Origin of the sequence: Streptomyces beihaiensis, assembly GCF_026274175.1 — a bacterium.
In the GTDB taxonomy this organism is placed as follows: domain Bacteria; phylum Actinomycetota; class Actinomycetes; order Streptomycetales; family Streptomycetaceae; genus Streptomyces; species Streptomyces beihaiensis.
Genome location: NZ_JAPHNL010000244.1, coordinates 1 through 53,754, shown reverse-complemented (window position 1 = coordinate 53,754; position 53,754 = coordinate 1). Strand labels below are relative to the sequence as shown.

The 53,754-nt window shown below is 72.4% G+C and carries 49 protein-coding genes and 1 pseudogene; 35 read left to right on the top strand and 15 right to left on the bottom strand.

What is annotated here, in order from left to right; translation table 11 throughout:
• Window positions 1-292 precede the first annotated feature (292 nt).
• The 22 genes from OFY01_RS19190 (at window position 293) to OFY01_RS19085 (ending at window position 23,882) form a co-directional block, all read left to right on the top strand.
• On the top strand, window positions 293-1,489 hold the full coding sequence (locus OFY01_RS19190) for a GNAT family N-acetyltransferase (protein ID WP_266601533.1): 1,197 nt from the start codon (window positions 293-295) through the stop codon (window positions 1,487-1,489).
• An 84-nt stretch (window positions 1,490-1,573) separates the two neighbouring features.
• Window positions 1,574-2,887 carry an ATP-grasp domain-containing protein gene (locus tag OFY01_RS19185; RefSeq protein WP_266601531.1) on the top strand — a complete coding sequence of 438 codons (1,314 nt, stop codon included), beginning with the start codon at window positions 1,574-1,576 and terminating at the stop codon, window positions 2,885-2,887.
• Window positions 2,888-2,972: 85 nt separating this feature from the next.
• Window positions 2,973-3,161, top strand: a complete 189-nt coding sequence (locus OFY01_RS19180; protein WP_266601529.1) for a lysine biosynthesis protein LysW — start codon at window positions 2,973-2,975, stop codon at window positions 3,159-3,161.
• Entirely contained in the window at window positions 3,158-4,027 is an 870-nt protein-coding gene (locus OFY01_RS19175; protein WP_266601527.1) for a RimK family alpha-L-glutamate ligase, read from the top strand. Before OFY01_RS19180 ends, OFY01_RS19175 begins: the two co-directional genes overlap by 4 nt.
• 74 nt (window positions 4,028-4,101) lie before the next feature.
• Complete coding sequence (locus OFY01_RS19170) at window positions 4,102-4,743, top strand: degT/DnrJ/EryC1/StrS aminotransferase (protein ID WP_266601525.1); 642 nt, start codon at window positions 4,102-4,104, stop codon at window positions 4,741-4,743.
• Entirely contained in the window at window positions 4,740-6,059 is a 1,320-nt protein-coding gene (locus OFY01_RS19165; protein ID WP_266601523.1) for a DegT/DnrJ/EryC1/StrS family aminotransferase, read from the top strand. Before OFY01_RS19170 ends, OFY01_RS19165 begins: the two co-directional genes overlap by 4 nt.
• Complete coding sequence (argC, locus tag OFY01_RS19160) at window positions 6,052-7,116, top strand: N-acetyl-gamma-glutamyl-phosphate reductase (RefSeq protein WP_266601521.1); 1,065 nt, start codon at window positions 6,052-6,054, stop codon at window positions 7,114-7,116. The genes OFY01_RS19165 and argC overlap by 8 nt, the downstream gene beginning before the upstream one ends.
• Window positions 7,113-8,996, top strand: coding sequence for a M20/M25/M40 family metallo-hydrolase (locus tag OFY01_RS19155; protein WP_266601519.1), 1,884 nt, complete (start codon window positions 7,113-7,115; stop codon window positions 8,994-8,996). Before argC ends, OFY01_RS19155 begins: the two co-directional genes overlap by 4 nt.
• Entirely contained in the window at window positions 8,993-9,802 is an 810-nt protein-coding gene (locus OFY01_RS19150; RefSeq protein ID WP_266601517.1) for a 1-deoxy-D-xylulose-5-phosphate synthase N-terminal domain-containing protein, read from the top strand. Before OFY01_RS19155 ends, OFY01_RS19150 begins: the two co-directional genes overlap by 4 nt.
• Window positions 9,799-10,746 carry a transketolase family protein gene (locus OFY01_RS19145; protein ID WP_266601515.1) on the top strand — a complete coding sequence of 316 codons (948 nt, stop codon included), beginning with the start codon at window positions 9,799-9,801 and terminating at the stop codon, window positions 10,744-10,746. The genes OFY01_RS19150 and OFY01_RS19145 overlap by 4 nt, the downstream gene beginning before the upstream one ends.
• Before the next feature lie 58 nt (window positions 10,747-10,804).
• Entirely contained in the window at window positions 10,805-12,436 is a 1,632-nt protein-coding gene (locus tag OFY01_RS19140; protein ID WP_266601513.1) for an ABC transporter substrate-binding protein, read from the top strand.
• Between the two features lie 41 nt (window positions 12,437-12,477).
• Complete coding sequence (locus OFY01_RS19135; protein WP_266601511.1) at window positions 12,478-13,803, top strand: hypothetical protein; 1,326 nt, start codon at window positions 12,478-12,480, stop codon at window positions 13,801-13,803.
• A gap of 13 nt (window positions 13,804-13,816) precedes the next feature.
• Window positions 13,817-15,142, top strand: a complete 1,326-nt coding sequence (locus OFY01_RS19130) for an MFS transporter (protein ID WP_266601509.1) — start codon at window positions 13,817-13,819, stop codon at window positions 15,140-15,142.
• Between the two features lies 1 nt (window position 15,143).
• Window positions 15,144-16,379, top strand: coding sequence for an ATP-grasp domain-containing protein (locus tag OFY01_RS19125; protein WP_266601507.1), 1,236 nt, complete (start codon window positions 15,144-15,146; stop codon window positions 16,377-16,379).
• A gap of 27 nt (window positions 16,380-16,406) precedes the next feature.
• Complete coding sequence (locus OFY01_RS19120; protein WP_266601505.1) at window positions 16,407-17,048, top strand: flavodoxin family protein; 642 nt, start codon at window positions 16,407-16,409, stop codon at window positions 17,046-17,048.
• A 130-nt stretch (window positions 17,049-17,178) separates the two neighbouring features.
• On the top strand, window positions 17,179-18,201 hold the full coding sequence (locus OFY01_RS19115; RefSeq protein WP_266601539.1) for a 3-oxoacyl-ACP synthase III family protein: 1,023 nt from the start codon (window positions 17,179-17,181) through the stop codon (window positions 18,199-18,201).
• A gap of 14 nt (window positions 18,202-18,215) precedes the next feature.
• On the top strand, window positions 18,216-19,028 hold the full coding sequence (locus OFY01_RS19110; protein ID WP_266601503.1) for an arylamine N-acetyltransferase family protein: 813 nt from the start codon (window positions 18,216-18,218) through the stop codon (window positions 19,026-19,028).
• 7 nt (window positions 19,029-19,035) lie between these two features.
• On the top strand, window positions 19,036-19,437 hold the full coding sequence (locus tag OFY01_RS19105) for a YybH family protein (RefSeq protein WP_266601501.1): 402 nt from the start codon (window positions 19,036-19,038) through the stop codon (window positions 19,435-19,437).
• 100 nt (window positions 19,438-19,537) lie between these two features.
• On the top strand, window positions 19,538-20,644 hold the full coding sequence (locus OFY01_RS19100) for a phenylacetate--CoA ligase family protein (protein ID WP_266601499.1): 1,107 nt from the start codon (window positions 19,538-19,540) through the stop codon (window positions 20,642-20,644).
• Window positions 20,645-22,018, top strand: a complete 1,374-nt coding sequence (locus OFY01_RS19095) for an aldehyde dehydrogenase family protein (protein ID WP_266601497.1) — start codon at window positions 20,645-20,647, stop codon at window positions 22,016-22,018.
• Window positions 22,019-22,119: 101 nt separating this feature from the next.
• Window positions 22,120-22,500 carry a VOC family protein gene (locus tag OFY01_RS19090; RefSeq protein ID WP_266601495.1) on the top strand — a complete coding sequence of 127 codons (381 nt, stop codon included), beginning with the start codon at window positions 22,120-22,122 and terminating at the stop codon, window positions 22,498-22,500.
• A 2-nt stretch (window positions 22,501-22,502) separates the two neighbouring features.
• Entirely contained in the window at window positions 22,503-23,882 is a 1,380-nt protein-coding gene (locus tag OFY01_RS19085; RefSeq protein WP_266601493.1) for an FAD-binding oxidoreductase, read from the top strand.
• Between the two features lie 96 nt (window positions 23,883-23,978).
• Here OFY01_RS19085 and OFY01_RS19080 read toward each other — a convergent pair whose 3' ends face one another.
• Together OFY01_RS19080 and OFY01_RS19075 are read right to left on the bottom strand one after the other, a co-directional pair.
• Complete coding sequence (locus OFY01_RS19080; protein WP_266601491.1) at window positions 23,979-24,833, bottom strand: NAD(P)H-binding protein; 855 nt, start codon at window positions 24,831-24,833, stop codon at window positions 23,979-23,981.
• A 3-nt stretch (window positions 24,834-24,836) separates the two neighbouring features.
• Window positions 24,837-26,063 carry an acyltransferase family protein gene (locus tag OFY01_RS19075; RefSeq protein WP_266601489.1) on the bottom strand — a complete coding sequence of 409 codons (1,227 nt, stop codon included), beginning with the start codon at window positions 26,061-26,063 and terminating at the stop codon, window positions 24,837-24,839.
• Between the two features lie 294 nt (window positions 26,064-26,357).
• Here OFY01_RS19075 and OFY01_RS19070 point away from each other — a divergent pair, with 294 nt between their 5' ends.
• Both OFY01_RS19070 and OFY01_RS19065 read left to right on the top strand, forming a co-directional pair.
• Window positions 26,358-27,137 carry an alpha/beta fold hydrolase gene (locus OFY01_RS19070; RefSeq protein WP_266601487.1) on the top strand — a complete coding sequence of 260 codons (780 nt, stop codon included), beginning with the start codon at window positions 26,358-26,360 and terminating at the stop codon, window positions 27,135-27,137.
• An 81-nt stretch (window positions 27,138-27,218) separates the two neighbouring features.
• Window positions 27,219-28,697: an MFS transporter gene (locus OFY01_RS19065; RefSeq protein WP_266601485.1), complete on the top strand. Its 1,479-nt coding sequence runs from the start codon at window positions 27,219-27,221 to the stop codon at window positions 28,695-28,697.
• 90 nt (window positions 28,698-28,787) lie between these two features.
• Here OFY01_RS19065 and OFY01_RS19060 read toward each other — a convergent pair whose 3' ends face one another.
• The 5 genes from OFY01_RS19060 to OFY01_RS19040 form a co-directional block, all read right to left on the bottom strand.
• Window positions 28,788-30,227, bottom strand: coding sequence for a class-II fumarase/aspartase family protein (locus OFY01_RS19060; protein ID WP_266601483.1), 1,440 nt, complete (start codon window positions 30,225-30,227; stop codon window positions 28,788-28,790).
• Entirely contained in the window at window positions 30,224-32,269 is a 2,046-nt protein-coding gene (locus OFY01_RS19055) for an FAD/NAD(P)-binding protein (RefSeq protein ID WP_266601481.1), read from the bottom strand. Before OFY01_RS19055 ends, OFY01_RS19060 begins: the two co-directional genes overlap by 4 nt.
• Window positions 32,266-33,468: an FAD-dependent monooxygenase gene (locus OFY01_RS19050; RefSeq protein WP_266601479.1), complete on the bottom strand. Its 1,203-nt coding sequence runs from the start codon at window positions 33,466-33,468 to the stop codon at window positions 32,266-32,268. Before OFY01_RS19050 ends, OFY01_RS19055 begins: the two co-directional genes overlap by 4 nt.
• Window positions 33,468-35,054 carry a class I adenylate-forming enzyme family protein gene (locus OFY01_RS19045; RefSeq protein ID WP_266601477.1) on the bottom strand — a complete coding sequence of 529 codons (1,587 nt, stop codon included), beginning with the start codon at window positions 35,052-35,054 and terminating at the stop codon, window positions 33,468-33,470. Before OFY01_RS19045 ends, OFY01_RS19050 begins: the two co-directional genes overlap by 1 nt.
• Window positions 35,055-35,342: 288 nt before the next feature.
• Entirely contained in the window at window positions 35,343-35,903 is a 561-nt protein-coding gene (locus OFY01_RS19040; protein WP_266601475.1) for an SRPBCC family protein, read from the bottom strand.
• Window positions 35,904-36,072: 169 nt separating this feature from the next.
• Between OFY01_RS19040 and OFY01_RS19035 the strand changes: the two genes are divergently transcribed.
• On the top strand, window positions 36,073-36,741 hold the full coding sequence (locus OFY01_RS19035; protein ID WP_266601473.1) for a TetR/AcrR family transcriptional regulator: 669 nt from the start codon (window positions 36,073-36,075) through the stop codon (window positions 36,739-36,741).
• On the opposite strand, the gene OFY01_RS19030 is transcribed toward OFY01_RS19035, so the two are convergent.
• Window positions 36,729-37,667: a pirin family protein gene (locus OFY01_RS19030; protein ID WP_266601471.1), complete on the bottom strand. Its 939-nt coding sequence runs from the start codon at window positions 37,665-37,667 to the stop codon at window positions 36,729-36,731. The genes OFY01_RS19035 and OFY01_RS19030 overlap by 13 nt on opposite strands.
• Before the next feature lie 221 nt (window positions 37,668-37,888).
• On the opposite strand from OFY01_RS19030, the gene OFY01_RS19025 reads away from it, so the two are divergent.
• The 3 genes from OFY01_RS19025 to OFY01_RS19015 all read left to right on the top strand — a co-directional run bounded on the left by OFY01_RS19025 (window position 37,889) and on the right by OFY01_RS19015 (window position 41,274).
• Window positions 37,889-38,461 carry an NADPH-dependent FMN reductase gene (locus tag OFY01_RS19025; protein ID WP_266601469.1) on the top strand — a complete coding sequence of 191 codons (573 nt, stop codon included), beginning with the start codon at window positions 37,889-37,891 and terminating at the stop codon, window positions 38,459-38,461.
• Between the two features lie 49 nt (window positions 38,462-38,510).
• Complete coding sequence (locus OFY01_RS19020; protein ID WP_266601467.1) at window positions 38,511-39,485, top strand: NADPH:quinone reductase; 975 nt, start codon at window positions 38,511-38,513, stop codon at window positions 39,483-39,485.
• 313 nt (window positions 39,486-39,798) lie between these two features.
• On the top strand, window positions 39,799-41,274 hold the full coding sequence (locus tag OFY01_RS19015) for an MFS transporter (RefSeq protein ID WP_266601466.1): 1,476 nt from the start codon (window positions 39,799-39,801) through the stop codon (window positions 41,272-41,274).
• Window positions 41,275-41,519: 245 nt separating this feature from the next.
• Here OFY01_RS19015 and OFY01_RS19010 read toward each other — a convergent pair whose 3' ends face one another.
• A complete protein-coding gene (locus tag OFY01_RS19010) occupies window positions 41,520-42,173 on the bottom strand; it encodes an FMN-dependent NADH-azoreductase (protein ID WP_266601464.1) in 654 nt (217 codons plus the stop codon).
• Between the two features lie 152 nt (window positions 42,174-42,325).
• On the opposite strand from OFY01_RS19010, the gene OFY01_RS19005 reads away from it, so the two are divergent.
• The 4 genes from OFY01_RS19005 (at window position 42,326) to OFY01_RS18990 (ending at window position 45,947) form a co-directional block, all read left to right on the top strand.
• A complete protein-coding gene (locus OFY01_RS19005) occupies window positions 42,326-42,721 on the top strand; it encodes a winged helix-turn-helix transcriptional regulator (protein ID WP_266601537.1) in 396 nt (131 codons plus the stop codon).
• 203 nt (window positions 42,722-42,924) lie between these two features.
• Window positions 42,925-44,361 carry a DUF2252 domain-containing protein gene (locus OFY01_RS19000; RefSeq protein WP_407700378.1) on the top strand — a complete coding sequence of 479 codons (1,437 nt, stop codon included), beginning with the start codon at window positions 42,925-42,927 and terminating at the stop codon, window positions 44,359-44,361.
• 303 nt (window positions 44,362-44,664) lie between these two features.
• Complete coding sequence (locus OFY01_RS18995; protein ID WP_266601535.1) at window positions 44,665-45,507, top strand: hypothetical protein; 843 nt, start codon at window positions 44,665-44,667, stop codon at window positions 45,505-45,507.
• Window positions 45,508-45,599: 92 nt separating this feature from the next.
• Window positions 45,600-45,947: a rhodanese-like domain-containing protein gene (locus OFY01_RS18990; RefSeq protein WP_266601460.1), complete on the top strand. Its 348-nt coding sequence runs from the start codon at window positions 45,600-45,602 to the stop codon at window positions 45,945-45,947.
• Window positions 45,948-46,007: 60 nt separating this feature from the next.
• Here OFY01_RS18990 and OFY01_RS18985 read toward each other — a convergent pair whose 3' ends face one another.
• The 6 genes from OFY01_RS18985 to paaA all read right to left on the bottom strand — a co-directional run bounded on the left by OFY01_RS18985 (window position 46,008) and on the right by paaA (window position 51,010).
• Entirely contained in the window at window positions 46,008-47,147 is a 1,140-nt protein-coding gene (locus tag OFY01_RS18985) for an acyl-CoA dehydrogenase family protein (RefSeq protein ID WP_266601458.1), read from the bottom strand.
• A gap of 135 nt (window positions 47,148-47,282) precedes the next feature.
• On the bottom strand, window positions 47,283-48,362 hold the full coding sequence (gene paaE / locus OFY01_RS18980; protein ID WP_266601456.1) for a 1,2-phenylacetyl-CoA epoxidase subunit PaaE: 1,080 nt from the start codon (window positions 48,360-48,362) through the stop codon (window positions 47,283-47,285).
• Entirely contained in the window at window positions 48,359-48,931 is a 573-nt protein-coding gene (gene paaD, locus OFY01_RS18975) for a 1,2-phenylacetyl-CoA epoxidase subunit PaaD (protein WP_266601454.1), read from the bottom strand. The genes paaE and paaD overlap by 4 nt, the downstream gene beginning before the upstream one ends.
• A complete protein-coding gene (gene paaC, locus OFY01_RS18970) occupies window positions 48,925-49,656 on the bottom strand; it encodes a 1,2-phenylacetyl-CoA epoxidase subunit PaaC (RefSeq protein WP_266601452.1) in 732 nt (243 codons plus the stop codon). The genes paaD and paaC overlap by 7 nt, the downstream gene beginning before the upstream one ends.
• Window positions 49,653-49,976: a 1,2-phenylacetyl-CoA epoxidase subunit PaaB gene (gene paaB, locus OFY01_RS18965; protein ID WP_266601450.1), complete on the bottom strand. Its 324-nt coding sequence runs from the start codon at window positions 49,974-49,976 to the stop codon at window positions 49,653-49,655. The genes paaC and paaB overlap by 4 nt, the downstream gene beginning before the upstream one ends.
• Window positions 49,973-51,010: a 1,2-phenylacetyl-CoA epoxidase subunit PaaA gene (gene paaA / locus OFY01_RS18960; protein WP_266601448.1), complete on the bottom strand. Its 1,038-nt coding sequence runs from the start codon at window positions 51,008-51,010 to the stop codon at window positions 49,973-49,975. The genes paaB and paaA overlap by 4 nt, the downstream gene beginning before the upstream one ends.
• A 291-nt stretch (window positions 51,011-51,301) precedes the next feature.
• On the opposite strand from paaA, the gene OFY01_RS18955 reads away from it, so the two are divergent.
• The 3 genes and pseudogenes from OFY01_RS18955 to OFY01_RS18945 form a co-directional block, all read left to right on the top strand.
• The gene (locus OFY01_RS18955) at window positions 51,302-52,138 is read left to right on the top strand and encodes a DUF5819 family protein (protein ID WP_266601446.1); all 837 of its coding nucleotides are present in this window, start codon (window positions 51,302-51,304) and stop codon (window positions 52,136-52,138) included.
• Window positions 52,135-53,391: an HTTM domain-containing protein gene (locus OFY01_RS18950; protein ID WP_266601444.1), complete on the top strand. Its 1,257-nt coding sequence runs from the start codon at window positions 52,135-52,137 to the stop codon at window positions 53,389-53,391. Before OFY01_RS18955 ends, OFY01_RS18950 begins: the two co-directional genes overlap by 4 nt.
• Window positions 53,392-53,401: 10 nt before the next feature.
• Window positions 53,402-53,754, top strand: a pseudogene (locus OFY01_RS18945) (TrmH family RNA methyltransferase); the annotation flags it as partial.

Genomic DNA, 53,754 nt, shown 5'->3' with positions numbered 1-53,754 from the left:
GTCCTGGCGGACGCGGTCGCGGAGAAGTTCGGCGGCGACAGCGTGCCGGAGACCCGGCGCAACGTCGAGTCCTACCTGCGTCATCTCACCGACTTGACACCTTGTGCCGGCGGACGTGGTCGGCGCGGGCGGAATTCGACAGAGTGAATGAGACAGGGAGGAACAAGCCGTGAATCCACTGCAGTTCGCCGCACCGGACACCGAAGAGCACTTCGGCGGACGGTGGGGAAGCGCCCCTCTGCTGCTTGACCGCTCCCGAGGAAATTCCATGCCCGGAGGAAAAGAAGCGAGCATGACCGGCCTTGCCGAATTCCACGATCACCTCGGCGGAATGTCCCCAGACGCCTGGGAGCCCCTCGCCGCGGACCGTCTCTACTCCTGCGCCGACTGGCTTCGCTTCTGCGCCACCGACATCGGCGGTCGGACGGCGACCGGCACCGTTCGCACGGGCGACGGCGCGGTCGCGGTCACCGCGGTCGTCGAGGAGAACAACTCCTTCTACCAGTGGCACACGCAGCTGACCGCCCGCGGCCTGCCCTCCCCCGACCCGGTGGGCTTGATGGTCGGCCAGCGACGTGGCTACCGGACCAGCCTGCTCACCCGGCACGGCGTCGACGTCGACCGGGCGGCACCGGGACTCCTGGACGCCGTACGGGAGCTCGCCACCCGGCTGCCCGGCAGCGTGCTGCCGTCGGGCACCGCGGGGGCCGGAGCCGCAGCGAACCGCCCCACGCCCTGCGTCGCCGGTTTCCTGTCCACGGAGGACGCCCTCGCACTGCGCGCGGCCGGCGGCGTCGACGCCGTGCCGGTGCTGCTCACCACGGACGCCTGGGTGAGCGTGCCCGAGGGCGGATGGGAGGCGTGGCTTCGCACGCTTCCGTCGAAGGGCCGCCGCGACTCGGTCAAGCAGGAGGTCAAGGCGTTCGCCGCGGCGGGCTACGAGATCACCCGAGTCCCGCTGGCCGACAGCTTCACCGCGGCGGCCGGGCTGCTCGCGGCCACCCAGAAGCGGTACGGGCACCCGTACGACATCGACGTGCTCACCGAGTCGTTCCGCCGCCAGGCCACCGCGATGGGGCCGAAGGCCGAGGTGCTGTTCTGCGCGCGGCCCGGCGAGGAGCCGGTCGGCTTCAGCCTCTTCTACGTCCACGGCGACACGCTGTACGTGCGAGCGGTCGGATTCGACTACGAGCGTCTGCTGCGCGGTGCCGCCGAGTACTTCAACCTCGTCTACTACGCCTCGGTGCGCATCGCGGCCGACGCCGGGCTGCGCTGGATCCACCCCGGTATCGAGTCCCCTGACGCCAAGGCGCTGCGCGGTGCGCGGCTGAGGCCGCTGTGGCTGCTCGACCTGAGCGAGGACAGCGTTCTCGCCGGGCACGGGGAGCGGGTGCGCGCGTACAACGCGGCGCGTACCGAGGAGCTCGCCGCGCTCTCCCCGGCCGTCTCCAAGGCGTTGGAGCGCGACCTGTTCGCGCCCTTCTGCTGACCCCGCCGACCGCGCCGCCCCCGGCCTTTTGCGCCACGCCCCGATCCCGTCATGCCCGAAACCACTCGGAAAGGGTTCCCACCCGTGTCCAGTGACACCTCACCCAGCATCCCTGACCGGCCACAGGCCGTCCTGCTCATGGGCGATCTCGTCGTCCTGGCCCGGCAGGGCCGACTCGTGCGGGAGACGATCTCCCGCGGTCTCGTCCCGCTCGCCGTCGTGTCGACGGACACGGATCTGGCCCGGCTGGACGCCGCGCGCTCTGACGCCTCGCACTGCCTGCACGGCCTTGCGGAGGTCGTCCAGGTCGACGACGCGCGGATCACGTCGGTGCTGCCGGCCGTGCAGCCGCTGCTCGGCCGGTACGACGTGCGAGCGGTCCTCTCCGTCGGCGAGGTCTTCGTCGAGCCGGTGGGAGTGCTCGCCGACTGCCTCGGTCTGCCGGGCTCCGGCTCGGCGGCGGCCGTGATCTGCCGCAACAAGCTGCTCCAGCGCACCGCCGTGCCGGAGTTCTCGCCGCGCTGGCAGGTCGTGCCGGTCGCTCAGAGGGCTTCCTTCACGCTGCCGGACGAGGCGTTCCCCGCCGTGGTCAAGCCGGCCGGCCGGTTCTACAGCTCCGGCGTCACCGAGGTCGCCGGCCAGGACGAACTGACCGCCGCTCTCGCCGAGTTCGGCGACGACGAGATCTCGCTCGTGGAAAGCCGGGTGACAGGGCCGGAGTTCTCCGTCGAGGCGTTCGTGCAGGACGGCGAGGTGCTGTGGTCCGGGGTCACCGCCAAGGAGACCAACGAGGAGCAGGGCCCGTACTTCACCGAGCTGTCCCACACCAGTCCCGCCCTGCTGGACGAGGCCGACGAGGCGGCGCTGATCCGCGCCAACACCCAGATCCTGCGCCGGGTCGGCGTGCGTGACGGCATGACACACGGCGAGTACCGGCTGACCTCCGACGGTGTCGTACTCATGGAGATCGCCGCGCGGCTGCCGGGCGACGCCATCACCTTCCTGTGGGAGCTGGCCACCGGTGAGCCCGTCGAGCCGGTGATGCTCGACCTCGCGCTCGGCATCCCCGCCCGCTTCCCCGCGCCGCGGCGCCGCGCCCGCCAGCAGTTCGTCGACCACCCGCACGGCGTGCTGCGGGACGTCACCGCCGACGGCACCGAGGTGTCCTGGCCGTCCCGCGACGACCGCTGGCCGCTGATGGCACCGGTCGACGCGGACGCCGAGCCGGGCACGCGGGGCGTGCTGGTGGGCCGGCTGCCCGGCGACGTGCTCGGAGAGCAACTGCACTCCGGTCACCGCTCGGTGTCGGTGGTGGTCGACGCGCGGCTCGACGCGGACCTGGACCTCGCGGCGAAGCACGCCGTGGAGCGGGTGTCGCTGCACGTCGACCCCGTCTGAGCCGCCCTCACCGGAGCTCACCACCCGTACCGCTGCTCCCCCGTACCACCGATGCGCACCACCCAACCGACAAGAGAGGCACATCATGTCCACTGCCGTCGAGACCCCCCTCTGCCTGGTCTGCGACACCGCGTTCGAGATCGACGCCGACTGGGAGAAGGGCGAGATCACCGAGTGCGGCGCCTGCGGCCAGGAGCACGAGATCGTCGAGAAGTCCGGCGACCTGGTCCGTGTCGACCTCGCCCCCGAGGTCGAGGAGGACTGGGGCGAGTGACGACCGATCCGGAGGTCCTGCTGTCGGTCACCATGCTGCGGCCGGACGAGAAACTGCTGCTGAACGCGGTCCGCGCCCAAGGGCTGCGGGTACGGACCGTGCTGCAGACGGACCTGCCTGAGGTGCTTGCGGGGCGCACCGCCCCGCCGGCCCTCGCGCTGATCCGGAACCTGTCCCACCGTCAGGCGCACGGCACCGCCCAGCGCCTGGCGGTCATGGGCGTGCCCACCCTGAACCGGGCCTCCGCCATCGAAGTCTGCAACGACAAGGGCCTCCAAGCCCTGCTGTTCGCCCGGCACGGCGTTCCGCACCCGGTCACTCTCCACGCCTACGGCTACGACCAGGTCCGCGACACGGTGGCCGGTCTCGGCCACCCCGTGGTGATCAAACCGGTCAGCGGCTCGTGGGGGCGCGGTGTGACCCTGCTGGCCGATCCGGCCGGTACGGAGGCGTGGATCGGCGGGCGCGAGTCCGTCGACGCGGCAGGGAAGCTCTTTCCCGTCCTCGCCCAGGCGTACGTCGACAAGCCCGGCCACGATCTGCGGGTCGTCGTCGTGGGGCGTACGCCGGTGGTGGCGATCCAGCGGGTGTCGCCCGACTGGCGCACCAACACACACCTGGGCGCCCAGGTACGGCGGGTGGAGATCACCCCCGAGATCGAGAAGCGGTGCGCGCAGGTCGTCGAGGCCCTCGGCGAGGGCTTCTACGGCGTCGATCTGGTCGAGGACCGCGGCACCGGAGAGCTGATGGTGCTGGAGGTCAACGCCAACCCCGAGTTCGCCAGGTCCGCCGCCACGCACGGAGTGGACGTGGCCGGACTGCTCGCCGCCCACATCGCCGAGGTGGTCGGCGAGAGGGCCGGGTGAGGCCGCGCCTCACCCGCCCGACCGTCCGTCCGATCCCGACCCTGCCGTCCTCTCAAGGAGAACCGGAAGACCCCATGGAACTGTTCGACACGGCGACCGTGCTCACCCGGGTCCTCACCTCGGGTGTGGTCATGAGCATCGAGAAGAACGACCGCGAACTGCCTGGCCTGGAAAGGTTGTTGACCAAACGTTCGGGCCGTGCCCACGCCGTGCTGGTCAACAGCCGCAGCGCGGCCGTGCACTCCGCGCTCGCGGGGCAGGGCATCGGGCACGGCGACACCGTCCACCGGCCGGGGCTCGACGCGAAGGACACCGCGTTCCTCGCCTGGCTGGGCGTCCGGGCCGTCGAGGAGGACCCGGGTGCGCCCGCCTGCGCCTTCGACCACATCGCGCTGGACGCGCACACCGCGCACCGGCTGCCCGAACTGGCCGCCGGCTCCACCGCGCCCGCGCTCGTCGTGGACCTGACGCCGCTGGGCTTCGGCCCGGCCGCCGCCGTCCTCACCGACGACCCGGCCATCCGTTCCCGCGCCGAGCGGCTGAAGATCTTCGGCGCCCACGACCTGCGGACCATGTGGACGCAGGAGGAGGACGCCGCCGACCTGGTGCCCGGCGTCCAGTTCAACTACCGGCTCAGCCCGCTCGTCGCGGCCTGCGTCCGCATGGCTCTCAGCCAGGCGGTTCGCCCTCTGACCTCCACCGGAGCTGCCCAGTGATCACCGACTTTCCCAAGAGCCCGCTGCCGCTGCCCGATCCGGCGGAGCTGTCCGGCGAACTCGCCGCGTTCGGCGGCGGTTCGATCATCCCCAAGGAACTGCGCAGGACCGTCTTCCCGGTCATCACCAAGGAGGACGTGTTCACGCTGATGCTCGCCCAGCGGCAGACGCCCGAGAAGGTCGTCGCCGACTTCGCGGAGAGCTATCGCGCCACGGTGGGCGCGAACTTCGCGCTGCCGACCGCCAGCGGCACCTCCAGTCTGCACCTCGCCCTGGTCGGCGCGGGCGTGCGGCCCGGCGACGAGGTGATCGTGCCCGCGTTCACCTTCATCGCCACCGCGCAGGCCGTCGTCGCCGCGCACGCGGTCCCGGTGTTCGTCGACATCGACCCGCGTACGTACTGCATGGACCCGGCGGCCGCCGCCGCGGCGGTCACCGAACGCACCCGCGCGATCATGCCGGTCCACGTCCACGGGCTGCCCGCCGACGTGCCCGCGCTGCGCGCGCTCGCCGACCGGCACGGCATCGCCCTGGTCGAGGACGCCTCCCACGCCCACTCGGCGAGCATCGGCGGGCAGGTGGCCGGTTCCTTCGGTGACGCCGCCGGGCAGAGCCTGATGGCCGACAAGAACTTCCCGCTCGGCGGCGAGGGCGGCATCGCGTTCTTCCGCACCGAGGAGGCTCACCGCAGGGCCGCCGACTACGTCCGCGAGCACGGCATCGACTACGAGATGTCATGGGTCGCCGCCGCGTTCGGCTCAGGCCAGCTGGCCCGGCTGCCGTACTACGACGCGGTCCGCGCCCGCAACGCCGAACTGCTCGGCAAGGCCCTGGACGAGACCGGCCTGTTCGCGCCGCCCCACGTGCCCGAGGGGCACGTCCACGCGTACAACATGTACCGGATCGGGCTGCGCCCGGAGCGGGTAGGGCTGGAGGACCTGCCCGTCTGGGCGGTCAAGGAGGCCGTGCACGAGCTGCTGGTCGCCGAGGGCGTCCCGGCCCGTGAGTGGCAGAACACCCCCATCCCCTGCCATCTGCCCTTCCGGCACCGCGACGGCTTCGGTGGCGGCCACCCGTTCACGCTCAACCCGTCCGCCGTCCGCGACCACCGGCCGGGAGACTTCCCGGTCACCGTCGGCATGCTGGAGTCCACCCTGGTGCTCTGCCGCGAGCTGCGGGCCCCCGTCGAGTACGAGCGGGCACTGCGCTACGCCGACGCCTTCCGCAAGGTGGCCGCCCGCCCGGACGCCATCCGCAAGCTGGTCGCGGACGGCGACTACCGCCGCCCCTACGAGAAGGCGGCCCGCCTTGGCTGAGCACATACGCGAGGCGGTCGAGCCCCTGGTCCGGGTCGCCGTGGTCGGAGCCAGCGGCTACACCGGCGGCGAGGTCATCCGCCTCCTCCAGGACCACCCGAACGCCGAGATCGTCTTTCTCTCGGCCGAGCGCAACGCGGGGCAGACCGTGGGCTCGGTGCACCCGTGGCTGCGCAACTGCCCCCGCATGCAGAAGCGGAAGTTCCAGCCGCTGTCCGAACTGCCGGACGTGGACGTGGCGTTCAGCTGCCTGCCCACCGGGGCGCTGCCCGAGCGGCTGCCGCTGCTCGCCGAGCGCGCCAAGCGGGTGTTGAACCTCGCCGGTGACTTCCGGCTGCGTGACGCGGGAGCCGTCGAGGAGCACTACCCGCGAACGGCCGCCCACCCGCCGTCGGAACAGTTCGCCTACTACGTGCCGGAACTCTCGCCCGTCGTCCCCGACGGACGGTTCGTGAGCCTGCCCGGCTGCATGGCCGTCGCCTCTCTCTATGCCCTCTACCCGCTGCTCGCCGGGGACCTGGTGGAGCCCCGCGTGATCGTCGACGCCAAGACCGGCTCCACCGGCGGCGGGCGCAGCGGCGGCGAGCCGCCGGCCGAGCGCGCGGGCAACTTCCGCGTCCACAAACTGCACGGCCACCGGCATGCCCCCGAACTGGCGCAGGCACTGGCCGAGTTCACCGGAGTCGGTCTCGACCTGCAGTTCTCCGCGCACAGCCTGGACGTGCCGCGCGGCATCCTGGTCACCTCCTACAGCCAGCTGCGGCCGGGCGTGGAGCCGATCGACGTCAAGCGTGCCTACGCCAAGGCGTATGTCGGCAAGCCGTTCGTGCGGGTCCGCCCGGCGCCGCGGGCGCCGCACGACTTCCCGATGCTGAAGGCGGTCGTCGGCTCCAACATCGCCGAGGTCGCCGTCTCCGTACGCGGCGACGAGTGCGTCGCCGTCGCCGCCATCGACAACCTGGTCAAGGGTGCGGCCGGACAGGCCATCCAGGCGATGAACCTGCTGTGCGGACTCGGCGAGGGCACCGGCCTGCCCAGGACGGCGGTGGCGCCGTGAAACCCCTGTACGTGGTCAAGGCGGGCAGCGCCACCCTCGACCGGGGCACGGTCTTCGCAGAGATCGCCGACCTGGTCGCGGGTGGCGCCCGGGTGCTGCTCGTGGCGGGCGGCGCGACCGGCATCGCCCGTCACTACGAGGCGATCGGCCGGCTCGTGCCGATGCTGCGGCTGCCCGGCGGGGACCTGGTGCGCCACTGCCCGCCGGAGGAGATGGCCCACATCGTCGACGCCTACGAGCGGGTCACACTGCCCGCCGCCGAGGAGGGGCTGCGCGCGGCGGGTCTGACGGTCTTCACTTCCGTGGCGGCGCGCGGCGACCTGGTGCGGGGCCGCGCCAACCGGCCCCTGAAGACGGTCACCCCCGAGGGACGCAGCCGGGTGGTCCGCGACCACCGCGCGGGCACGGTCCGCGGTGTCGACGCCGCCCGGCTCGCGGTGCTCCTCGACGCGTACGACGTCGTCGTGCTGAGCCCGCCGGTGGCCGACCAGGACGGCGGCAGCCCGTTGAACGTGGACGCCGACATGCTGGCCGCCGCCCTGGCGAACGCCCTGGACGCAGACCACCTGCGCCTGGTCACCGGCACCCCCGGCCTGCTCACCGACCCGTCCGACCCGGCGTCCACGCTGCGCCACGCCCACCCGGGCGAGGCGGGCGGGTACGCGGGCGGCCGGATGCGGCAGAAGGTGCGCGCCGCCGAACTCGCCCTGGAGGGCTCCGCCGACGTGGCGATCACCGGTCCGCACACCCTGACCGAGCCGGCCGGCTGGACCCGGTTCTGGCGCGCCAAGGAGCCCGACGCGGATCTCACCCTGCTCAGCCGGTCGGTGGGCGTGCCCTCGGTCTCCGGCGACGAGAGGGAGCTGACGGCGCTGCTGCGGGAGTGGTGCGCCGAGCGAGGCATCGAGGCGACGACCGACGAGGTCGGAAACCTGGTCGCCACCCGCGGTACCGGGACCGGGCGCAGGCTGCTGCTCCTCGGCCACCTCGACACCGTGCCGCACCGCTGGCCCGTCCGGTGGGAGGGCGAACAGCTGTGGGGCCGCGGCAGCGTCGACGCCAAGGGCTGCCTGGTCAACTTCCTGCAGGTGCTGGCCGACGCCGACGTCCCGGAGGACGGGCAGCTGCGTGTGGTCGGCGCGGTCGAGGAGGAGATCTCCTCGTCCAGGGGCGCCTTCCACGTGCGTGACCACTATCCGGCCGACGCCGTCGTCATCGGTGAGCCCAGCGGGGCGGGCACCTTGACCCTCGGCTACTTCGGGCTGTTCAAGCTGCGGGTGACCGTGCGCGTGGGAAGCGGGCACTCCGCGGGGATGGACGCGGTCAGCGCCCCCGACGCCCTGATGCGGGCTCTGGAGGACATTCGGGACGTGGTGCGCCAGGAGGCGTCGGACGCGCTCAGCGCCGTCATCGACATCAACTCCAGCACGGGCCGTGAGCACCACCGGGCGGTCGGCGTCCTCAACTTCCGGGTGCCGCCGGGCGCCGATCTGGAGCTGCTGCGCAAACTCGCGCTCGACCAGGCCGGTGACGGGGTGGAGATCGAGGTGCTGCGGGCCACGCCGGGCCATGCGGGCAGCCGCACCGGGCCGCTGGCCAAGGTGTTCGGGCGGGCCTTCGCGCGGGCCGGGATCAGGCCCCGGCACGTGGTGAAGAAGGGCACGTCGGACATGAACACGCTGGCCACCACCTGGCGGGATGTGCCGATGGTGGCGTACGGGCCGGGTGACTCGGCGCTCGACCACACCGACGTGGAGCGGATCGACGCGCGTGACGTGCGCACCGCCCGCCGGGTACTGGCCGACGCGGTGAGCCGGTGGTTCGCGCTGCCGACGGTGCGCGCGGGCGCGCCGGTGGCTTCGGAAGGAGACCGCGCATGACGATCGCACCCGACGTCGCGCAGGACACGGACGCCCTGCTCGCCGAGCGTGCGGCAGCGGCCCGCAGGCTCGTCGTCGACATGGCCGCGAGCCCGCGCGGCTGCCACCTGGGCGGCAGTCTGTCCGTCCTCGACATCCTCATCGCCGCCCTGCACCGCGCCGAGCGCCAAGACGGCACCGAGGTGGTGCTCAGCAAGGGCCACGCGGCGGCCGGGCTGTACGCGGCGCTGCACGTCAGCGGCGTCCTCGCCGAGAACCCGGCCGAGCACTACGGCATGGCGGGCCACCACTACACCGGCCATCCCAGCGCCAAGGTGGCCGGGGTGCGGTTCCCGACCGGCAGCCTCGGCCACGGTGTGCCCTACGCGGCCGGCTGGGCCCTGGCCCGCAAGCTTGCCGGGCAGGCCGGGCTGGGCATCGCCGTGGCCGGTGACGGGGAGCTCCAGGAGGGCCTGGTCTGGGAGACCTGCCAGGTCGCCGCCGCCCAGAAGCTCGGCAACTTCGTGCTCGTCGTGGACCGCAACGGCGGCCAGAACGACGGCATGGTCGCCGACATCTCCCCGATGCCGTCGCTCGCGGAGCGGTTCGTCGCCTTCGGCTTCAACATCGCCACCGTCGACGGGCACAACCTGCCCGCCCTGCGCGCCCTGTTCGACGAGGACCGCTCCGGTGCGGACCGGCCGCTGGCCGTGATCGCCGACACCGTCAAGGGCAAGGGCGTGCCGCCCGTCCAGGGCAGGGCCGGCTCCCACTACGTGACCATCGACGCCGAGCGCGCCGCCACATGGAAACGGATGATCGTATGACCCTGTCGGGGCGCGACGCCTACCGCGCCGAACTCACCGCGCTCGCTGCCGACGACCCCCGGATCGTGTGTCTGGAGGCCGACCTCGGCGGCAAGAAGCACCCCTTCCAACAGGCTTTTCCCGACCGGTTCTTCAACGTGGGCATCGCCGAGGGCGCGATGCTCGACATGGCGGCCGGGCTGGCCTGCGCCGGCCTCAAGCCGTTCGTCTCCACCTTCGCGCCGTTCGCCGCGCTGCGTGCCGCGGAGAGCCTGAAGCTCACGCTCGGCCACCTGGCGGCCGGGGTGACGGTGGTGGCGCCGTACGCCGGGGTCGCCGGTGCCTGGTTCGGCACGACCCACCACTGTCTGGAGGACCTGGCGCTGCTGCGGGCGATCCCCGGAGTCGCCGTGGCCGCGCCCTACGGGGAGCGGGACATGCGGGACGTGGTGCGGGCGGCCGCCGCCTCCGGACGGCCGCACTACATCCGCACCGGCCGCAACGCCGCCTACGACAGCCTGCCGCGCGCGGGTGCCGAGCTGCCGCTCGTCACCTGGGCCGCGCCGGACGGGACGGACGGTGTCTGTCTGGTCTCGGTCGGTGAGGAGGGCACCCGGCTCGCCCTGGAGGCGACGGCCGCCCGGCCCGGTCTGGCTCACGCCCACCTGACCTATCTGGACCACCACAGGCTCCAGTTGGCGGCGATGGAGCTCGCCGACCGGTACGGCAGCTTCGTGGTCGTCGAGGAGCACCGGGCCGAGGGCGGGGCGGCGGAGGCGCTCGCTCTGCTGCTGCCGCACTGCGAGGTGCGCGGCGTCAACGCGGGGCACCGCTGGCCGTCCGAGGGCGGCGACCACCACCAAGTCATGTCCCAGCTGGGCCTGGACCTCCCTGCGGTGCTGCGCGAGGCCGACGTGGCGACAAGGACCCACGCGCACACACCGTTCGCCCTGCCCGTCGGCTGAGCACGACCCCCGGATTCCACTCGACCCCTCCGCCCCCTGCGACCGTTGGAGCCCCCTGATGACCCACCCCTTCGAGATCGACCACCAGGGCCTCGCGCCCACGCCGGCGCCCGAGGTGCCGGCGGCCCGCCGCGGCGGCCGTGTCGTGCTCCTCGCCGACGCGCCGCCCGAGCACGTCGACCCGGCGCAGATGTACATCGGTACGACCCTCGGTGTCGCCACCGGCCTGTTCCACCGCACACTCACCGGCTACATCGAGAGCCACGACGGCGGACCCCGGCGGCTCGTGGGCGACCTCGCCACGGACACCGGGCGCTCCACCGACGGTGGCCGCACCTGGACGTACACGCTGCGCGAGGGCCTCCGGTTCGAGGACGGCACCCCGATCACGTCCCACGACGTGGCGCACGCGATCGCCCGCTCCTTCGGGCCGAACGGCGTCTACGGCCCGCAGTTCGTCCAGCAGGCCCTCGACCCGGAGCGCGGCTACCGGGGCCCCGAGCAGGACGGGCCGTACGCACCCGGCGTGAGCACCCCCGACGACCGCACCCTCGTCTTCGAACTGTCCGAGGCGACACCGGGTTTCCCGTTCTTCGCCACCACGACCACGACCACCCCGGTCCCGCGCGACCGCGACACCGGCGCCGACTACGAGACGTCCTGGCTGTCGACCGGCCCGTACCGGGTGCGTGAGTCCCGGCCCGGCCGCCACATCCTGCTGGAGCGCAACCCGCACTGGGACCCGGCGACCGACCCGATCCGCCACCAGTACCCGGACGAGGTGCTGTGGGAGTTCGGTGTGGCGCGCGACCGGCAGACCGAGCGGCTGCTCGTACCCGTCGGCCGGGACCGGTGCGCGGTGGCCACCTTCGACGTGTCCGAGGAGCGTGTCGCCGAGGTCGAGGCCGATCCGGGGCTGCTGGCCCGTGTCGTCTCCGGACCCTCCGCCTACCTCCAGTACGTGTACGTCAACACGCGCCGTGTCACCGACGTCGACGTGCGCCGCGCCCTCAACTACGCCTTCGACAAGGGCACCTGTGTCCGTCTCGCCGGTGGCAGCGCGGGCGCCGAGCGGGCCGGGACCATCCTCGCCCCGATGGTCCCCGGCCACCGCGCCGAGGACGTCTACCCCTCGGGTGAGCACGGCGATCCGCTGAAGGCCAAGGAGCTGCTGGCCGGCAAGGAGCTGCGCCCGCTGGTCTTCGCCTACCCCGACACCGTGCCCAACGCCCCGGTGGCGCCCGCCGTCAAGGCGGCGCTGGAGGCGGCGGGCTTCGAGATCGAACTGCGGCCGGTCGACAAGGCGTCCTTCTACAGCCTCATGGGTGAGGCCGACAACGACTGCGACCTGATCTACGGAGTGTGGGGGCCCGACTTCCCGGACGCCTCCGGCGTCTTCGACGTCCTCTTCCGCGGAGACCGGCTCACCCGCAGCGGCAACATGAACCTGTCGTACTTCGACGACCCGGAGATCACCGCAGAGATCGCCGCCCTGGCGCAGGAACCGGACCGCACGGCCGCCGCGCGGCGCTACGCCGACCTGGACCGCCGCCTGATGGCCGAGCACGCGCCGGTCGTCCCCGTCTACTACAAGCGGCAGTTCACCCTCTACGGCCCCGGCGTGGGCGGTCTGTTCCTGAGCGCCCAGTACTTCGTGCCCAACCTCACCCGCATGTACGTCACCGCCTGACGGTCCACATCCGTACGACTGCGAAAGGAAGGTGGTCCGCGATGGTGGACCGCGTCACCGAGCTCTACAACAAGGAGAGCCTCCTCGACGGCAGCCCGCTGCCCACGATCATGACGGAGGTCGAGCGGGACCCCCAGCTCGCCAACTGGACCGGGTCGTATCTCTCCCGTCCGCTGTTCGTGGAGCGGCGCGAGATCGAGGCGTTCGCCGACGACGTCCTCGCCCTGTTCGACGTCATCACCTCCCTGCCCGAGCGGCTCTTCGGCGGCGACCTCGACGCCTACTGCGCCGCGCTCTCCATCGACGAGGGCCGCAAGAAGCTGATCACCCGCCTCGGCGGCACGACGCCGCCCCGGTACGGCCGCGCCGACATGTACCACGACGGCACCTCCTTCAAGCTGCTGGAGACCGGCATCGCCAGCGAGGTCGGCGGCGCCGACCGGGCCGGGGCCATCCCGCGCGCCCTGCTGGAGGCAGCTCCGTTCGCCGAGTTCGCCGAGCGGCACGGTCTCGGCTACACCCACACCGGGCGGGCCGTGGCGGGCGCGCTGGCCGGGGCGGGCGCCGCCGTCGCCGGCGGGCGTGAGCCCGTCGTCGCGCTCCTGGAGGGGCCGGGGGGGCTCGCGAACTACGCGAGCCACTGGAACACCTTCCGTGACGTCATGCGCGGCTTCGGCCTCGACTTCCATGTCGCCGAGATCGGTGACCTCACCTTCCCCGGCGGCAAGCCGCACCTGTCCGGGCGGCCGGTGGACGTGATCCTGCGCTGCTTCACCGTCGAGGAGATCATGGGCGACCCGCACGGCGCCGACCTCGTCGAGCCGGTCTTCCGCGCCCATGAGGACGGACGTGTCGTGCTGTTCACCCCGATGGAGAGCAACCTCTTCGCCAACAAGGCGTGCCTGGCCCTGCTCTCCGACCCCCGCCACCATGACAGCTTCACCGCCGCCGAACGCGAACTGATCGACCGGGTCCTGCCGTGGACGCGGTCCCTCAAGGACGCCGACGCCGAGCTGCTGGCCTACTGCCGCACCCACCGCGAGGAACTGATCCTCAAGCCGAACGCCTTCTACGGCGGGGTCGGCGTCATCGCCGGCTGGACCACCCCGCAGGAGGAGTGGAACAGGGCCGTCACGGCCGCGGTCGCGGACGGCGCGATCGTCCAGCGGCGCGTCGTACCGCGCAGCGAGCCCGTCGTGAACCCGCGGACGGGCGAGGTCGAGGACTGGCAGGCCGCGTGGGGCCTGTTCTACACGCCCGGCGGCTACGCCGGTGCCTACGCCCGAGCCGTACCGGCCTTCGAGAGCCCGGTCATCGGCGTCACCGCCTACAAGAACACCCGCACCGCGGGCGTTCTCCACTACTGACAGGGGGCCGACCATGGCAACACCCTCGGGCGGCGCACTGTCCAGGCTGCTGGACAGCACCCTGGTGCCGCGCAGCTCCATCGGCCGCAAGCTCGCCGTCACCGCACTGGTCAACGCGCTCGGCACCGGCATGTTCTACGCCGGTTCGGCGCTGTACTTCACCAAGGTCGTCGGACTGAGCGACGGCCAGGTGGGCCTCGGCCTCTCCCTCGCCGGGCTCGTCGGATTCCTCGGCACCGTGCCGGTCGGCATGCTCGCCGACCGCATCCGTGCCGGACGCGTCTACGTCGCCATCCAGGTGTGGCGCGGCCTGGGCAACCTCGCCTACTGCTTCGTCGGAAACTTCACCACCTTCGCCGTCGTCGCCTGCTGCATCGGCCTCGCCGACGCGTCCGTGCCGCCGGTCAGCCAGGCCGTCGTGGGCAACGCCGTCGGCGAGGAGGAGCGCGGCGACACCCTCGCCAAGGTGCGGGCGGTACGCAACGTCGGCTTCGGTCTGGGCGCGCTGGTGGCCACCGGCGCCATCCAGCAGGGCAGCCACAGCGCCTTCCTGGTGCTGATCGCGGGCAACGCGGTGTTCTTCCTCGTCTCCGCCGTCATGCTCCAGCGGGCCGGTGTGACCCGCCTGGCCACCGTCGCCGCGCCCGCCAGGAACCGCAGGCCCACCCTCGTCGCCGACCTGCGTTACCTGGCCACGGCCGGCCTGAACGGCCTGCTGTCCATGCACATGACGCTGCTGCCGCTGGCGCTGCCGCTGTGGATCTCGCAGCACACCGACGTCCCGCTCGCCGTGTACGGGCCGCTGTACGTGCTCAACACCGTCATGGCGGTGCTGCTCCAGGCTCGCTTCGCCAAGCCGTCCGACACGCTGCGCGGTGCGGTCGCCTCGATGACGTGGGCCGGGTTCTCGCTCGGCGCCTTCGCGCTGGCCTGCTGGGCGATGGGGGCGAGCCGGGCGGTCTGGGCGGGCGTGGTGTTCGCGGTGCTCGCCGTGGCGCTGCTCAGCGCCGCCGAGCTGTGGCAGTCGGCCGGAGCGTGGGCCATCTCGTACGAGCTGGCGCGCCCCGACCGACTCACCCAGTACCTGTCCACGTTCCAGCTGGGCACCGCCCTCCAGGGCATCGTCGCCCCCTGGGTGATCACCGCGCTGATCCTGCCGCACAGTCTGGGCTGGCCGGTGTTCGCGGCGGTGGCGGCGGTCGCGGGCATGGCGGTGACGGCGACCGTGGGGCGCGCGGAGATCAGAGCGCGGGAGGCGGCGTCGGTCACGCAGGCTGCGGCCGCCGGGGCCGAGTTCGAGCCCGAGCCCGAGGCAGCGGCGGCGGGAAAGGCGTCCTGACATGCCCAACATCCTCATCGTCAGCGGCGGTTCGAACCTGCACGTCATGCTGCGCGACCTCGGCCCGGACATCCGCACATCGGTGATCTGCCGGGCCTCGGCCCTCCCGCTGGTCGGCGGGCTCGCCGACAACCGGGCGGTCATCGTGCTCGCCGACGACACCCCCACCGAGGGCTGGCTGGCCGCGGCGCGGCGGCTGCACCAGGAGTGGCCGGTGGACCGGGTGGCCGCGTTCTCCGAGATCGACCAGGACCGCGCCGCGGCCGTCGCCGAGCGGCTGCGCGTGCCCTGCCACCGGCTGCGCACGGTGCGCCTGACCCAGGACAAGCTGCGGATGCGGCGTCGGCTGCGGGCCGCGGGCGTCGAGGACGTGCTGCATCTGCAGAGTGCCGACCTCGCCGAACTCACCGCCTTCCAGGAGGCGGTGGGCGGCCCGGTGGTGCTCAAGCCGACCTCGGGACGGGCCAGCGTGGGCGTCGCCGTCGCCGCGACCCCCGGCGAACTGCCCGCCGCGCTGACCGCCACCACCGGCGCCCGGGTGCCCCGGCTCGACCCGTCGCCGCCGCTGGCGGAGGCGTTCGTGCCGGGGCCCGAGTACAGCGTGGAGGCGGTCACTGCCGAGGGGGCGCACCACGTTCTCGCGGTGACGGAGAAGTTCAAGGACGCGGCGACGAAGGTGGAGACCGGCCATGTGATGCCCGCCCGCCTGGACCCGGACACCGAGCGTGCCGTCGTCGCACACGTGCGTACCGTCCTGGACGCCCTGGGCGTGGAGTCGGGCCCGACCCACACCGAGGTGATCGTGGGCCCCCGGGGGCCGGTGACCGTCGAGACGCACCTGCGGATCGGCGGCGACGAGATCCTCCACCTGGTACGGGACGTCAGCGGCGTGGACATCTACGACCTGTGGGCCCGGCAGGCCGCCGGCCTGTCCGTCGCGGACGATCCGGGCCTGTCCGTACGCCGCGGCGCACCGGTCTACGCGGGCGCGGCGGCCATCCGCTATCTCGCTCCCGACCTGCGCGGACGTCTGGTGCGCATCGAGGGCCTGGCGGAGGCGGCCGCGCTCGAAGGGGTGCGCGACGTGCGCCAGTTGCTGCCCGACGGCACCGAACTGACCGGCCTGCACAGTTCGTACGCCCGCCTCGCCCACGTCCGGGTGACGGCCGCCGACGCGGGCGCGGCCGTGGCGCTGGCCGACAAGGCGGTCGGGCTGCTGCGCCCGGTCACCGACTGAACCCCGCTGACGAGGAGCTCTTCTCCCATGACATCCATGACCGCCCCCAGGATCACCATCGCGTTCTACTCCTCCACCGGCAACGTCCTGCGTCTGGCCGAGGCCGCCGCCGAGGCCGCCGCCAAGACCGGCGCCGAGGTACGGCTGCGGCGGATCCCCGACCTGACCGCCGACACCGTCGTGCCGGGCACCGAGGACGCCGTCGCGGCCCGGCGCGAGGCCGTCCAGGACATTCCCGTCGCGACCAACGACGACCTGGTGTGGGCCGACGGCATCCTGCTGGGCACGCCGGTCCGCTTCGGGCTGCCCGCGGCGCCGGTCTCCGTCTTCGTGGACGCCACCGCGCCCGTGTCCATCCCCGGTCTGCTCGCCGACAAGGTGGTGTCGGCCTTCACCTCGGGATCGGCGCCGCACGGCGGCCAGGAGACAGCCCTGCTGTCGCTGTACAACGCCGTCTGCCACTGGGGCTCGTTCGTCGTCGCCAACGGCTCCACCGACCCGGTCCTCTTCCGCGAGGAGAACGGCAATCCGTACGGCACCTCGAACGTCACCCGCAACCGTCCGGGCAACGTCCACGAGGACAACATCGCAGCGGTCGAGTTCCAGGCCCGCAAGGTCGTGCGGGCGGCCGCGATCGTGGCCCGCGGGGTGCGCACTGGCACCGCGTGACCTGACACATTCCGAGCCATCTGACAGGGCCGGGAGACGGGCGTGGCCCCGCCCGGACACCGCGCGCGACGATTCCCGCGCGGCACGGAAAGACATTGTGGACTCGCGTCGCCGAAAGGGACTTTCAGTGATCACCACCGGAACGCACCCCGCCCAGCGGGGCACCCGACAGGCCACCCTCCCGGTCGGCATCCTGGGCACGGGATCCTGCCTGCCCTCTCGGATCATCACCAACGACGAGGTCGGCGCCCCGGCGGGCGTCGACGACGCGTGGATCCACAGCCGTACCGGCATCCGCGCCCGCCGCTGGGCCAAGCCCGACGAGGCCACCTCCGACCTGGCGGCCGCGGCGGGCCGCGCCGCTCTGGAGGACGCCGGTGTCCGGGGCTCCGAACTGTCCCTGGTCGTCGTGGCCACCTCCACCCCGGACTCCCCGCAGCCGCCCACGGCCAGTGCGGTCGCCGACGGTGTCGGCGCGGGCCTTGGCGCCGCTGCCTTCGACGTGAACGCGGTGTGCAGCGGCTTCGTCTTCGCCCTGACCACCGCCGAGCGCATGCTGCGCGACGCCGGCGGGTACGCCCTGGTCGTAGGCGCCGACATCTATTCCCGCATCCTCGACCCGCACGACCGGCGCACCGCGATCCTGTTCGGCGACGGGGCGGGCGCGGTCGTCCTCGGGCCCTCCGCCGCGGCACGCCCGCTCAGCGCCCGCCTGGCCGGATTCGGCGCCGACCGCGACCTGATCCAGGTGCCCGCGGGCGGCAGCCGGCTGCCCGCCTCCGCCGACACCCTGCGCGACGGGCAGCACTACTTCACCATGAACGGCCGCGCCGTGCGCGAGTTCGTCGCGGGCCGGGTGGCCCCGGCCATCCGCGCGTTCCTGCGCGATCACGCCGTCGACCCGGCCGACATCGACCATTTCGTCCCGCACCAGGCCAACGGCCGCATGCTCCAGGACCTCGCCGCACGGGTCGGCGTCCCCGCCGACCGCATGCGCACCACCGTCGAGACGTACGGCAACACCGGCTCCGCCTCCATCCCGGTCACCCTCGACGCGGCCGCCCGCCGGGGCGAGGCCCGCCCCGGCGACCGCGTACTCATGGCCGGGTTCGGCGGCGGCATGGCGATGGGGCTTGCGCTCCTCACCCTCTGACCTCAGGAGAAAACGTGATCGACGTCCTCACCGACGCCCAGGTCGACGCCTACCTGGACCGCATCGGCGCCCCGCGCCCCGAGAAGGCCGACTTCGAGGCGCTGCGCCTGCTGCAGGAACGCCAGTGCCTCGCCGTGCCGTTCGAGAACCTCGACTACCACCTCGACGCCGAGGTCCACATGGACGAGCGGGCCGTCCACAAGATCGTCGACCGGCGGCGCGGCGGCGGCTGCTACGAGGTCAACCCGGCCTTCGCGCTGCTGCTGCGCACCCTCGGCTACGAGGTGGAGATCCTGCCCGGTCAGGTCTACCGTCCCGAGGGCCCCGGCCCGTTCCTCGGCCATCTGGCGCTGCGGGTCCGCCTCGACGGGTTCGACTGGCTGGTCGACACCGGGTTCGGCCGCAACAGCAGGCACCCGCTGCGCTTCGACGTCACCGAGCCGCAGACCGACCCACACGGCACCTACGAGGTGCGTCCCAACGAGGAGTTCGGCGGCCACGACGTGTTCCTCGGTGGCCGCCCGCTGTACCGGGTGGGCGAGCGCGCGGTCCGGGTGGCGGACTTCGCCCCGACGCTGTGGTGGTGGCGCACCGCGCCCGAATCCCCGTTCCTCCAGGACCTGTTCTGCTCCCTGCCGACCGAGGACGGCGGCCGGATCACGCTCAAGGGCGACCGGCTGACCGTGGTCGGCGCGGACGGCCGCACCACCGTGGAACTGCCCGACGACGCGGCGGTGCTCGCCGCCTACCGCGAGCACTTCGGCATCGCCCTGGACCGGCTGCCCGGCCGTCCGGCCGACGGCAGCGCCGAAGTGCAGACGGGCTGAGCGCGCCATGACCGAAGCGCCGCACGGCCCGCCCGAGCCGCCGACCGACCCCGCCGAGCTCCCCGCCGTGTTCGCCAGAGCCTTCAACTCCGGTGACATCGCCGCTGTGGACCGCCTCTTCGCGCCCGGAGCGGTCTTCGTCACCGCACCGGGACGGTCCGTCAGCGGCGACGAACGACGCGCCGCGAACGCCGAGTTCCTGGGGCTTGGCATCCCGATGGACCTCACCCTGCGACACACCTACGTCTGTGACGACATCGCCCTGCTCATCGGCGACTACGTGATCTCGGGCACCGGACCCGACGGAACGCCGGTCCACCTGGAGGGCTCGGCCACCGACGTGGCCCGCCGCGGCCCGGACGGCCGCTGGCGCTACGTCATCGACAACCCGTCCGGCACGAGTCGCTGAGCGCGGCGTCAGCCGGACACATCGAGTACCGCGCATACCGCGCCGTGCCCCTTTCGGGCGCCGCCCGACCGCCCCATGAGCCCCTTCAGGAAGGAACCCCGTGCCGACCGCCGCCGACAGCGTCCTCGACCTGCCCTTCGACGCCGAGCCCGACCCCGAGGAGTACCTGCGCGCCGCCATGCGCTGGCACTTCTCGCCGGAGACGGGATCGCCGTTCTGGCTGGAGCGCGCCGGGTCGCTGGACTTCGACCCGCTGACCGACATCCGTACGTACCAGGACCTGACCCGGTTCCCGAACTTCGCGTCGCAGTTGCGCGACGTCCCGGCCGGTGACCTCATCCCGCGCGGCTACGGCGACCGCCCCGACGTCGTAGGCGTCTACGAGAGCGGCGGCACCACCGGCGCCCCCAAGCGGATCGTGCTGCTGCGCGACTGGCTGGACAGACTGATCGCCTGGAGCAGCGCGCAGCTGGACGCCCACGGTGTACCGCGGGGCGTGAACTGGCTCGTCGTAGCGCCGAGCGGACCGCACATGGTGGGCGACGTCATCAAGCACCAGACGGCGTACCGCGGCGGTCTCGCGTTCACCGTCGACCTGGACCCGCGCTGGGTCAAGAAGCTCATCGCCGAGGGCAAGGGCGCCGAGGCGGGAGCGTACGCCGAGCACATCGTCGACCAGGTCGCGTACGTGCTGCGCACCCAGGACATCGGCGTCCTCATGTGCACCCCACCGGTCCTGGAGCGGCTGGCGCACCGCGACGACCTCGCCAAGCTGATCGAACAGAAGGTCCGCGCGATCAACTGGGTGGGCACGCAGATGGACGCCGACACCCGGTACCTGTACCGCACCGAGGTCTTCCCGGACGCCAAGCTGTACAGCGGCTACGGCTCCACGATGATCCTCGGCAACGCCAGCGAGCGTCCCGGTCTCACCGACGACGAGCCGTGCGTCTACGACCCGTACTCCCCGTACATGACGTTCTCCGTCATCGACCCGCAGACCGGGCGCACGGTGGAGTACGGCGAGCGCGGCCAAGTGGTCATGCACCACGTGAGCAAGAGCCTTTTCATTCCGAACAACCTGGAGCGCGACCACGCCACCCGGTGCCGCCCGGCCCCCGGCCGCGCACAGACCGGGGACAGTGTCGCGGACATCGCGCCGGTCAAGGAGTTCGACGACGAGACCGTCATCGAGGGGGTCTACTAGATGAGCACCGGCCTCATGGAGCTGGACGCGCTCGGCCCGCGCGGTACCTTCCGCTCCCGCAACCGGACCGTCGTCACCGATGTCGCCGGCACGCCCGTCGCCGAACTCGGCCTGGTGCCGAAGCTGTTCGTCTCCCGCGCCATGACCGCCCTGCACCGGGCCGAGTCGCTGCCCGCCGCCGAGCGGTACGCCGCCCTCGCCAGGGCTGCCCGGATCTTCACCGGGGAGGTCGTCGCGGGGCTGTCGTTCGACGCGTACGAGCACACCGTGTCCCGTGTCTCCGGTGTGCCCCGGTCCGTGGTGCGCGCGGCCACCGCCGCGATCGCCGAGGCCGCCGAGCGGGCCGAGTACTGCGCCCGCCAGCCGCGCCCGGCCGGGGCCGTCGGCGACTGGCGCGACCCGGCGACCCGGCAGGGCAGCGCCGTGTGGACCCGGCGCGGAAACGTCTTCGCCGTGCACGCGGCGGGCAACCATCCGGGTCCGCACTCGTTGTGGCTGGAGGCCCTGGCCCTCGGGTACCGGGTCGCCGTGCGGCCCTCGCGCCGGGAGCCGTTCACCCCGCACCGCCTGATCAGCGCGCTGCGTCTGGCCGGCTTCGGCGACGACCAGGTCGTCTTGCTGCCCACCGACCACGACGCCGCCGACGAGATCCTGCGCGGCGCCGACCTGGGCCTGGTGTACGGCGGCGACGACGTGGTTCGCAAGTACGCGGGCAGCGACGTACTGCCGCAGGGCCCGGGACGCTCCAAGATCCTGCTGACCGCGGGCACCGACTGGCGTGACCACCTCGACACCATCGTCGACTCCGTCAGCCACCAGGGCGGGGTCGCCTGCATCAACGCCACGACCGTCCTGGTCGAGGGCGACCCGGCGCCGCTCGCGGCGGCCATGGCGAAGCGGCTCGACGGCATTCCCAGCCTGCCGCCCGAGGACGAGAAGGCCGTCCTGGCGGTGCAGCCGGTGGACAGCGCCCGCGCCGTCGAGCGGTATCTGCTCGCCCAGGCGAAGGGCACCGTCGCCCACCTCGGCGGGGACGGTGTCGTCGAGGAACTGCCCGGGGGCGGCGCCGTCCTGCGCCCCGCGGTGCATGAGCTGGACCGCCCGGACGCGCCACAGGCCGGTGTCGAACTGCCCTTCCCCTGCGTGTGGGTGGCGCCGTGGACGCCCGCCGACGGGATCGGACCGCTCAGGAACAGTCTGGTGCTCACGGCGTTCACCGACGACGAGAAGCTCGTCGACGCCCTGCTCGACGAGCCGACGATCAGCAATGTCCACCTCGGCGACCACCCCACGTACTGGATGCGGCCCGGCGTCCCGCACGACGGGTATCTCGGTGAGTTCCTGATGCGCACCAAGACCGTCATCCGTGACTGAACCGTCCTCCACCCCGAACCCCCTCCGCCCCGAACCCCTGACCCCGTGCCGACGGCGCGGGGTCAGGGGTGCTTCCACCACCGACCGAAGGCAGCCGCACGATGGCCATCCGCCTGAACCACACCATCCTCAACGCCCGTGACCGCGACGCCACCGCCGCCTTCCTGGTGGACGTCCTGGGTCTGAGACCGCCGCGCCACTACGGGCCGTTCCTGGTCCTCGAACTGTCCAACGAGGTCAGCCTCGACGTCTACGCCGTGGACGGCGAGATCACCTCCCAGCACTACGCCTTCCTCGTCGACGACACCGAGTTCGACGCGGTCCTCGCCCGCGTCCGGGCCCGTGGCCTGACCTGGTTCGCGGACCCCTTCCACCAGCAGCCGGGCCGGATCAACAACTGGTACGGCGGCCGCGGCGTCTACTTCGCCGATCCCAACGGCCACAGCCTCGAAGTCATGACCCGCCCCTACGAAATGGACTGACCGTGCCCCTTCACAGCGAAACGGCAGAGCTCCAGGCCGCCGGGCCGGTGCTGCGGCCCGGCGACCCCGGCTACGACGAGGAGCGGCTCGGGTACAACGTCGCCCTGGACGACCGGCCCGCCGTCGTCGTCGGCGCGAGCGGCACCGAGGACGTGCGCGCGGCCGTCCGGTACGCGGCCGCGGTCGGCCTGGGCGTCGCCGTCCAGGCCACCGGACACGGCGTCTCCCGCGCCACCGACGGCGAGCTGTTGATCAGCACCCGCCGCATGAGGTCCGTCCGGATCGACCCGGAGCGCGCGGTGGCGACCGTAGCGGCGGGCACCCGCTGGCAGGAGGTCGTCGCGGCGGCCGCCCCGTACGGCCTCGCCCCGCTGAACGGCTCCAACCCCGGCGTGGGCGCGGTCGGTTACACCGTCGGCGGCGGCATCGGCCTGCTCGGCCGCCGCTACGGCTACGCCGCCGACCACGTGCGCCGCCTGGACGTCGTCACCGCCGACGGGCGGCTGCGCACCGCCACGGCCGAGCAGGAGCCCGACCTGTTCTGGGCCGTGCGCGGCGGCAAGGGTAACTTCGGGATCGTCGTGACCATGGAGGTCGACCTGTTCCCGGTCGCCGAACTGTACGGCGGCGGCCTGTACTTCGGTGCCGGCGAGTCGGCCGCGGCGCTGCACGCCTACGCCGAGTGGACCGCGTCCGTGCCCGAGGAGATGTCCTCCTCCGTCCAGCTGATCCGCTACCCCGACCTGCCGGCGCTGCCGCCGGAGCTGCGCGGACGACACGTCACGCACATCCGCGTCGCCTGGTCCGGTGACCCCGCCGAGGGCGAGCGCTGGGTCCGGCCGCTGCGCGCGGCAGGGCCCGCCCTTCGGGACACCGTCCGCGCCATGCCGTACGCGCGGGTGGGATCCATCCACCACGAGCCGCCGGGTCCGGTGTCGGTGTACGACCGGAACGCGGCGCTGCGTGAGCTGACCCCGGCGGCCGTCGACACGCTGCTCGGCCTGGCCGGTCCCGACGCGGGGCAGCCGTACTTCGCCGAGGTGCGCCACCACGGCGGGGCCTACGCGCGCCCGCCCCGCGTGGCCAACGCGGTGGCCGGCCGGGACGCGGCGTTCCTGCTGTTCTCCACGTCGGTCCTGGAGCCGGGTGGGCTGCCGGTGGTGCGTGCCGCGCACGACGGGCTGTACGGCGCGATGCGCCCGTGGAGCACGGGCGGGGCGTTCGTGAACTTCTTCGGCATCGACGACACCGGCGCCGAGCGGGTGCGCGCGGCGTACACGGCGGTGGACCACGCGCGGCTCACGCGGGTCAAGGCCGCCTACGACCCGGAGAACCTGTTCCGGCTGACGTATCCCGTCGAACCGGCACCGGCCGTGCGCTGAGCCTCGCGCCCGACGAACACCGGTGAGGGGGACGGACCACCGGTCCGTCCCCCTCACCCGTCCCGCGTCTCCCGCGTGTCTCCTGCGCGCCCTGGGTCAGGGCGTGAAGTCGGCGGCGTGATCGGCAGCCCACTCGGCGAACGTGCGCGCGGGCCGCCCGGTGATCCGCTCGACGGTGTCCGACAGGTGGGTCGGCACGCCGTCGGAGTGGGCCCAGTAACTGAACACCGCGTCGGCCACCCACGGCGGCACGATCTCGGCGAGGTCCTCGCGCGCCTGGCGCGGGGTGCGCTCCTCGAATCGGAGGGGGCGGCCGACGACTTCGGAGATGATCTCCAGCTGCCGGCGCTGGGTCACCGACTCGGGTCCGCTGATGAAGTAGCTCTGCCCCTCGTGTCCCGGTTCGGTCAGTGCCTTCACGGCGACCGCCGCGATGTCCTTCTCGTGGATGACGTCACTGTGCGACTCGGGGTGGGGAAAGCGCACCTTGCCCTGTTCCCTGATGCTCTGGGGCCAGCCCCACATCAGGATGTTGGTCGCGAAGTTGTGCGGACGCAGGAAGGTGTGCGCGATGCCGGACTCGACGACCGCGGCCTCCGCCGAACGGTGCATCTCGGCGATCGGTTCCTGGCCGGGGAAGGCGTCCGTGACCGTCTGCGAGGACAGCAGGACGACGTGTTTGACCCCTGCCGTGCGCGCGGCCGCGAGGAACTCGGTGATGCCCTGCCCGAACGCGTACAGGAAGACCTTCTCCACACCGTCGAGGGCGGCGGCCAGCGTCTCGGGCCGGGTGACGTCGACCGCCACCGCCTCGACGCCTTCGGGGCCCTGGACGCGCTCGGGGCTGCGGGCGCCCGCGCGGACCGGCACGCCCTCCGCGGCCAGCTGGGCCACGACCTCACGGCCCACCTGGCCGGTGGCACCGGTCACCAGAATCTGTGCGGGGGACATCGGTCACTCCTTGACGTCGGCGAGTACGACCCGGTGGCCGTCGGCTGGGCGGGTACGGCGTGCGGGCTTCGAGAACCGGCGGGTCAGCGGGCGCTCCACCAGGGTGTAGAGGCCCCATGACAGGACGACGGTGACGCCCACGGCGGCGGTCAGCAGCAGGGCCGTGTCGAGCGAGGAGAACATCCGCTGCCCCAGCAGCTTGCGCCCGTAGGCGAGGACGACGAAGTGCAGCAGGTAGAAGGCGAACGAGATCTCCCCGAGCCAGGTCATCACCCGGTTGCGGAAGGGGGTGTAGCGATTCTTGGTGTCCGCGACGGCGGCGGCCGCGATCAGCAGCACCACGGGGATCACGCAGGTGGCGCGCTGCCCGTACAGGTACGGCACGTACGCGGTGAGCACATAGCCGCCCACGAGCAGCAGCGCCGACGGGATCAGGCCGATGTTCCGCCAGCGTCCGGCCCGGACGGCGTGCGCCACCAGCATGCCGAGCGCGAAGTCGGCCATGCGGACCGGCGGAAGCACGTAGGTGACCCAGTACTGCACCACGGAGCTGGTCTCGCCGCCGGGTATGCCGGGGGTGTCGGGCAGCAGGGCGTAGGCGAGCATCGGCGTGGCGATGACCGCGACGACGGCGCCGGTGATCCAGTACTTGAGGCGGGCGGGGTCGATGCGCCGGAACAGGGCGTGCAGCAGGGGGAACGCGGCGTAGAAGAACGCCTCCGCACCGAGCGACCAACTCGGCGGGTCCACGCTGAAGTAGGTGTTGAACTCGGGCGACCACACCTGCACCATCAGCAGGTTGGCCACCGACGTCCCCACGGGGGTGTAGGCGGAGGCGAAGAGCACCATCGCCAGCGCCCACGCGATCACGTAGCTCGGGTAGATCTTCACGAACCGGCGGCGCCAGAAACCCCGCACGGTGTCCCGCTCGCGCGCGGACCAGGTCAGGACGAAGCCGCTGAGAACGAAGAAGAAGGTGACGCCGAGTCCGCCGGCCTGCCCGGCGACCCGGTAGAAGTTCCCGACCGCGGCGTCGTCGCCGAGCAGCCGCAGCGCCGGGATCGGCAGCGCCGCGTGGTACAGGAACACGCACAGGGCGGCGGGGAACCGGAGTCCGGTCAGGGAGGGAAGCCGGCTGAGGCCGGAAGGCGACGGGTCGGGCGGCGCCGGACGGAGGTCCTCGGCGGCGTCGGCCGACGGGCTCCTCTCGATCATCTGGCCGTGAGCCATGAAAAACCATCCTTGGATATGCAGTTGTTGCGGACGGAATGCGCGGCTGATCGCCGCCGGTCCCGATTAGACTGCGGGCGTCGCTTTTCGGTCAGGGGGTCGCCGGATAGTCTGTCAGCTGGCCCGCCCGTCTCCTTCCCCGCCGCCGCGACCTGACAGACTGTGCGCTCGGCCCTCTCCCTCGCCCGGTGTTCTCTCCTAGCCTCCTCGAAGGCGCGCACACGGCCCGCTTTTCCGGTAGTGCCGCGCAATGAGTGACCGTCATGGCGCATTGGCGCAGTTAAGGGGAGACATATGCCCATCGTGTCCGCGGGCGAGGCCCGCGTGGACTACCAGGTACGCGGATCAGGCACCGGTGTGCTCTTCGTCCACGGCACCGGGTTCGGCGCCGAGGGGACGTGGGGGCACCTCGCGGACGCCTTCGCCGACCGCCGGACCGTGCTGCTGCCGGACCTGGCCGGCTGCGGGGCCACCGAGGACGACGGCGGCGAACTCACCGTCGAGCGGCTCGCCGCGCAGGTGATCGGTGTCATCGAGGACGCGGGCGGTGAGCCGGTCGACCTGGTCGGCTTCTCGCTCGGTTCCGTCATCTCCGCCACCGTCGCGGCCACCCGCCCCGACCTCGTACGACGTCTGGTCCTCACGGCGGGCTGGGCCGGGCCCGACGACGAGTACCTGCGCAACCACATGACCGTGTGGCGTGCGCTCGCCGACGACGCGGACGCGTTCGGCCGCTTCGGCACGATGACCGCGTTCAGCCGGAACTTCCTCAACTCGGTCGGCCGGGAGCAGCTCGAAGGCATCATCCAGGGCAACCGGCCCACCGAGGGCGCCCTGCGGCACATCGACCTCAACCTGCGCGTCGACATCCGGGACCTGCTGCCGAAGATCGAGGCGCAGACGCTGGTCATCGGCTGCGCCCTGGACAACACGGTTCCCGTGCCGAACTCCCGGGAACTGAGCACCGCCATCAAGAACAGCTCGTACGCCGAGCTGGAGAGCGGTCACGTGGTGGTGTACGAGAAGCCCGCCGAGTTCGTGAAACTCGTGCAGGACTTCATCTTCCAGGACTGATTCCGAACAGAGAAAATCCACCGACGAGGCGGGGCCGAGCATGTCCGGCCCCGCCTCTTTCATGTACGGAAAGGAATACCCATGACATCCGAGAAATCGGGTGGAACCGGAAAGGGAACATCCCTGCGCCGTCCGGCTCTCACACTGGCACTCCTCGCGCTGGCCCAGCTCATCACGTCGCTCGACTACAACATCGTCTATGTGGCCCTGCCGGACATCGGTGACGGCCTTCATTTCTCCGCCCAGACGCTGCAATGGGTGGTCAGCGCCTACGCCGTGGTCTTCGGCGGTTTCCTGCTGCTCGGCGGCCGCACCTGCGACCTCGTGGGGCGGCGCCGGGTCTTCGTCCTGGGGCTGGCCCTCTACGGGGCGGGTTCGCTGTTCGGTGGCCTCGCCGGCCAGCAGCAACTCCTGGTCGCGGCACGCGCCTTGCAGGGACTTGGCGGAGCGTTCCTCTTCCCCGCCACCCTGTCGCTCGTCGTCACCTCGTTCGCGGAGGGACGTGAACGCAACCGGGCCCTCGCCGTGTGGGCCGGAGCCGGAGCCAGTGGCATGGTCGTCGGCTCGCTGCTCGGCGGCGTCCTGACCCAGGCGTTCGGCTGGGCGGCGGTGTTCTACGTCAACGTGCCGCTGGCGTTGGCCGCGATCGCCCTGGCCTTCGTGCTGATCCCGGCGGACGGCGAGCGCCCCACGGGTCGCTCCTTCGACCTGCCGGGCGCGCTGACCGGCACCGCGGGCGCCACATCGGTCGTCTTCTCCCTGGTCCAGGGCCCGCAGTCCGGTTGGGCGTCCGCCCCGGTGCTGGGCGCGGCGGCGGCCGGTCTCGTGCTGCTCGCGGCGTTCCTGGTGATCGAGCGACGCAGCGCCGAACCGCTCATGCCGCTGCGGCTGTTCCGCAACCGGAACCTGTCCACCGGCGTGGCCACGACGTTCATGTTCATGGCGACCTTCGGGTCGCTGCTCTACTTCGAGACCGTCTACTTCCAGAGTGTGCACGGCTACAGCGCGCTCAGGACCGGTCTGGCCTTCCTGGTGCCGATGGTCGCCGGTCTCGTCGGCTCCACTCTCGGCGGGCGTCTGGCCACCCGGTTCGGCACCCGCAACACGATTCTCGCCAGCCTGGCCGTGGGGGCGGTCGGCACCCTGCTGCTGGCGCTGCCCATGGACGCGTCCGGCTCGTACGTGGCCCTGGTGCCGGGCCTCATCGTGCTCAGCCTCGGCCAAGGAGCCCTCTACACCAGCATGTTCGCGGCGTCGTCGTCCGGCGTCGACCCGATGGAGCAGGGCATCGCCTCCGGCCTCGTCTCCACCGGGCAGCAGGTCGGCGGTGCCGTGGGTCTGGCGCTGCTCGTCGCCGTGGCCAACTCCGTCACCGGCGACCCGGCCACGGGTGCGGCACTGCGCTCGGCCACCACGGACGGCCTGCGCACCGCGGTCCTGGTCGCGGCGGGCGGTATCGCGGCGTCCCTCGCGATCGCCCTGAACTTCCGCCGCGCCGCCGCGCGGGAGCCGGCCGCCGGCGCCGCGGTCGCCGACGCCGTGGAGACGGTGCCCTCCTGACCGTTCCCGGCGGAGGTCTCCCGCCGGCCTCTCGCCTCATGTGGCCGGTGCCCCGAGCGGGGCGCCGGCCACATGCCGTTTCGGGCATCGTCACTCACCGCCCAGCGCCCGGTCGACCAGCGGCCCCGCGACTCCCGTGTACGACTCGGCGTCGCACAGCTCGGTCAGGGCCGCCGTGTTCAGGCGGTCGGTGACCACTGGATGCCCGGCCAGGACATCGCGCAGGGGGCGGCCCTCGCGTTCGGCCTGTGCCGTCGCCCGGCTCAGCAGCTCCTTCGCGGGGTGTCTGCCCAGAGTGGGGGCCAGAGCCGCGGCCACCCGTTCCGAGGCCAGGTGGCCGCCGGTCAGGGACAGGTTGGCCCGCATCCGCTCTGGTCGCACCCGCAGCCCCTCGGCGAGTTCGGCCGCCGTGTGCGCGGCGCCGCCCACCAGGCGCAGGCAGTCCCGCATGAGCGCCCACTCCGCGTGCCAGGCACCGGCCGAGCGTTCGTCCTCGGCGAGCATGCACTGGGTCAACGCCCCCGACAGCGCCGGGACCTGGAGCGCGGCGCCCCGGATCAGCGTGCTCAGGACCGGGTTGCGTTTGTGCGGCATCGCGGAGGAGCCGCCGCGGCCCGGGGCCCCGGGTTCGGCGACCTCCGCCACCTCCGTGCGGGCCAGAGACTGCACGTCCACCGCGATCTTCCCCAGCGCGGTCGCCGTGAACGCGAGCGCCGCGGCCAGGTCGGCGACCGGGGTGCGCAGGGTGTGCCAGGGCAGGCCCGGCCGGGCGAGGCCGGTCTCGGTGGCGAAGGCGTCCACCAGGCGGTCCAGGTACTCTCCCGGGTCCGGCCGGTTCCCCGCGGCGTCGATCCGCGCGTACTCGAGGTATCCGGCGAGGGTCCCCGCGGCCCCGCCGAGCGAGACCGGCAGCCCGCCGTCGAGCACACCGGCGATCCGGCGGTCGGCGTCCCGCACCAGGGCGCGCCAGCCGGCCGCCTTGAGGCCGAACGTGGTGGGGACCGCCTGCAGAGCCAGGGTGCGTCCCGCCATCACCGTGTCCCGGTGGCGGGCGGCCAGTTCCCGCAGCGCGTGGGCCGTACGGGCCAGGTCGGCCCGGATCAGCGTCAGGGCCCGACGCGCCATCAGCATCGCGCCGGTGTCCAGGACGTCCTGGCTGGTCGAGCCGCGGTGCACGTACTCCGCCGCCGCGGGGTCCTCGGCCGCGACCACCTGGCTCAGCGCCCGCACCAGGCCGACGACCGGGTTGGCCGTCTCTCGTGACTCCAGGGCCAGTGCGCGCGCATCGAGGCGGTCCGCGCGGGCGAGGCGGGTGATCGTCGCCGCCGCCCGGTGCGGGAGGGTGCCAAGGCCCGCCTGCGCGCGGGCCAGCGCCGCCTCCGCGTCCAGCATCGCCTGGAGCCAGGCCAGGTCCGATGTGGCCGCCTCGGCGGGGGTGCCGGCCCGGACGGGGGAGAGCAGCCCGGTGTCCGTGAGGGACGTCGGGGCGGTCGGGCCGCGGTGTCCGGTCTGTGCCGGGGTGGTCGTCACACCAGCACCCCCGTCAGATCCGTCTCGGCCATGGCCGGGCGGACGCCCGCGGGGACGAGCGTCGCGGGCGGCTGGGCCAGCACGGCGCGGGCGATCGCGTCCGAGTCGCCGAGGGTCACCGAGTCCACACCGGGGCGGATGCCGGCCGCGGTCACCCAGTGCACCGACTCGGTGGGCACGCCGTAGGCGTACCGGCGCGGGTGGGCGTTGCCGCGAGCGTCGAGGAGGCGGTAGGGGCGCTCGGTGACCGCGAGGCCGCCGGACTCGTAGGCGGCGCCGCGCGTCCCGCGGATGCGGTACGTGGTGCACTGCCCGGTGTCCAGCAGGTGCCGCAGCAGCGGGTCGTCGGTGCGGCGCAGGTCGGGCTCGGGCAGCCGGGCCTCGATCAGGACGTAGGAGCGGACCGGGGAGCCCGGCACGTCACGGGACTGGGCCACGAAGGTCGCCCGGCCGCCGGTGGCGGTGTCGATGCGGATCTCGGTTCCGGGGCCGGTCAGTTCGAGCACCCCCGCCTCGATGAGCGCGATCATCTCCTCGATGCGGGAGGCGGGCGGGCCGATGGAGAGGAACGCGTTGAGCGGGGTGTACCAGCCCTCCAGGTCGTCGCGGTGGGAGTCGCCGTCCAGGCCCCCGTGGTCGACCACCAGACGGATCTCGTTGCGCAGGTCGCGCAGGACGTCGAGGGCGGCTTTCAGCGGGCCGTGGACGTTTCCGGCGCGGGCCTCGGCGACGTCCTTCTCCAGGTAGTCGAGCAGCCAGCGGCGGAAGTCGTCGCGGCCGGTGAACCTCCGGTCGCCGTACGGCCGCGAGAGCCGCTCCCAGTCCCAGCGGTCCGCGGCGTCGATGCCGTGGGCGTCGAGCAGCGCGTCCCGGTCCGCGGCCTCGGGCAGGCGCAGGAATCGGGTGGTGAAGTTCTCCCGTTCGGCGTCCCGCCCCAGGCTGGTCAGCAGGGTGCCGTAGTAGACGCTCTCCACCTCCAGGGAGATCAGCGGCCACAGGTCGCCCTGGAAGCTGACGCCCTCGCCGCTCGCCGAGCGGGCGCGCAGGTCCTCGATGACGTCGGGCGTCAGCAGCCGCGGCAGGTGGCGGCCGTAGGCGCCCTTCTGGTTCTCGCCTCGGGCGTGGTACGGGATGCCGCGCCGGGAACTGGCGTACATCCGCGGCTCCTGTCCGGAGCGGACGTACAGCAGCCTGCCCTCCTCGTCGCGGACGAAGGTGCCGCCGCGGCCCACGGTGAACAGCGCCATGTGGTCGAAGAAGTTCAGGCCGAGCCCGCGCAGCAGCACCGTCTGGCCCGGCTGGACGGAACCGGGGTCCAGGTCCGCCGGGTTGGCGGGCGTCAGGTAGGTGAGGTGGTGGATACGGGCCAGGCTCGCCGTCTTCGCCTCGCGTGAGGTGAGCCGGGCCGGGACGTGCCCTTGGGCCATGACGATCGCGTCGAGGTCGTTCAGCCGGGTGCCGTTCTCCAGGCGCACTCCCTGCGGGCCGCCGGGCACACCGAGCGTGTCGGCCATCGCCACCGCGCGGGAGCGGTGGACCTGGACGGTGACGTGGGCGGGGGCGTTCGCGACGACCCGCTGGAACTGAGCGTGCAGGTAGCGGCCGTAGAAGGCGCGGGTGGGGTAGGTGTCGGGGCCGAGCCGACGGGCCTCTTCCAGGGTGGCGGAGTCGTACGTGCCGTCCGCGTCGACGTCGTGGGACGCGTCGGCGCTGCGGTCGGCAGCCTCGTCGACGAGCGCGCGGGTCCACTCGTAGAGGCTGGGGCCGGGCTCCACCGGGCCCTCGGTGCTCACGCTCTCGTCGGTGTAGACGGTGATCTGCGAGGCCACCGTGTTCATCAGCAGGTGCCGGGACTGGTCCGACCGCCACACCCGCCCTGCGCCCGGCGCGGACGGGTCCACGACGTGCACGGTGACCGAGGCGTGGGCGGGCTCGGCCCGCTCGTTGGCGCACAGCCGCTCCAGCACGGACAGGCCGCGCGGCCCGGCGCCGACGATGCAGACCTCGAGCGAGCCGGGGTCCTTCGTGTGCGTGGCGGTCATCGCTGCTCTCCGTTCGGGTCGCCGACGCGCGCGCCGTGCATCCAGGCGACGTAGTCGTGCAGTTCGTCGGGGGTCATGGCGGACAGGGCCGCGTCGCGCGCGGTGGCGGCGCTGCCGGCGGCGTGCCACAGGCGGGTGGACTCGCGGGCCAGCAGCTGGATGCGGGCGGTGCGTTCGCGGCGCTGGGCGGCGTACTTCTCGAAGCGCTGGGGGAGTTCGTCGGCGGCGCAGTCCACGAGGCCGCCGAGGACGACCGCGTCCTCCAGGCCCTGGCAGGCGCCCTGGGCCGCGTAGTGCAGCATCGGGTGGGCGGCGTCTCCGAGCAGCACCACACGGTCGTCGGTCCAGGTGTCGACCGGGTCACGGTCGACCAGGACCCAGGACTTCCAGTCCTCGCCGAGGGCGAGGAGCCGGTGCGCGTCGGAGCCGAGCGCGGCCATCTCGTCGCGCACGGCGCCGCTGTCGACCGGGACCGAGGCGAGGGCGCGGCTCTCGCCGTTGTCGCTGCTGGCCGCCAGGTTCAGGTAACGCCCGCCGGCGATCGGGTAGTGCACGAAATGGCAGCCGGGACCGGTCCACCAGGTCACCGCGCTCTGGTGCCGCAGCGCCGCCGGGACGCGCTCCATGGGGATGACCGCGCGGTAGACGGTGATGCCGGAGATCCGGGGCGCCCCGTCGCCGACGAGCCGGCGGCGGATCGCGGAGTGGATGCCGTCCGCGCCGATCACGGCGTCACCGGTGACGCGTTCGCCGCCCGCCAGGACCACGTGGGCTCCGGCCGCGTCCTGCTCGTAGCCCTGCGCCGCGCAGCCGCTGCGCAGTTCGACGCGGCCGGACAACTCCGGGGCGCGGCAGGCGTCGAGCAGGGCGGTGTGCAGCTCGGCGCGGTGTACGACGACGTACGGGTTGCCGAACCGTTCCCGGTAGCGCTCGGTGAGCGGCAGGCTGGTGACGTGCGCGCCGCTCACGCCGTCCATGAACCGCAGCTCCGCCATGCGCACGGCCGTGCCGCGGACGGTGTCCCCGAGGCCGAGGAGGTCCAGGGCGTGCAGTCCGTTGGGGGCGAGCTGGATGCCCGCGCCGATCTCCGCGAACCGGTCGGCGCGCTCAAGGACGACGGCGCGGTGGCCGCGGCGGGCGACGGCCAGGGCGGTGGCGAGGCCGCCGATGCCGCCGCCGACGATGATGATGCGGGCCATCACGCCCCCACCTCCTGGGTGATCGGGCCCGCGGTGAGAATCCGGGCGAGCTCCAGCCTCTTGATCTTGGTGGTGGCCGTCTGCGGCAGGTCCGCCTTGCGCCACCGCACCGGCTCGGCCATCGGCGGCAGCCCGGCGACGGCGCGCCGCCACGCGTCCGGGTCCAGTGGTGTGTCGTCCTTGGTGCACACCACCGGCACGGCGCGTCCGTCGTCGCCGGGGACGATGATGACCTCGGCCAGTTCGGGCAGCCGCGAGAACAGCGTGTCCTCGGTGGCCAGGGTGGAGCCGAAGCCGTCGATGAGGTCGACCTCGCGGTCCAGCAGGTGCACACAGCCCCACGCGGTGCGGAAGCCGACGTCGCCCATCCGCCACCAGCCGTCCTCGACCTGGGCGTCGTAACGCTCCTGCTCGCCCAGGTAGGTCACGATGCGGCCGTCGCTGCGCACCTCGATGTAGCCGGGGTTGTCCGCCGACGGCGGACGTCCGTCGCGGCTGACGACGCGGACGTCGGTCATGCCGGGGAAGGGCCGCCCCACGCAGCGCCCGTCGGTGCACAGCCCGCGTCCGCCGCGGGACCAGGAGCGTACGACCGCCGGACCGACCTCGCTCTGGCCGTACAGCTGCCCGAAGAGGGCGCCCTTGCGGCGGGTGGCGCCGAGCAGCCGGCGGACGGTGCGGGGGTGGATGGCGTCGAAGGTGCTGCTGTACAGCTTGACGTTCGCGAGCGGTCGGCGCGGGTCGTCGGCGAGCTCCTCCCACTCCATGAACGTGTTGGGGTGCGCCTCCAGGACGCCCGGACGCATCCTCGCGAACAGGTCGGCGGCCTTCTTCGGGTCGGAGTCGGCGAGGACGAGGATCGGGTATCCGCGGAAGAGGGAGATCGCGAGGGCGGTGATCAGCCTGGAGTGCACGAACGACACATGGAGCGCGATGGTCTCCCGGCCGCGCAGGAAGGGCGCGGTGACGGCCGCCTGCGGCCGGTAGCGGGCCTGGAGGGTGTGTCCGGTGTGCACGGCCAGCTTGGGGATGCCGGTGGTGCCAGAAGTGTGGGTGACCAGGGTCGGGTGCTCCGGCGGCAGGGTCACGGCGGGGACGCGGGGGCTTCCGGCGAGCGAGGCGAGGGACAGCCCCTCCGGGTGCTCACCGGAGGCGAGGAGCACCCGCTCGGCCGACCCGAAGATCTCAGCCGGCAGTTCGCCGTCGAGTTTGGCCTGGTCGGTGAGGACGAAAGGGCGGTCGGCGCGGCGGACCAGCTCGGTGACCGTCGCGCCGTCCAACTGCGGGGAGAGCATGACCGGTACGGCGCCGACGCGGACGATCGCGCAGGCCAGCAGAGTGATGTCGAAACTGTCGGACTTGTGGACGACGACCCGGCGTCCTGGGCGCACGCCGGCGGCCGACAGCCGGCCGGCGATGTCGTCGATCAGGTCGGCGATCTCGGCGACCGTGGTGCGGCGCCCGAGCTCAGGGGCGATGTCCAGGTCGTGGTCGAGGACGACGACGTTCGCCGGATGCTTGACCGCGGCCCGTTCGAAGAGGGTGCCGAGCCGGATTCCCTGGTTGCCTATGCGCTGGAGGTACATGGAAGCCCTTTCGGGATGTCAGGGGTGTCAGGGATGTCAGGGGCTGGGAGTGGGACGTCCTGGGGTTGTGAGTGGGCGGGGTGGCTGTGGGATGTGGGTGGGGCGGCCGTGGGGTGCCCGGAGGCGTCGGCGATGTGCCTGTGGCCGCCTGCGGTGCGGATCCGCGGGGTGGTCAGCGGGGTGGTCAGCGGGGTGGTCGGCGGAGTGATCAGTGGGGTGGCCAGAGGTTCTGCTTGGTCACTGGGCGTGCTCGGTCACTGGGCGTGCTTGGCCGCTGGTCGTGCTTGGTCACCGGCTCTGTTCGAGGACGGGCTTGAGGCGGCGCAGGGTCTCGGCCAGGTCGGCGGCGACCTTCTCACCCCACTGCGTGAAGAACCTCCGCTTCTCGTCCTCGTCCATCTCGGCGGTGATGCCGCGAATCCCTTCGGTGGGGCCGTCCATACGGAAGTGGTGCACGAGGAGTGAGCCGTCGCCGTCGGCCTCGATGTCGAAGCCCCAGACGCTCTCCTGCTTCCGGCCGACGCTGTCGTGCATCGCCCAGCGGAAGGTGCGTCCCGGCTCGGCCGCGACCACCTCGGCGTGTGTGGTCCAGCGGCCACGCACCACGGGCGCCCAGGCGACGACGTCGGCGGCGCGCTCGTTCTCGCCGCGGAAGACGGAGCCGACGGCGCCTGGTTCACCGGTCGTCCAGCTGCCGCCGAGGCATTCGGGGCTCCACTCGCCGCTGCGCGGCAGGTCGCTGACGGTCGCGTAGATCTCCTCGGGACGTGCCCGGACGGTGATCTCGGCGCGGGAGGAGAAAAGGGCGCTGGACTCGCGGGCGGGGGTGCTCGGGGCGTGCGTGGTCACGGAAACCTCCGGTCATGGACGGGGAAGGGCGGGGTTGTGCGCGGCGGATGGTTCTCCTCGCCGCGTCTCGACGAGCTGAACTGAACTATACAGTCTGGTTCAGTTACGGGCAATGGGAGGCCCGCGACTCCCTAGACTGAGCACCGAGTACAAGCACCGAGGAGTGGCGATGCCCGCAGGGAAGAGCGCGTCCGCGCAGGCGAAGGCTGAGGCGGAAGGGGTTCCGGTGCCGTCCGGCGCGCGTGCCGCGCGTAAGCGGCAGGCCATCCTGGAGGCGGCGCACCGCGTCTTCCTGCGCGAGGGCTTCACGGCCGGTGTGGATCTGCTCGCAGCCGAGGCGGGCGTGTCCAAGGTGACGATCTACAACCACTTCGGCAGCAAGGAGAACCTCTTCAAGGAGGTCATCGGCCGCACGCTCGACGAGGCGCTGGGCGCGTCAGAATCCCTGATCCTGGACCAGCTCGCCGAGTCCGACGACGTCCGTGCCGACCTGCTCGCGGCCTGCCGTTCCTGGGTGGCGGGCCTGGCCGCCCCCGACGTGCTCGCGTTGCGCGACGTCATCGCCGGTGAGCGCCGCCGCTTCCCCGAACTCGGCGAGGTCTGGCAGGAGCGCGGCCCCGCCCGGCAGCACGCGGCGCTGGTGCGGGCGCTGGGCCGCCTCACCGAACGCGGGGTGCTGCGCATCGCGGACATGGAGCTGGCGGTGCTCCAGCTCTCGGGGCTCGTTCTCTCCCCGCACCTGGTCTACGGCTCGTACGGCGTGGAGATGAGCGAAGGGCTGGCGCAGCGGCTCGTGGACGGCGGCGTGGACATGTTCCTGGCGCGCTACGGCGTCTGACGTCGTCCCCCGGCACGGCCCAGCCGTCCTGAGGCGTGGTCCTCCCACGCGCGGGCGATCTCCTCTTCCGTGTTCATCACGAACGGCCCGCTGCGCACCACCGGTTCGCCGATCGGCTCCCCGGCGAGGAAGAGCAGGTCGGCGCCGATGGGCCCGCCGGTGAGGCGCACCAGTGCCCCCTCGTCGCCGAGCACGGCCAGCTCTCCGTCATCCAGCGGCCGACCGGAGACGTACGCGCTGCCGGTCATGGCGTACACCGCGGCGTTGTGCCCCGCGGGTACGGGCAGTTCGGCCTCGTCGCCCGGCGCCAGCGCGGCGTGTACGACGGTCACGGGGACTCGCGTGTCGAAGGGACCGGTGACGCCCAGCGCGGACCCCGCGACGACCTTGAACGAGGACCCCTCGGGCGTGCGCACGACGGGGATCTCGGCCGGCCCCCGGTTCTGGGTGCGTGGTGCGTCCCCCTTGTGCGCGGCCGGCAGGTTCACCCAGATCTGGAGGTTGTGCTGCAGCCCTCCGGTGCGCAGGAAGTCCTCCGTGGGCAGCGCGGAGTGTACGACCCCGCTACCCGCCGTGAGCCACTGGACGCCACCCGGCCGCACGATGCCCCGGTGGCCGGTCGAGTCGGCGTACTCGATGTCGCCGTCCAGGACGTAGGCGATCGTCTCGAAGCCGCGGTGCGGGTGGTCCGCGGCTCCCTTGGCCTCACCTGGTCCGAGACGCACGGGGCCGACCTGATCGACCATCAGGAAGGGGTCGAGGAAGGGGAGTCGGGAGGTCGGAAAGGGTCGGCGAACGGGAAACCCCTGACCCTCGTGGGTGTGGTCCGGGGGCAGGACGGCGGCGACGTGCCGCGTGGTGGCGATAGTGGCGGTGGCGGTGGCGGTGGCGGTGGCGGTGGCGGTGGCGGTGGCGGTGGGTTCCATGGGGTGCCTCGATTCTCGACGGGGTCGATCAGCAATTACTGAACTGAACAGTATGGTTCATTAATACGTCATGCCGCGGCGCCGGGCAAGTGCGCGGGCGCCATCCGCGACGTGACACACGAGCTGACACAGTCACTCGGCACGGATGGTCTCCGTGGACGGCGGAACTCCAGACTCCTTGCCGTACCTCAGAGTTCATGACCCACGTGGAGGGACCACTCATGTCCGAGCTCAAGATCCTGGCCGTCTCCGGGAGTCTGCGCTCCGCCTCGTACAACAGCGCCCTGGCACGGGCGGCTCAGAAGCACGCTCCGGGGGACATGGCGGTCGAGATCTACGAAGGGCTGCGCGACCTCCCGCTCTACGACCAGGACCTCGACACCGATACGCCGCCGGCCGCCGTGGCCGACCTGCGCCGCCGCATCACCGAGGCAGACGGCCTGTTCATCGCCACCCCGGAGTACAACTACGGTATCCCCGGCGCCTTGAAGAACGCCCTCGACTGGGCCAGCAGGCCCAGCCGCGGATCCTCCCTCACCGGCAAGCCGATCGCCGTCTCGGGCGCCGCACCGACCAACTTCGGCACCGTGCGCGCCCAACTCGCGCTGCGCCAGATGTTCCTGTGGACCGACTCCGACGTCGTCCGCAAGCCAGAGGTCCAGATCTTCCGAGCGCACGAGCGCTTCGACGAGACCGGTAACCTGACCGACGAGTCCACCATCGCCCTGCTGCGCGACCTGCTCGACGCTCTCGATCGGCGCATCCGTGACCGCCGGACGATCGCCGCGTCCTGACGCCGCGGGCGTGACCGCCGGACTCATCACACAAGGGAGCTGAGCACGCATGCGTGCAGCCTTCATCGAGGAGTTGGGACCGCCCGAGGCCATCCGCTACGGCGAGTTGCCGGAACCGGTCGCCGGGCCGACGGACGTCCTGGTCGCGGTCGAGGCGGTGTCGGCCAACCCGGTCGACACGTTCGTACGGTCCGGGGTCTTTCGCACGCCCCTCCAGTTCCCCGCCGTCATCGGCCGCGACCTCGTCGGGACGGTCGTCTCGGCCGGGCCAGGGGCGCCCGGTTTCGCTCCGGGGGACAGGGTCTGGTGCAACAGCCTCGGGCACGGCGGGCGGCAGGGCGCGGCCGCGGAGCGCGCGGTGGTCCCGGCCGACCGCCTCTACCGTCTGCCCGACGGGGTCGATCCCGCCGACGCCGTCGCTGTGCTGCACCCCGGGGCCACCGCCCACCTGGGACTGTTCACCCACGGCCGGGTCCGCCCCGGCGAGACGGTCCTCGTCCTCGGCGCCGCCGGGAACGTGGGCAGCGCCCTGGTCGTCATGGCAGTGGAGGCCGGTGCCAGAGTCGTCGCCACGGCCGCCGCGCGCGACGCCGAGTACGTCGCCTCCCTGGGGGCGCACGCCGTCCTCGACTACCGCGATCCCGAACTGGCACGCGGGATCGGCGAGGCGTGCCCGGACGGAGTCGACGTTCACCTCGACACGTCCGGCACGAACGATCTGACCGCCGCGGTGGAGACCTTGGCGCATCGGGGCCGCATCGTGCTGCTCGCCGGGGCAGCCGCCCGGCCGGCCCTGCCCGCCGGGCCGCTCTACATGAAGGACGGCTCGGTCGTCGGCTTCGTCATCTCCCACGCCACGACGGCTGAGCTGGCGGAGGCGGCACGCACCCTGAACCGGCTGCTCGCCGGCGGTCGGCTGCGCCCGCGGCAGGTGGAACGGGCTCCCCTGTCGGACGCGGCACGGACGCATCGGCGGCTGGAGGAGGGGAAGTTGCACGGCCGGAGGGTGGTACTGGAGCCGTAGTGATGGTGGGAGCGGCCGTAGGTGGTGATGGTGATGGTGATGGTGGTGGTGGCTGGTCGCGTTGGTCGTGGTCGTGGTCTGGGCGGCCGCCCGGTGGTGTGGCCGTGGCGTGGCCGTGGCCGTGGCCGTGGTCGTGAGCGACGGCGGTAGTGGGGACGGGCGGTGGCGGCGGCGGGTGGTGTGGCAGCGGGCGGCGGGGTGACGGTGGTGGTGGCGGTTGGGTGTGAGGTTTCCGGCCGTGTTCGTTCCGCGGACCTGACGGACTCCGTTCGCGTCTCTCGGCCGGTCCCCGTCCCGCTGTGAGACTCGCGTCATGGACGCCCATATCCAGTCCCTCCCAGCGCCACGGGTCCCGGCGGACCGGCGGCGCGCCGCGCGGCCGCTCGCCGTCCTCGCCGCGGTGCACCTGGCGCTCAACCTGTCGGTCTCGGTGACCTTCGCCGCCGGTCCCGCGATACAGCGCGATCTGGGCCTGAACCGGACGGACCTCGTGCTCGCCAGTGCCGCGTACGGCCTCGGCTTCAGCGGTCTGCTCCTGCTCGGCGCCCGGCTGACCGACCGGAGCGGTCGGCGCGCAGTCTTCTCCTTCGGCGTCGGCCTGTTCGCCGTGGCCTCCGTCGCCGTGGCGCTCGCGCCGGGGCCCTGGCCGCTGCTGGCCGCCCGTTTCCTTCAGGGCTGCGGGGCCGCGATGGCCGCCCCGGCGGCCATGGCTCTGCTGCGGACGGTTTTCCCGGACGGTCCCGCCCGCACCTCGGCGACCGTGTTGTGGGGACTGCTCGCGAGCCTCGGCGCCGCGTCCGGCATCGTGCTCAGCGGAGCGTTGGCGAACTGGGCGTCGTGGCGGTGGAGCTTCGCCGTGCCGGCCGTCGTGGGCGGATTCGCGCTCGCCCTCACCAGGCGGTTCCTGCCGGTCGGCCCGCCTGCGCGGCGAGTGCCGGTGGATGTCCTCGGCGCGCTGCTGGGGACGGGCGCGCTCATCATGCTCGGCTGCGGCTGTGCGCTGGTGAGCCGGTACGGCTGGTCTTCGGGGTACGTGCTGGGCCTGCTCACGGCGGGTGCCCTGATGCTCGGGGCGTTCGCCGCAGCCGAGCGCCGGGTGCGCGCCCCGCTGCTGCCGCCGGGTTTCCTCGCCTCACGTACGCGTGCCACGGCGGTCCTGTGCGCGATGTTCGCGCCGGGAACGGGCGCGGCGACCGCGTTCCTGCTCGGCCTGTACTGGCAGCAGACCCGGGGCCGCTCGGCGCTGGACAACGCCGAGATGTTCCTTCCGTACACCGTGGTTCTGCTGGGTGTGGGGATGGTCGCCGGGCCCGCCGTCGGACGGTGCGGGGCGCGTGCGGTCGCTGTCGGCGGTGCCGCGGCGGCCGCCGCGGGCCTGTACGTGATCGGCGGCCTCGGCGTACGTGCCGACTCGACCCCTCTCGTCCTGGTCGGTCTGGCTTTCGTCGCTACGGGCGTCGGTTCGGTGGTCTCGGCGGCGGTGGAGCGCGCGGCGGCCGGTGCCGCGGACCGGGACACCGCGCTGGTCGGCGCGGTGGTGAACACGGCCGTGCTGGCGGGCCCCACCCTTGGCGTCGCCCTGGCCACTTCGGCGGCCCAGTCCCGTACGGCCGCTCTCGCCGCGGCGGGCGTGCCGTCGCCCGCGGTCGGCGGCTACGTCTTCGCCTTCGAGGCGCTCGCGACGGCGGCCGTCGTGGTGTGCGCGGTGGCGGCGTACGGTTTGCGGCCGCGCAGGAGGGCCGGTGAGGTGCGTACATCGGTGCCTGTGCCGTCGAGAGGCTGGCATTGAGAGCCCCTGGCGAGCACCTGGGCGAGTGCCTGGGCCAGCGCTTGGGCCAGCGCTTGGCCGGTTCGATCCGGGCGCGCCCACGCACGAGAGCGCCGTGGTCAGCCGGGGCTGCGGCTGCCCACGGCGCTCACCAGGCCGGAGGGATTTCCGGTGGGCCGTGCCGGGCCGTGCCTGGCCGTGCTGCGCCGGGCCGTGCTTGGCCTTGCCGTGCCGGGCCGTGCTTGGCCGTGCCGGGCCGCGCCGTCTCAGGCGACGAGACGGGCGGCGAGCGCCTTGGCCTTCTCCTGGGCTTCCTGGTGGGCCTTGTCGCGGGACGCCTCGAAGAGCGGGATCAGCTCGGACATTGCCGGGTTCTGCGGAGCCATGGTCAGCTCGGGAACGATGAAGTCGAGGTCCATGCCGAGGGCATCGCGCAGCGTCGCCGCCAGGTAGTTCTGCACGTACTCCATGCCCTCGCGCGGGGTGCCAGGGGCGTACGAGCCGCCGCGACTGGCGACGACGGTGACCGGGGTGCCCTTGGCGGAGGGGTTCTCCACGCCCGCGGTGCGGCCCATGAGGATCACGTTGTCCAGCCACGCCTTCAGCGTCGACGGGATCGAGAAGTTGTACATCGGGGCGCCGATCAGCACGGCGTCCGCCTGCTCCAGTTCCTGGATGAGCTTCATGCGCTCGGCGAACGCGGCGGCCTGCTCCGGCGTGTGCGTGGCAGGGTCGGAGAAGCCGGCGAGGTGGGCGTCGGCGGTGATGTGGGGGACCGGGTTCACGGACAGGTCGCGGTAGACGACCGTGCCTTCCGGGTGCTGCTCCTGCCAGGCCGTGCGGAAGGCGTCGGTGACGGAGCGCGAGGCGGAGGCGGTGGAGGGGAAGACCGACGAGTCGATGTGCAGCAGGGTGGCCATGATGTAGCTCCTGTGAGGATCAGCAGTAGCGGTAGTTGAGTACTTAACTAGTAATAGCACAGTCGCTTACTTTTCTTCATCTACGTACGAGAGCGCAGTAGTCTGGGGGCATGGTGGGTCACGGGGAAGAAGCCGAAGCAGCCGAGGAGCTCATGAGCGCCGGTGGGACGGGCAAGGGGGCCGCACCCGGTCATGACGTGGAGTCGTGTGCGCGGGTCGACATCGGGATGACGCGCGTCTTCGGACTCTTCGGCAAGCGATGGACGGGGCTGATCGTGGCCGCGCTGATGTCGGGACCCGTTCACTTCACGCGGCTGCGCCGGGCCATCCCCGGCATCAGCGAACGCATGCTCTCCGACCGCCTCACCGAACTCGGTGCCGCGGGACTCGTCGTGCGCGAGGTCGACGAGGGTCCGCCGCTGCGGGTCTCCTACCGCCTCTCGGCAGCCGGCGCCGCGCTGGAGCCGTCGCTGAAGGAGCTGGGCGCCTGGGCGGCGAAGTACCTCGGGGCTGAGGGCGGGAAGTGCCCGGAAGAGTTCCGTAAGTAGCTGTCGCTTGTCGGTGCTGTCGGTGTCGTCGGTGTCGTCGGTGTTCGCTCGGGTGGGTGGCCTGGTTGCCCACAGGGGGGTGCTTGTCCACAGGCTCTGACTGCGTCATTCCCGTGAGCGATACGGTCGTGCCGACATACGACGGGGAGGCGTTCCGAGTGGTCGAAGCGAGTGGGCAGTGCAAGCCGAGCGGGTGTGGTGGGCTGAATGACGCGGGGCGTGGCGCAGGACCGAGGCGGTTGCCTCGGGTGGCCGGGTTCGCGCGGTGGCCGGGGAGCGACGCAGACGTGGCGGAGGCCGGGCGATCGCCGAAAGCGACGGGCAAAGCGCTGCGCCAGCGGGTGCCGCGGGGTGCGCACTCGGTGTTCGCGGTGCGGGCCGGGCGTCCCGACGCCCTGACGGCCGTCGAGGAGTCCAACCGCGGCAGGCTCGACGAGCTGACACCGATACGCGTCGGGCGGATGGCGGCGACCCCCTTCGCCTTCCTGCGCGGCTCCGCGGGCCTGATGGCGCATGACCTGGTGCACACCCCGGTCACCGGCATCGCCGCCCAGCTGTGTGGCGACGCCCACGCCGCCAACTTCGGCCTGTACGGCGACGCGCGCGGCGGCCTCGTCATCGATCTCAACGACTTCGACGAGACGGCGTACGGCCCCTGGGAGTGGGACGTCAAACGCCTCGCCACCTCGCTGGTGCTCGCGGGGCGTGAGGCCGGGGCCGACGAGGACACCTGCCGGGCGGCCGCGTTCGACGCCGTGGGTGCCTACCGGCGCACCATGCGAGTGCTGGCGAAGCTCCCGACACTGGACGCGTGGAACGCCATCGCGGACGAGGAACTCGTCTCGCACGCCGACGCGCACGACCTGCTCGGCACGTTGCAGCGGGTGTCGGAGAAGGCCAGGAAGAACACGAGCGGGCGGTTCGCCGCCAAGTCCACGGTGGGCGTGGCGGGCGGCGGGCGGCGGTTCGTGGACGCGCCACCGGTGCTGCGCTCCGTGCCCGACGAGGAGGCCGCGGCGGTCGCGGCGGCCCTCGGCCCGTACCTGGACACGCTGCCCCCGGACCGGCTGCCGCTGCTCGGCCGGTATGCGATCCACGATGTGGCGTTCCGCATAGTCGGCACCGGCAGCGTGGGCACCCGCTCGTACGTGGTGCTGCTCCTCGACCACCGAGGTGAGCCGCTGGTGCTGCAAGTGAAGGAGGCGCGCCCCTCGGTCCTCCTGCCGCATCTGGCGGCGGCCGGGTTCGCGGTGGACCCGGTCGAGCACGAGGGACGGCGCGTGGTCCTCGGACAGAAGCGGATGCAGGTGGTCAGCGACATCCTGCTCGGCTGGACCACGGTGGGCGGGCGCCCGTTCCAGGTGCGGCAGTTCAGGAACCGCAAGGGCAGCGTCGACCCGGCCGCCCTCGCCGCCGACCAGGTGGACGACTATGCCCGGATGACGGGCGCGCTGCTCGCCCGCGCACACGCCCACAGCGCCGACCCCCGGCTCGTCGCCGGGTACTGCGGCAAGAACGAGGAACTGGACGAGGCGGTGGCCGCCTTCGCGGTCACCTACGCGGACCGCACCGAGGCCGACCACGCGGAACTGGTCCGTGCCGTGCGCGAGGGGAGGGTGGCGGCGGAGACCGGGGTGTGAGGCGCGAGTGTGGAGGAGACCGGGGTGTGAGGGAGACGGGGGCGTGGAGGAGAGCGGAGTGCGAGGAGACGGGGGCGTGGAGGAGACCCGGGTGTGAGGGAGACGGGGGTGTGGAGGGGAGCGGAGTGCGAGGGGGCTCGGGTGTGAGGCGGTGACGTGTCCGGCGGGGCGGGGCGGGGGGCGGGGCCCGAGGCGCGGTCGGTGGGCGTGCGGGGCGCTGTCGATCCGCCGGGCGGGAACGGCCCGGCGCGTGTCCGCCGGGACAGGCCCTAGGCTGGACAGGTGACGACCCCGGAGACCGATGTGGCAGGGCAGCCGCACGAGCAGCCGCACGAGCAGCCTCAGGAACGGCCTCAGGAACGGCCTGAGGAGCGGCTCGAGCGGGCGGTGCGCGCTGCCGAGCAGGCGCTCATCGAGTACGAGATCGCGGTGGAGACCTTCCGGGTGGAGGTGGAGAACTTCTCCCGGCTGCACCACCAGAAACTCGGCCCGATGTACGCCCGGCTGGACGAGCTGGAGGCGCTGATCGCGGAGGCGACGGCGGACCGCACCGGCGATCCGGAGGACCGGCGCAGGGCCGACGAGGCGCGGGCGCGGGTGCTGCCGATGCCGGGCGTCGAGGAGCTGTTCCACGGCTGGATGGACGGGGACGGACTGTTCCCGGAGGCCGCCGCGATGCTCACCGATCAGCCGGTGCAGCCGCCGCCGCGGGTGCGCCCCGGCGAGGGGGCCCGCAAGCTCTACCGCGAGCTGGCCCGGAAGGCTCACCCCGACCTGGCTCAGGACGAGGACGAGCGGGCCCGCCGTGACGAGTTCATCGCGCGGGTGAACGCGGCGTACGCGCGTGGCGACGAGGCGTTGCTGCGGGAGCTGGCCGACGAGTGGGCCGCAGGACCGGTGCCGCCGGAGCGGCAGCCGTCACCCAGCGAGGAGCTCTACGCACGGCTCGAGTGGCTGGCCCAGCGCAAGGAGATGCTCACGGCGATCGCGCGGGAGCTGGAGGAGAGTGCGATCGGATCCATGCTCCGGATGGCGCCGGACGACCCGGACGCCCTGCTCGACGAGATCGCCGAGAAGCTGCTCGCCCAGGTCGCCGAGCAGGAAACCGAACTGGCGCGGCTGACGTCGACGGCTCAGGACTCGTGATGCGCGCTCCTGAGCAGCAGCAGTAGCAGTAGCAGTAGCCGTACGGAGGGAGGCGGCGCAGGGCCGGACGCGGTTCCGGTAGCGTCGGAGCCATGGTTTTCGGTTCTGGTGTCCCCACGGTCGGTGTTGACGAGCTCAAGGAGGGGGACTTCCTCCTCGACGTGCGTGAGAACGACGAATGGCAGGCCGGTCACGCGGCGGCCGCGCTGCACATCCCGATGAGCGAGTTCGTCGCCCGCTTCGGCGAGCTGACGGAGGCGGCGCCGCAGGACGGTCGCGTCAACGTGATCTGCCGCTCCGGTGGGCGCTCCGCCCAGGTGACCATGTACCTGGCGCAGCAGGGCGTAGACGCGGTCAACGTCGACGGCGGCATGCAGGCATGGGAGGCGGCCGGCCGGCCCGTCGTCGATGCCACGGGCGGCCGGGGCTCGGTGGTCTGAGCGGGGCGTTGGTCCGGGCTCCGGACCGTTCGGCCGTGCGGTCGCCGATCGGCCGCGCGGTTACCCGAGCGGGTGGGCCGCGATGAGGTCGCCGAGGGCTTCCTCGTGGGCCGCGGCGGGGCCGAGCGCGAGCTCCAGGTGCTTGGCCCAGGCGTGGAAGCGGTGCAGCGGGTAGTCCGTGTCGGCGCCGAAGCCGCCGTGCAGGTGCTGGGCGGTCTGCACGATGCGGCGCACGCCGTCCGACGCCCAGATCTTCGCGACCGCCACGTCCCCCGTGGCCGGCAACGCGCCCTCCGCCCCGCTGCTCAGCCGCCACGCGGCCTGCCACAGTGTGGCCTCCATCGCGCGCAGGTCGATGTAGCGGTCGGCGGCCTGCATGGCGACGGCCTGGAACGTGGCGATCGGATGCCCGAACTGTTCGCGCTTGCCCGCGTAGTCGCTCGTCATCTTCAACACGCTCTCCCCGAGACCGAGCGCGAGCGCGCAGGTTCCGATGGTGAGCAGTGCGCGCAGCGCGGGCCAGGCGCCGTTGTCCTCGATGACGTGCGACGCGTCGATGTGCACGCCGTCGAGGCGTAGCTCGGCGAGGCGTTCGCCGTTCGTCGAGACCTGTTCCGCGAACGTGAGTCCCGGCAGTTCCTCGGCCGGTCCGGGCACCACCGCGAGCACTGTGGCGCCTTCGGCGGTGTGGGCGGGTACGACGATCCGGTCGGCGCCCCACGCCCACGGCACCGCCGTGTGCATCCCGTCCAGCACCCACCCGGTCTCGCGGTGTGCGGTCACGGCGAGTTCGGCCGGGTCGTGACCGGTGCGGCCCGCGGACGCGACGGTCAGGGTGAGGTCGCCGCGCCCCGCCCGGGGAAGGACCTCGCGGCGCAGTTCCTCACCGCCGTGGGCCCCCACGGTCGCCGCGGCCGCGCTGTGTTCGAGCAGCGGTACGCGCGCCAGTACCTTCGCCGACTCGCGCAGCACCAGACACAGAGCGATGGCGTCGAGCCCGGCCCCGCCGTGCTCCGGCCCGATCAGCAGGCTCAGCAGGTCGGCGTCGGCGGCCTTGGCCCACAGCCGACGGTCGAAGTCGTCTGCCACGGCGCCGGTGGTGAGCGCGGGGCTGGGCACGCCGTCGGGCGCGACCGGCCCGAAGACCGCCTTCGCCGCTTCGGCGGCGGCCTGCTGTTCCTCGGAGAAGCTGAAGTCCACGGGCCTGTCCTTCCGTTCTCACCATGGCGGTCCTCGCCTGACGGAGCGTCAAGATAGAACAGGTTCTAGGAGAAGGGAACAGGCAGCCGACGTCGGACCACGATCGAAACCCGGCCGGGCGGTCGAAGCCTTGGCTCAGCGGTCGAAGTCCAGCTCCACCTCCTCCGTGGTCGGGTGCGACTGACAGGCCAGGACGTATCCCGCCTCGGTCTCCTCGGGTTCCAGCGCGAAGTTCCGGTCCATCCGCACCTTGCCCGAGACGAGGAACGCGCGGCAGGTTCCGCACACGCCGCCCTTGCAGGCGTACGGCGCGTCGGGCCGGTTGCGCAGCACGGTCTCGAGCAGGGATTCGCCGTCCTGTACCGGCCAGCTGCCCGAGCGTCCGTCGAGTTGTGCGGTCACCTTGCTGTGCGCGGGAGTCGTCACGGCTGTCCGGGCCGGGGCCGGTCCGTCGTCCACGTGGAAGATCTCCTCGTGGACACGGTCCCGCCGCACCCCGAGGCCGCGCAGGGCCCGCTCGGCGCCCTGGACGAGCCCGAGAGGTCCGCACAGGAACCACCCCGCGACCCGGTCCACCGGAAGCAGCGCGGGCAGCAGCGCCGTGAGCCGTTCCTCGTCGAGCCGCCCGCCGGCGATTCCCGCCTGCTGTTCCTCGCGGGAGAGCACGGTCACCAGCTGGAACCGGTCGGGGTAGCGGTCCTTCAGGTCGGCGACCTCCTCCAGGAACATCGTCGAGGCGGTGGTGCGGTCGCTGCGTATCAGGCAGAACTCAGCGTCCGGCACGCGTGCGAGCAGTGTCGAGGCGATGCACAGGACCGGGGTGATGCCGCTGCCGCCTACGACCGCGGCGTAGCGGCCGGGGGCCGGGGCGAGGGTGAACCCTCCGGCCGGGGTCATCACCTCCAGCTCGTCGCCGACGGAGATCTCCTTGTGGGCGTAGGTCGAGAAGGCGCCTCCGTCGACCTGACGCACGCCCACCCGCAGCGTGCGGGGGGCCTCGTCGGCGGGGGCGGGGGAGCAGATCGAGTAGGTGCGCCGGATCTCCGTGCCGTCCACGGTGCGGCGCAGGGCGAGATGCTGGCCCGGTGCGTAGCGGTAGGACTCGCGCAGTTCGTCGGGGACGGCGAACGTGAGCGCCACGGAGTCGTCGGTGAGCCGGTCGACCGCGGTGACCGGCAGCCGGTGGAAGCGGGCCGCTCCCGCCTCTTGGGTCATCTCAACTCCTTGAAGTGGTCGAACGGTTCACGGCAGGACAGGCAGCGGCGCAGCGCCTTGCACGCCGTGGAGGAGAAGCGGCTGAGCAGTTCGGTCTCGGTCGAGCCGCAGTGCGGGCAGGCCACCGGGGGCAGCTGAGGGGCGTGCCGGGTGGGGCCCAGGGTGACCGGGACCGGTCCGGTGGGTTCGTGTGTCGTGCGGGGTGGGGCTATGCCGAACTCCCGCAGTTTGCGCCGCCCTTCGGGGGTGATGTCGTCGGTCGTCCATGCCGGGTCGAGGACCGGGCGGACCGTGACGTCGGGGACGCCGTGTTCGTGAAGGATCTGTTCTATGTCCGCTGCCATGGTCTCGATCGCGGGACACCCCGTGTAGGTGGGGCTGAGTTCGACCTCGACGCGGCCGGGGCCGAGTGTGTGCACGGCGCGCAGCACGCCCAGTTCCGTCAGGTTGAGCGCGGGCAGTTCGGGGTCGGGCACGGAGCCGGCCAGCCTGCGCAGCTCGGCCTCGAGCGGCGTCTGAGCGGACTGTGCTTCAGCGGTGGTGCGGGTGGTGCGGTCCGTGGTCACCATGACGCCCCCGGGTGGCTGCGGTGCAGGTGCTGCATCTCGGCGAGCATCCGGCCGAAGGGTTCGGTGTGCAGCCCCTGGCGCCCGGCTCCCGCGCTCCAGGCGCCCGTCTGCGGTCCGGTGGGGACCGTCAGGGTCGCCTCGCCCAGGACGCCGGTGACGGTCTTGGTCCAGCTGTCCCGCAGGTCCTGCCAGTCGATGGTGAGTCCGGGCAGCGGCTGGAACATCTCGCCCGTGAAGCGCCACAGGGCGTCCACGGCGTTCTGCATCCGTGTGTGGCTCTCGTCCGTGCCGTCGCCGAGACGGAGGGTCCACTGGCGCGCGTGGTCGAGGTGGTAGGCGATCTCCTTGACGGCCTTGGTGGCCAGCGGCGTGAAGACGGTGTCGGCGTGGGCCAGCCGCTCGTACAGAAGATGCTGGTAGGCGGAGAAGCAGAGCTGGCGGGCGATGGTGTGGGCGAAGTCGCCGTTGGGCTGTTCGACGAGGTGCAGATTGCGGAAGGAGCGCTCCTCGCGCAGGTAGGCCAGTTCGTCCTCGTCTCCCACCAGGCTCAGCAGTACGCGGGCCTGGCCGAGCAGGTCGAGGGCGATGTTGGCCAGGGCCACTTCCTCTTCGAGGACCGGGGCGTGGCCGATCCACTCCCCCAGGCGGTGCGAGAGCACCAGTGCGTCGTCGCCGAGGGCGAGGGCGGCGGCCGTGGTCTGCGTCTGCCGGTCGGTCTGCGTCACAGGTGCTTCACCCCTTCCGGGATCTCGTAGAACGTCGGGTGCCGGTAGGGCTTGTCGGCGGCGGGTTCGAAGAACGGGTCCTTCTCGTCCGGTGACGAGGCGGTGATCGCGGCGGAGGGCACCACCCAGAGCGAGACGCCCTCGCCGCGCCGCGTGTACACATCCCGCGCGTTGCGCAGGGCCAGTTCGGCGTCCGGTGCGTGCAGGCTGCCCGCGTGGGTGTGGGACAGGCCGCGGCGGGAGCGCACGAAGACCTCCCACAGGGGCCAGTCGGTGCTGTCCGCACCCGTGTCTCGGTTCTGTGCCGGGGTCTCGCTCATGCCGCCCTGCCTTCACGCGTCGCTGCCGGGGAGGAGTGCTTGGCCGCGTGGGCCGCGGCGGCCTCGCGCACCCATGCGCCCTCGTCGTGGGCGCGTCTGCGCTGGGTGATGCGCTGCTCGTTGCACGGGCCGCGGCCCTTGAGGACCTCCTGGAACTCCGTCCAGTCGATCGCGCCGAAGTCGTGGTGCCCGCGCTCCTCGTTCCAGCGCAGCTCCGGGTCGGGGAGAGTCAGCCCGAGGGACTCGGCCTGCGGGACGCAGATGTCGACGAAGCGCTGGCGCAGCTCGTCGTTGGAGTGGCGCTTGATCTTCCATGCCATGGACTGGGCCGAGTGCGCGGACTCCGTGTCGGGCGGGCCGAACATCATCAGGGACGGCCACCACCAGCGGTCCACCGCGTCCTGGGCCATGGCGTGCTGGGCCTCGGTGCCCCGGCTGAGCGCGAGCAGCAGCTCGTAGCCCTGGCGCTGGTGGAAGGACTCCTCCTTGCAGACGCGGACCATCGCGCGTGCGTAAGGCCCGTAGGAGCAGCGGCACAGGGGGACCTGGTTGGTGATGGCCGCGCCGTCCACGAGCCAGCCGATCGCTCCGACGTCGGCCCAGGTCAGTGTCGGGTAGTTGAAGATCGAGGAGTACTTCTGGCGGCCACTGTGCAGCTTGTCGAGCAGTTCGTCACGGCCGACGCCGAGGGTTTCCGCCGCGCTGTAGAGGTACAGCCCGTGTCCTGCCTCGTCCTGCACCTTGGCCATCAGGATCGCCTTGCGTCGCAGGGAGGGGGCGCGCGTGATCCAGTTGGCCTCCGGCTGCATGCCGATGATCTCGGAGTGCGCGTGCTGCGCGATCTGACGCACCAGCGTGGCGCGGTAGGCGTCGGGCATCCAGTCGCGGGGTTCGATGCGTTCGTCCGCCGCCACCGCGGCGTCGAACGCGGCCTGGAACGCGGCGCTGCGGGCCTCGGCGTCGCTGCTGTCGCCGCCGGTGCCGTCGTCGGTCGTCCGTGGTGCGGCTGGATGCCGCGGAGCTGATGTCGCCATGGCCTGTCCCCCTCGACCCTCGTGCGTGCCCGAAGCAGGACGGGGCGCCCATCGCTCCCGACCGATCGTTCGGTTCGTCGGATTCAATGGTCGGTCGGTGGCCGTAAGGTGTCAACCCTGAGCATCCGGGCCTGTGGATAACCTCGGGCGGCTGTGCTCGGCGGCCGCTCCCCAGTACCGTGCCGGTGCGTCGCATGCGCCGGACCCCGAGGAATCGGTTCGCCGGGGCGGGCGGACGAGCGAATGACCGGCGGGCCGACAGTCCGACGGGACGGGGACCAGGGAGTACTGATGGAGACGGAGACAGGGGCCGCGGGCGAGGCCGCCCGGCCCTCGGCGGACCGTGCGCCGTCCGCACCGGCCGACGAGCAGACGCAGCCTGCCGCCGACACCGCGCTGGACGACACGGCCGCCCGGCCTTCCGGACGTCTCGGCATCGCCGGGCTCTCGCCCGGCTACCAGCTGACCGCGGCCCTCGCCCTGGCGGCGGTCGCCGTCGTCGCCTGCGTGCACGTCCTGATGGTGTTCCTGTACGTCGCGCCGCCGAACACCCTGACCAAGCGGCACGGCGACCTGGTCGACGAATGGATCTACCCGGAGTTCGAACAGAACTGGAAGCTGTTCGCACCCAACCCGCTCCAGCAGAACATCGCCGTGCAGGCCCGTGCCGAGCTGCGCGCCCCCGACGGCTCGCTGCGCACGACGGGCTGGTACGACCTGTCGGCACAGGACGGCGCCGCCATCCACCACAACCCGGTGCCGAGCCACACCCAGCAGAACGAGCTGCGCCGCGCCTGGGACATCTTCGTCTCCACGCACGACGCCAAGAACAGGTCCACCGGGCTGCGCGGCGACCTGTCCGAGCAGTACCTGCGCCGCATCATCGTGCTGCGCCTCGACCGGCTCGACGTCGGCGCGAAGGGCGATGTCGTCGAGCGCGTCCAGGTGCGGTCCCGGGCGACCACCATCGCTCCGCCGAAGTGGAGTGACGAGAAGGTGAGCCAGAAGCCGGTCTACCGGCAGGCGCCCTGGTGGCCCGTGACCAAGCACGACGCACCGCTGGACAGCGGCAGCAGCGTGCGCGCGGGCGCCGACGACAGCCCGTCGGCGAAGGGCGGTGTCCGATGAGCGGGGTCGAGGTGAGGGCGCGGGCCGGCCTCCAGAAGATCACGGCGTCCGCGCTCGGCCCGTACCAGAGCGCGGTGATCAGGATCGGGTTCTCCGCGACCTGGCTGCTGTTCCTGCTGCGCGAGTTCCCGCACCGGCAGGAGCTGTACGGTCCCGACGCGCCGTGGAGCTGGGACCTCGCCCGGCAGCTGATCGCGGACAACCACGCGTTCACCACGCTGATGTGGTCGGACGGCCAGGCGTGGTTCGAGACCGTCTATGCCGCGGCCGTGCTCGTCTCGGCGCTGCTGATGCTGGGCTGGCGCACCCGTGCCATGGCGGTGCTGTTCATGGTCGGTGTGCTGTCGCTGCAGAACCGCAGCGTCTTCGTGGGCGACGGCGGCGACAACGTCCTTCACCTCATGTCCATCTACCTCGTCTTCACACGCTGCGGACAGGTCTGGTCGCTCGACGCGCGCCGCGCGGCACGCGCGCGTGCCGCCGGACGGACGGACGAGGAGACGGTCGCCGACGACCGGGTGGGGCCGGTGCTGTGGAGCGTCCTCGGAGCGGCACTGGTCTTCCTCACGGTGACGGGCCAGTCCGACTTCACCTGGCGCTTCCTGCTTGACCCGCCGGTCGTGCCGCTGGTGCTCTGGTCGGTCTGGCTCGGCTGCGGGCTGTGGTGGTACGCCCAGCGCCGCGGGTCCCGCGACCTGCGCCTGCTGTGCGACGTCGTCACCAACACCGCGCACAACGCCGCCCTGTCGGTGATCATGGTGGAGGCGTGCCTGGTCTACGCGACGGCCGGCTGGTACAAGATCCAGGGCACGCGCTGGCAGGACGGTACCGCCGTCTACTACCCGCTGCACCTGGACTACTTCTCGCCCTGGCCCGCCCTGGGCGACCTGATGACCAGGTTCGGGCTGATGGTGCTGATCGTGACCTACGTGACGGTGGCCGTACAGGTCGCCTTCCCGTTCACGGTCTTCAACCGGCGCCTGAAGAACGTGCTGCTGGTGTTCATGATGACCGAGCACGCCGTCATCGCCGTCACGCTCGGCCTGCCGTTCTTCTCGCTCGCGATGATCACCACGGATGCCGTCTTCCTGCCGACGTCGTTCCTGCGGCGGGTCGGCGGCTGGGTGGGGCGCGCTTGTGGCCGCCCGTTCTCCCGCGCGGGCAGCGAGAACGGTGTGGAGCTGCCCGCCCGGCGTCCCGAGCCGGACCCCGCCGGACCGCCGGTGGCGCAGCCGCCCCCGGCACGCCCGTAGGCTTCCCGCCATGAGCGTGACGAGTACGGCGGGCGGCGCGGACGGCATGCGCGGGCAGGGCCCCGACGAGGCGGTGCGGGCCTGGCGGCGACTGGCCGACACGGCCGTGCTGCTCGACGGGTTCCACGCGCTCAAGCACGCCGTACGTTTCGGCGCCGACGTCCCGGTGGCGCTCGCCGTCGACCGGGCGGCCACGCTCGCTCTGGCGGGAGAGCTCGCCCCTGACGTCGTACGGGAGCTGGACGCGCTTCTCGTCGAGGTGCCGGGGGAAGTGCTGCGGGCGCTCGTGCCGCGGCTGCACCCCACGGGCGTCGCCGCGCTCGCCGGGCGGCCCGCCGACTCCTCGGTGCTGCGCCAGGAGAT

What these genes read in the sequence shown, in the direction of transcription:
- OFY01_RS19190 (WP_266601533.1), top strand. Translation starts at nt 293, where the DNA reads ATGACCGGCCTTGCCGAATTCCACGATCACCTCGGCGGAATGTCCCCA.
- OFY01_RS19180 (WP_266601529.1), top strand. Translation starts at nt 2,973, where the DNA reads ATGTCCACTGCCGTCGAGACCCCCCTCTGCCTGGTCTGCGACACCGCG.
- OFY01_RS19170 (WP_266601525.1), top strand. Translation starts at nt 4,102, where the DNA reads ATGGAACTGTTCGACACGGCGACCGTGCTCACCCGGGTCCTCACCTCG.
- OFY01_RS19150 (WP_266601517.1), top strand. Translation starts at nt 8,993, where the DNA reads ATGACGATCGCACCCGACGTCGCGCAGGACACGGACGCCCTGCTCGCC.
- OFY01_RS19145 (WP_266601515.1), top strand. Translation starts at nt 9,799, where the DNA reads ATGACCCTGTCGGGGCGCGACGCCTACCGCGCCGAACTCACCGCGCTC.
- OFY01_RS19140 (WP_266601513.1), top strand. Translation starts at nt 10,805, where the DNA reads ATGACCCACCCCTTCGAGATCGACCACCAGGGCCTCGCGCCCACGCCG.
- OFY01_RS19135 (WP_266601511.1), top strand. Translation starts at nt 12,478, where the DNA reads ATGGTGGACCGCGTCACCGAGCTCTACAACAAGGAGAGCCTCCTCGAC.
- OFY01_RS19130 (WP_266601509.1), top strand. Translation starts at nt 13,817, where the DNA reads ATGGCAACACCCTCGGGCGGCGCACTGTCCAGGCTGCTGGACAGCACC.
- OFY01_RS19125 (WP_266601507.1), top strand. Translation starts at nt 15,144, where the DNA reads ATGCCCAACATCCTCATCGTCAGCGGCGGTTCGAACCTGCACGTCATG.
- OFY01_RS19120 (WP_266601505.1), top strand. Translation starts at nt 16,407, where the DNA reads ATGACATCCATGACCGCCCCCAGGATCACCATCGCGTTCTACTCCTCC.
- OFY01_RS19105 (WP_266601501.1), top strand. Translation starts at nt 19,036, where the DNA reads ATGACCGAAGCGCCGCACGGCCCGCCCGAGCCGCCGACCGACCCCGCC.
- OFY01_RS19095 (WP_266601497.1), top strand. Translation starts at nt 20,645, where the DNA reads ATGAGCACCGGCCTCATGGAGCTGGACGCGCTCGGCCCGCGCGGTACC.
- OFY01_RS19090 (WP_266601495.1), top strand. Translation starts at nt 22,120, where the DNA reads ATGGCCATCCGCCTGAACCACACCATCCTCAACGCCCGTGACCGCGAC.
- OFY01_RS19080 (WP_266601491.1), bottom strand. Translation starts at nt 24,833, where the DNA reads ATGTCCCCCGCACAGATTCTGGTGACCGGTGCCACCGGCCAGGTGGGC.
- OFY01_RS19075 (WP_266601489.1), bottom strand. Translation starts at nt 26,063, where the DNA reads ATGGCTCACGGCCAGATGATCGAGAGGAGCCCGTCGGCCGACGCCGCC.
- OFY01_RS19070 (WP_266601487.1), top strand. Translation starts at nt 26,358, where the DNA reads ATGCCCATCGTGTCCGCGGGCGAGGCCCGCGTGGACTACCAGGTACGC.
- OFY01_RS19065 (WP_266601485.1), top strand. Translation starts at nt 27,219, where the DNA reads ATGACATCCGAGAAATCGGGTGGAACCGGAAAGGGAACATCCCTGCGC.
- OFY01_RS19055 (WP_266601481.1), bottom strand. Translation starts at nt 32,269, where the DNA reads ATGACCGCCACGCACACGAAGGACCCCGGCTCGCTCGAGGTCTGCATC.
- OFY01_RS19050 (WP_266601479.1), bottom strand. Translation starts at nt 33,468, where the DNA reads ATGGCCCGCATCATCATCGTCGGCGGCGGCATCGGCGGCCTCGCCACC.
- OFY01_RS19045 (WP_266601477.1), bottom strand. Translation starts at nt 35,054, where the DNA reads ATGTACCTCCAGCGCATAGGCAACCAGGGAATCCGGCTCGGCACCCTC.
- OFY01_RS19035 (WP_266601473.1), top strand. Translation starts at nt 36,073, where the DNA reads ATGCCCGCAGGGAAGAGCGCGTCCGCGCAGGCGAAGGCTGAGGCGGAA.
- OFY01_RS19030 (WP_266601471.1), bottom strand. Translation starts at nt 37,667, where the DNA reads ATGGAACCCACCGCCACCGCCACCGCCACCGCCACCGCCACCGCCACC.
- OFY01_RS19025 (WP_266601469.1), top strand. Translation starts at nt 37,889, where the DNA reads ATGTCCGAGCTCAAGATCCTGGCCGTCTCCGGGAGTCTGCGCTCCGCC.
- OFY01_RS19020 (WP_266601467.1), top strand. Translation starts at nt 38,511, where the DNA reads ATGCGTGCAGCCTTCATCGAGGAGTTGGGACCGCCCGAGGCCATCCGC.
- OFY01_RS19015 (WP_266601466.1), top strand. Translation starts at nt 39,799, where the DNA reads ATGGACGCCCATATCCAGTCCCTCCCAGCGCCACGGGTCCCGGCGGAC.
- OFY01_RS19010 (WP_266601464.1), bottom strand. Translation starts at nt 42,173, where the DNA reads ATGGCCACCCTGCTGCACATCGACTCGTCGGTCTTCCCCTCCACCGCC.
- OFY01_RS19005 (WP_266601537.1), top strand. Translation starts at nt 42,326, where the DNA reads ATGAGCGCCGGTGGGACGGGCAAGGGGGCCGCACCCGGTCATGACGTG.
- OFY01_RS18990 (WP_266601460.1), top strand. Translation starts at nt 45,600, where the DNA reads ATGGTTTTCGGTTCTGGTGTCCCCACGGTCGGTGTTGACGAGCTCAAG.
- paaE (WP_266601456.1), bottom strand. Translation starts at nt 48,362, where the DNA reads ATGACCCAAGAGGCGGGAGCGGCCCGCTTCCACCGGCTGCCGGTCACC.
- paaD (WP_266601454.1), bottom strand. Translation starts at nt 48,931, where the DNA reads ATGGTGACCACGGACCGCACCACCCGCACCACCGCTGAAGCACAGTCC.
- paaB (WP_266601450.1), bottom strand. Translation starts at nt 49,976, where the DNA reads ATGAGCGAGACCCCGGCACAGAACCGAGACACGGGTGCGGACAGCACC.
- paaA (WP_266601448.1), bottom strand. Translation starts at nt 51,010, where the DNA reads ATGGCGACATCAGCTCCGCGGCATCCAGCCGCACCACGGACGACCGAC.
- OFY01_RS18955 (WP_266601446.1), top strand. Translation starts at nt 51,302, where the DNA reads ATGGAGACGGAGACAGGGGCCGCGGGCGAGGCCGCCCGGCCCTCGGCG.
- OFY01_RS18950 (WP_266601444.1), top strand. Translation starts at nt 52,135, where the DNA reads ATGAGCGGGGTCGAGGTGAGGGCGCGGGCCGGCCTCCAGAAGATCACG.